The 55470-nt window shown below is 71.5% G+C and carries 57 protein-coding genes and 3 pseudogenes; 21 read left to right on the plus strand and 39 right to left on the minus strand.

The window, feature by feature from the left end:
• Positions 1–75: 75 nt before the first annotated feature.
• Positions 76–574 (minus strand): annotated as a pseudogene (locus tag ACFSHS_RS16475) (transposase family protein); the annotation flags it as partial.
• Positions 575–1264: 690 nt separating this feature from the next.
• On the opposite strand from ACFSHS_RS16475, the gene ACFSHS_RS16480 reads away from it, so the two are divergent.
• Entirely contained in the window at positions 1265–2029 is a 765-nt protein-coding gene (locus ACFSHS_RS16480) for a hypothetical protein (protein ID WP_376878429.1), read from the plus strand.
• 414 nt (positions 2030–2443) lie between these two features.
• Here ACFSHS_RS16480 and ACFSHS_RS16485 read toward each other — a convergent pair whose 3' ends face one another.
• The 4 genes from ACFSHS_RS16485 to ACFSHS_RS16500 form a co-directional block, all read right to left on the minus strand.
• Entirely contained in the window at positions 2444–3241 is a 798-nt protein-coding gene (locus ACFSHS_RS16485) for a DUF427 domain-containing protein (protein ID WP_376878431.1), read from the minus strand.
• Positions 3242–3293: 52 nt separating this feature from the next.
• The gene (locus ACFSHS_RS16490; protein ID WP_376878433.1) at positions 3294–3902 is read right to left on the minus strand and encodes a DM13 domain-containing protein; all 609 of its coding nucleotides are present in this window, start codon (positions 3900–3902) and stop codon (positions 3294–3296) included.
• A gap of 89 nt (positions 3903–3991) precedes the next feature.
• Positions 3992–4240 carry a hypothetical protein gene (locus ACFSHS_RS16495; protein WP_376878435.1) on the minus strand — a complete coding sequence of 83 codons (249 nt, stop codon included), beginning with the start codon at positions 4238–4240 and terminating at the stop codon, positions 3992–3994.
• Positions 4241–5262: 1022 nt separating this feature from the next.
• A complete protein-coding gene (locus ACFSHS_RS16500; protein WP_376878437.1) occupies positions 5263–5484 on the minus strand; it encodes a hypothetical protein in 222 nt (73 codons plus the stop codon).
• Between the two features lie 136 nt (positions 5485–5620).
• On the opposite strand from ACFSHS_RS16500, the gene ACFSHS_RS16505 reads away from it, so the two are divergent.
• Positions 5621–6319: an RNA polymerase sigma factor gene (locus tag ACFSHS_RS16505; RefSeq protein ID WP_376878439.1), complete on the plus strand. Its 699-nt coding sequence runs from the start codon at positions 5621–5623 to the stop codon at positions 6317–6319.
• On the opposite strand, the gene ACFSHS_RS16510 is transcribed toward ACFSHS_RS16505, so the two are convergent.
• Both ACFSHS_RS16510 and ACFSHS_RS16515 read right to left on the minus strand, forming a co-directional pair.
• Positions 6307–6642, minus strand: coding sequence for a LuxR C-terminal-related transcriptional regulator (locus ACFSHS_RS16510; RefSeq protein ID WP_376878441.1), 336 nt, complete (start codon positions 6640–6642; stop codon positions 6307–6309). The genes ACFSHS_RS16505 and ACFSHS_RS16510 overlap by 13 nt on opposite strands.
• Positions 6555–6887 carry a hypothetical protein gene (locus ACFSHS_RS16515; protein ID WP_376878443.1) on the minus strand — a complete coding sequence of 111 codons (333 nt, stop codon included), beginning with the start codon at positions 6885–6887 and terminating at the stop codon, positions 6555–6557. The genes ACFSHS_RS16510 and ACFSHS_RS16515 overlap by 88 nt, the downstream gene beginning before the upstream one ends.
• A gap of 214 nt (positions 6888–7101) precedes the next feature.
• Between ACFSHS_RS16515 and ACFSHS_RS16520 the strand changes: the two genes are divergently transcribed.
• The 4 genes from ACFSHS_RS16520 to ACFSHS_RS16535 are packed head-to-tail and all read left to right on the plus strand — an operon-like array spanning position 7102 to position 11159.
• A complete protein-coding gene (locus ACFSHS_RS16520; protein ID WP_376878445.1) occupies positions 7102–7779 on the plus strand; it encodes a hypothetical protein in 678 nt (225 codons plus the stop codon).
• Positions 7776–8597 (plus strand): glucose 1-dehydrogenase, encoded by an 822-nt coding sequence (locus ACFSHS_RS16525; RefSeq protein WP_376878447.1) that lies wholly within the window; start codon positions 7776–7778, stop codon positions 8595–8597. The genes ACFSHS_RS16520 and ACFSHS_RS16525 overlap by 4 nt, the downstream gene beginning before the upstream one ends.
• Complete coding sequence (locus tag ACFSHS_RS16530) at positions 8594–9526, plus strand: cyclase family protein (protein WP_376878449.1); 933 nt, start codon at positions 8594–8596, stop codon at positions 9524–9526. Before ACFSHS_RS16525 ends, ACFSHS_RS16530 begins: the two co-directional genes overlap by 4 nt.
• Before the next feature lie 19 nt (positions 9527–9545).
• On the plus strand, positions 9546–11159 hold the full coding sequence (locus ACFSHS_RS16535; RefSeq protein WP_376878451.1) for a GMC oxidoreductase: 1614 nt from the start codon (positions 9546–9548) through the stop codon (positions 11157–11159).
• Positions 11160–11698: 539 nt separating this feature from the next.
• Here the strand turns inward: ACFSHS_RS16535 and ACFSHS_RS16540 are convergent.
• Positions 11699–12958 carry a cation:proton antiporter gene (locus ACFSHS_RS16540; RefSeq protein ID WP_376878453.1) on the minus strand — a complete coding sequence of 420 codons (1260 nt, stop codon included), beginning with the start codon at positions 12956–12958 and terminating at the stop codon, positions 11699–11701.
• Between the two features lie 19 nt (positions 12959–12977).
• Positions 12978–14378 (minus strand): dihydrolipoyl dehydrogenase family protein, encoded by a 1401-nt coding sequence (locus tag ACFSHS_RS16545; RefSeq protein WP_376878455.1) that lies wholly within the window; start codon positions 14376–14378, stop codon positions 12978–12980.
• 115 nt (positions 14379–14493) lie between these two features.
• Here ACFSHS_RS16545 and ACFSHS_RS16550 point away from each other — a divergent pair, with 115 nt between their 5' ends.
• Positions 14494–16320: a glycoside hydrolase family 15 protein gene (locus ACFSHS_RS16550; protein ID WP_376878457.1), complete on the plus strand. Its 1827-nt coding sequence runs from the start codon at positions 14494–14496 to the stop codon at positions 16318–16320.
• A 189-nt stretch (positions 16321–16509) separates the two neighbouring features.
• Positions 16510–16806, plus strand: a complete 297-nt coding sequence (locus ACFSHS_RS16555) for an anti-sigma factor family protein (protein WP_376878459.1) — start codon at positions 16510–16512, stop codon at positions 16804–16806.
• A 569-nt stretch (positions 16807–17375) separates the two neighbouring features.
• Here ACFSHS_RS16555 and ACFSHS_RS16560 read toward each other — a convergent pair.
• Positions 17376–17990, minus strand: coding sequence for a TetR/AcrR family transcriptional regulator (locus ACFSHS_RS16560; RefSeq protein WP_376878461.1), 615 nt, complete (start codon positions 17988–17990; stop codon positions 17376–17378).
• Between the two features lie 104 nt (positions 17991–18094).
• On the opposite strand from ACFSHS_RS16560, the gene ACFSHS_RS16565 reads away from it, so the two are divergent.
• From ACFSHS_RS16565 to ACFSHS_RS16575, 3 genes are all read left to right on the plus strand, one after another.
• Positions 18095–19111: a hypothetical protein gene (locus ACFSHS_RS16565; RefSeq protein WP_376878463.1), complete on the plus strand. Its 1017-nt coding sequence runs from the start codon at positions 18095–18097 to the stop codon at positions 19109–19111.
• A gap of 383 nt (positions 19112–19494) precedes the next feature.
• Positions 19495–19791, plus strand: coding sequence for a type II toxin-antitoxin system VapB family antitoxin (locus tag ACFSHS_RS16570; protein ID WP_376878465.1), 297 nt, complete (start codon positions 19495–19497; stop codon positions 19789–19791).
• Positions 19788–20117, plus strand: a complete 330-nt coding sequence (locus ACFSHS_RS16575; RefSeq protein WP_376878467.1) for a type II toxin-antitoxin system PemK/MazF family toxin — start codon at positions 19788–19790, stop codon at positions 20115–20117. The genes ACFSHS_RS16570 and ACFSHS_RS16575 overlap by 4 nt, the downstream gene beginning before the upstream one ends.
• 220 nt (positions 20118–20337) lie before the next feature.
• On the opposite strand, the pseudogene ACFSHS_RS16580 reads toward ACFSHS_RS16575, so the two are convergent.
• The 5 genes and pseudogenes from ACFSHS_RS16580 to ACFSHS_RS16600 all read right to left on the minus strand — a co-directional run.
• A pseudogene (locus tag ACFSHS_RS16580) lies at positions 20338–20649 on the minus strand (transposase); the annotation flags it as partial.
• A gap of 30 nt (positions 20650–20679) precedes the next feature.
• Complete coding sequence (locus ACFSHS_RS16585) at positions 20680–21120, minus strand: transposase (RefSeq protein ID WP_376878469.1); 441 nt, start codon at positions 21118–21120, stop codon at positions 20680–20682.
• A 4-nt stretch (positions 21121–21124) separates the two neighbouring features.
• Positions 21125–21316, minus strand: a complete 192-nt coding sequence (locus tag ACFSHS_RS16590; protein WP_376878471.1) for a hypothetical protein — start codon at positions 21314–21316, stop codon at positions 21125–21127.
• A gap of 175 nt (positions 21317–21491) precedes the next feature.
• Positions 21492–21764, minus strand: a complete 273-nt coding sequence (locus ACFSHS_RS16595; RefSeq protein ID WP_376878473.1) for a hypothetical protein — start codon at positions 21762–21764, stop codon at positions 21492–21494.
• A gap of 428 nt (positions 21765–22192) precedes the next feature.
• Positions 22193–22471 carry a DUF4396 domain-containing protein gene (locus ACFSHS_RS16600; protein WP_376878475.1) on the minus strand — a complete coding sequence of 93 codons (279 nt, stop codon included), beginning with the start codon at positions 22469–22471 and terminating at the stop codon, positions 22193–22195.
• A 230-nt stretch (positions 22472–22701) separates the two neighbouring features.
• Between ACFSHS_RS16600 and ACFSHS_RS16605 the strand changes: the two are divergent.
• Positions 22702–22912 (plus strand): annotated as a pseudogene (locus ACFSHS_RS16605) (integrase core domain-containing protein); the annotation flags it as partial.
• 51 nt (positions 22913–22963) lie between these two features.
• Here ACFSHS_RS16605 and ACFSHS_RS16610 read toward each other — a convergent pair.
• From ACFSHS_RS16610 to ACFSHS_RS16650, 9 genes are all read right to left on the minus strand, one after another.
• On the minus strand, positions 22964–25243 hold the full coding sequence (locus ACFSHS_RS16610; protein WP_376878477.1) for a S8 family peptidase: 2280 nt from the start codon (positions 25241–25243) through the stop codon (positions 22964–22966).
• Between the two features lie 1002 nt (positions 25244–26245).
• Positions 26246–26551, minus strand: a complete 306-nt coding sequence (locus ACFSHS_RS16615) for a hypothetical protein (protein WP_376878479.1) — start codon at positions 26549–26551, stop codon at positions 26246–26248.
• On the minus strand, positions 26548–27285 hold the full coding sequence (locus tag ACFSHS_RS16620) for an amidohydrolase family protein (protein ID WP_376878481.1): 738 nt from the start codon (positions 27283–27285) through the stop codon (positions 26548–26550). Before ACFSHS_RS16620 ends, ACFSHS_RS16615 begins: the two co-directional genes overlap by 4 nt.
• A gap of 79 nt (positions 27286–27364) precedes the next feature.
• Complete coding sequence (locus ACFSHS_RS16625; protein WP_376878483.1) at positions 27365–28309, minus strand: GntR family transcriptional regulator; 945 nt, start codon at positions 28307–28309, stop codon at positions 27365–27367.
• A gap of 53 nt (positions 28310–28362) precedes the next feature.
• On the minus strand, positions 28363–28671 hold the full coding sequence (locus ACFSHS_RS16630) for a hypothetical protein (RefSeq protein WP_376878485.1): 309 nt from the start codon (positions 28669–28671) through the stop codon (positions 28363–28365).
• A gap of 144 nt (positions 28672–28815) precedes the next feature.
• Complete coding sequence (locus tag ACFSHS_RS16635; RefSeq protein WP_376878487.1) at positions 28816–29634, minus strand: ABC transporter permease; 819 nt, start codon at positions 29632–29634, stop codon at positions 28816–28818.
• Positions 29621–30430 carry an ABC transporter ATP-binding protein gene (locus ACFSHS_RS16640; protein WP_376878489.1) on the minus strand — a complete coding sequence of 270 codons (810 nt, stop codon included), beginning with the start codon at positions 30428–30430 and terminating at the stop codon, positions 29621–29623. The genes ACFSHS_RS16635 and ACFSHS_RS16640 overlap by 14 nt, the downstream gene beginning before the upstream one ends.
• A gap of 20 nt (positions 30431–30450) precedes the next feature.
• Positions 30451–31479, minus strand: coding sequence for an ABC transporter substrate-binding protein (locus ACFSHS_RS16645; protein ID WP_376878491.1), 1029 nt, complete (start codon positions 31477–31479; stop codon positions 30451–30453).
• Positions 31460–32314 carry a Gfo/Idh/MocA family protein gene (locus ACFSHS_RS16650; protein WP_376878493.1) on the minus strand — a complete coding sequence of 285 codons (855 nt, stop codon included), beginning with the start codon at positions 32312–32314 and terminating at the stop codon, positions 31460–31462. Before ACFSHS_RS16650 ends, ACFSHS_RS16645 begins: the two co-directional genes overlap by 20 nt.
• A 329-nt stretch (positions 32315–32643) precedes the next feature.
• On the opposite strand from ACFSHS_RS16650, the gene ACFSHS_RS16655 reads away from it, so the two are divergent.
• From ACFSHS_RS16655 to ACFSHS_RS16665, 3 genes are all read left to right on the plus strand, one after another.
• Positions 32644–33693 carry a Gfo/Idh/MocA family protein gene (locus ACFSHS_RS16655; protein WP_376878495.1) on the plus strand — a complete coding sequence of 350 codons (1050 nt, stop codon included), beginning with the start codon at positions 32644–32646 and terminating at the stop codon, positions 33691–33693.
• Positions 33690–34601, plus strand: a complete 912-nt coding sequence (locus ACFSHS_RS16660; RefSeq protein ID WP_376878497.1) for an MBL fold metallo-hydrolase — start codon at positions 33690–33692, stop codon at positions 34599–34601. Before ACFSHS_RS16655 ends, ACFSHS_RS16660 begins: the two co-directional genes overlap by 4 nt.
• A 78-nt stretch (positions 34602–34679) precedes the next feature.
• Positions 34680–36284: a SulP family inorganic anion transporter gene (locus tag ACFSHS_RS16665; protein ID WP_376878499.1), complete on the plus strand. Its 1605-nt coding sequence runs from the start codon at positions 34680–34682 to the stop codon at positions 36282–36284.
• Positions 36285–36629: 345 nt separating this feature from the next.
• On the opposite strand, the gene ACFSHS_RS16670 is transcribed toward ACFSHS_RS16665, so the two are convergent.
• The 4 genes from ACFSHS_RS16670 to ACFSHS_RS16685 form a co-directional block, all read right to left on the minus strand.
• The gene (locus ACFSHS_RS16670; protein WP_376878501.1) at positions 36630–37223 is read right to left on the minus strand and encodes a cupin domain-containing protein; all 594 of its coding nucleotides are present in this window, start codon (positions 37221–37223) and stop codon (positions 36630–36632) included.
• 22 nt (positions 37224–37245) lie between these two features.
• The gene (locus tag ACFSHS_RS16675; protein ID WP_376878503.1) at positions 37246–37683 is read right to left on the minus strand and encodes an ester cyclase; all 438 of its coding nucleotides are present in this window, start codon (positions 37681–37683) and stop codon (positions 37246–37248) included.
• 319 nt (positions 37684–38002) lie between these two features.
• Positions 38003–38842 (minus strand): class I SAM-dependent methyltransferase, encoded by an 840-nt coding sequence (locus ACFSHS_RS16680; protein WP_376878505.1) that lies wholly within the window; start codon positions 38840–38842, stop codon positions 38003–38005.
• Positions 38843–38904: 62 nt separating this feature from the next.
• Positions 38905–39648: a PIG-L deacetylase family protein gene (locus ACFSHS_RS16685; RefSeq protein WP_376878507.1), complete on the minus strand. Its 744-nt coding sequence runs from the start codon at positions 39646–39648 to the stop codon at positions 38905–38907.
• Positions 39649–39765: 117 nt separating this feature from the next.
• On the opposite strand from ACFSHS_RS16685, the gene ACFSHS_RS16690 reads away from it, so the two are divergent.
• Together ACFSHS_RS16690 and ACFSHS_RS16695 are read left to right on the plus strand one after the other, a co-directional pair.
• A complete protein-coding gene (locus ACFSHS_RS16690) occupies positions 39766–40230 on the plus strand; it encodes an ArsI/CadI family heavy metal resistance metalloenzyme (RefSeq protein WP_376878509.1) in 465 nt (154 codons plus the stop codon).
• A gap of 53 nt (positions 40231–40283) precedes the next feature.
• A complete protein-coding gene (locus ACFSHS_RS16695; RefSeq protein ID WP_376878511.1) occupies positions 40284–40904 on the plus strand; it encodes a GNAT family N-acetyltransferase in 621 nt (206 codons plus the stop codon).
• A 303-nt stretch (positions 40905–41207) separates the two neighbouring features.
• Here ACFSHS_RS16695 and ACFSHS_RS16700 read toward each other — a convergent pair whose 3' ends face one another.
• From ACFSHS_RS16700 to ACFSHS_RS16730, 7 genes are all read right to left on the minus strand, one after another.
• Positions 41208–41801, minus strand: a complete 594-nt coding sequence (locus tag ACFSHS_RS16700) for a sigma-70 family RNA polymerase sigma factor (protein WP_376878513.1) — start codon at positions 41799–41801, stop codon at positions 41208–41210.
• Positions 41802–42479: 678 nt separating this feature from the next.
• Complete coding sequence (locus ACFSHS_RS16705; RefSeq protein WP_376878514.1) at positions 42480–43292, minus strand: GNAT family N-acetyltransferase; 813 nt, start codon at positions 43290–43292, stop codon at positions 42480–42482.
• Between the two features lie 388 nt (positions 43293–43680).
• A complete protein-coding gene (locus ACFSHS_RS16710) occupies positions 43681–43980 on the minus strand; it encodes a helix-turn-helix transcriptional regulator (protein WP_376878516.1) in 300 nt (99 codons plus the stop codon).
• A complete protein-coding gene (locus ACFSHS_RS16715; RefSeq protein ID WP_376878518.1) occupies positions 43868–44920 on the minus strand; it encodes an SPL family radical SAM protein in 1053 nt (350 codons plus the stop codon). The genes ACFSHS_RS16710 and ACFSHS_RS16715 overlap by 113 nt, the downstream gene beginning before the upstream one ends.
• 186 nt (positions 44921–45106) lie before the next feature.
• On the minus strand, positions 45107–45556 hold the full coding sequence (locus tag ACFSHS_RS16720; protein ID WP_376878520.1) for a DUF6463 family protein: 450 nt from the start codon (positions 45554–45556) through the stop codon (positions 45107–45109).
• Positions 45557–45796: 240 nt separating this feature from the next.
• Positions 45797–46471, minus strand: a complete 675-nt coding sequence (locus tag ACFSHS_RS16725; protein ID WP_376878522.1) for a response regulator — start codon at positions 46469–46471, stop codon at positions 45797–45799.
• On the minus strand, positions 46468–47637 hold the full coding sequence (locus ACFSHS_RS16730; protein ID WP_376878524.1) for a sensor histidine kinase: 1170 nt from the start codon (positions 47635–47637) through the stop codon (positions 46468–46470). The genes ACFSHS_RS16725 and ACFSHS_RS16730 overlap by 4 nt, the downstream gene beginning before the upstream one ends.
• Before the next feature lie 321 nt (positions 47638–47958).
• Between ACFSHS_RS16730 and ACFSHS_RS16735 the strand changes: the two genes are divergently transcribed.
• The 3 genes from ACFSHS_RS16735 (at position 47959) to ACFSHS_RS16745 (ending at position 50301) form a co-directional block, all read left to right on the plus strand.
• Positions 47959–48417, plus strand: a complete 459-nt coding sequence (locus ACFSHS_RS16735; RefSeq protein ID WP_376878526.1) for a hypothetical protein — start codon at positions 47959–47961, stop codon at positions 48415–48417.
• 206 nt (positions 48418–48623) lie between these two features.
• Positions 48624–49103, plus strand: coding sequence for an LURP-one-related family protein (locus tag ACFSHS_RS16740; RefSeq protein WP_376878528.1), 480 nt, complete (start codon positions 48624–48626; stop codon positions 49101–49103).
• An 802-nt stretch (positions 49104–49905) separates the two neighbouring features.
• On the plus strand, positions 49906–50301 hold the full coding sequence (locus ACFSHS_RS16745; RefSeq protein WP_376878530.1) for a holin: 396 nt from the start codon (positions 49906–49908) through the stop codon (positions 50299–50301).
• 137 nt (positions 50302–50438) lie between these two features.
• Here the strand turns inward: ACFSHS_RS16745 and ACFSHS_RS16750 are convergent, their stop codons facing one another.
• The 3 genes from ACFSHS_RS16750 to ACFSHS_RS16760 form a co-directional block, all read right to left on the minus strand.
• On the minus strand, positions 50439–51425 hold the full coding sequence (locus tag ACFSHS_RS16750; RefSeq protein WP_376878532.1) for a sigma-70 family RNA polymerase sigma factor: 987 nt from the start codon (positions 51423–51425) through the stop codon (positions 50439–50441).
• Positions 51426–51498: 73 nt separating this feature from the next.
• Complete coding sequence (locus ACFSHS_RS16755) at positions 51499–53178, minus strand: hypothetical protein (protein WP_376878534.1); 1680 nt, start codon at positions 53176–53178, stop codon at positions 51499–51501.
• Positions 53179–53374: 196 nt separating this feature from the next.
• Positions 53375–53806, minus strand: a complete 432-nt coding sequence (locus ACFSHS_RS16760) for a MarR family winged helix-turn-helix transcriptional regulator (RefSeq protein ID WP_376878536.1) — start codon at positions 53804–53806, stop codon at positions 53375–53377.
• A 70-nt stretch (positions 53807–53876) separates the two neighbouring features.
• Between ACFSHS_RS16760 and ACFSHS_RS16765 the strand changes: the two genes are divergently transcribed.
• Positions 53877–55121, plus strand: coding sequence for a GNAT family N-acetyltransferase (locus ACFSHS_RS16765; protein ID WP_376878537.1), 1245 nt, complete (start codon positions 53877–53879; stop codon positions 55119–55121).
• On the opposite strand, the gene ACFSHS_RS16770 is transcribed toward ACFSHS_RS16765, so the two are convergent.
• The gene (locus ACFSHS_RS16770; protein ID WP_376878539.1) at positions 55118–55333 is read right to left on the minus strand and encodes a hypothetical protein; all 216 of its coding nucleotides are present in this window, start codon (positions 55331–55333) and stop codon (positions 55118–55120) included. The genes ACFSHS_RS16765 and ACFSHS_RS16770 overlap by 4 nt on opposite strands.
• Positions 55334–55470: the final 137 nt, after the last annotated feature.

Consider the following 55470-nt stretch of genomic DNA (forward strand, 5'->3'; position numbering starts at 1 on the left):
TGACCCCTCCCGTCGTAGCGCGCAGTCGGGCGCCATGCCGGTGTGGGTGGTTCTGAGCGGCGACAGAGTCCCTTCTCATATCCGCTGTCGAGCGGGAAGGCGAAGCGACTCGAGCACGAGCGCCACACCCTGCTCGGGCCCTGCACCGTCCGGGTGATCCGGCTGGGTGACTGCGAGGAGGGCCAGGGCGGTGATGGTCAGGGCGGTGCGGTCGTGACGCAGCGCGAGGCGTTGGTAGGACAGCCGCCCGCCGAGGGGCGTTCGACGACCCAGCGGTGGCGCCAGCCGCTGGCTGGAGTCGACTCCGATCCGGGCCATGCGGGTGATGCCGCGGCGGCGTAGGTAGCGGCGGACCCGCGGGTCGGCGTAGCGCTTGTCCCCATGGAGCTCGTGCGGTCGGCGACGGGAATGGGCACGGCCACCGCGCTTGATCGGCGTCATCCGGTTCAGGATCGGTTCGACGAAGACTGTCGGGCCGGTTGGCGCCGGAGACCAGCACGTTCAGCGGCAGGTCCCCGGCACTGCCGAGAGCCGGTCCAGCGCCCGACGCCCAGCGGCGTGGAGTCCCCGGACCTGCGCGGGCCTCCGGAAATGAAGCCCATGTGATCCCACTGTGATGCCGGGACGCGGCCGCACCCTGCTCGTGCGGTTCGGTCGCCGTTCAGGGTGTGTCACCGGCGAGTGAGGTCCACCGCCGGGTCGCTCTTGGCAGAAGAGATGCCGCCCGGGGAGCGCCCCAGCGCCTGTCAGTGCGGTCACCCGACTACCGGATCCGGCGCCCTCGGCGGTCATCGCGTCCGCATCACCGGGGCTCGACGGTCCTTGGGCATCAGCGCCGGCAGGCCGTACGTCTCGGCCCCGGCCACCCACCGGTAGCAGTGGTGCGAAAGACGCCGGCGGCCTCACAGGCGACGGTCACACCGATCAGTCACTTCCCGGGGATGACGACCACTCCTCCAGCGGAAACGGCCTTCCCCGGTGCCGGTTGCTCGGCCGACCGCCTGGCGGGGGTCGGGTGGGGGCGTTCTCCCGCGGCGCCGCAACTACCCGTTGCGGTCCATCTCCGACTGCCCACTGAGGCGGTCAGGCTGTGTGGCAGGCCGCCCGCTGATCGACAGTCCACACGGCTCGACGGCTAGGACCGGACCCGGCTCCCGGCCAGGAGCCGGGTGCACACCGCCTGATCGGCGGGTCGTCCCTGCGATCTCCGTTCGGGAGGGCCGGCTGACATCCTTCATGAGTCGCCAACGGACAGGAGACTCAGATGACCGGCGGTTTCAACCTCCCGAAACCAGAGTTCGACATCGAGGCCACCGTCGAGCGCGCGATGGCGCTGATCAACCGGACCCTCCAACCCTCCCTCGAAGAGGCCCAGAAGGCCGTCGACAAGGTGCGGGCGGGCAGGCCCCTGGTCGCGCCGGGAGACCTGGTCAACCAGGTGACACGGGGAAACCGGATCAGGGCGGCGCGAGCGGTCTCCTTCTCCCTGCCGTCGATCCTGCCGGGTGTGGGCACGGCGATCTCGGCTGCCGCGGTCCCGGTCGCCTTGCGGGAAGTCCTCAAGGAGGCGGTGAGTGCGACGATCAAGGTTGGATTGCTCCACGACAGAGACCTCACCGACCCCGAACTCACCCGCATCGCCGTCCTCCTGGTCCTCACGGAGGGGGCGGTCAAGCTGGACAAGACCGGGAGGATCCGTCCCGACGCCATCCTGGGACCCCACGCGTCGCTGATCGGGAAGGCCGCTGCCTACGACGCCCTGGCGGCCCTGACGGCGACGCAGCGGCAGGAGCTCGCCGCCTCCCAGTCGGAGATCCTCCGGGCATGGGCGCTGGCGGTCGGACCGCCCCTGCTGGCCGGGCTGTTGCCCTTCGGCCTGGGTCCCATGGCCGCCGCGAACTACATGCAGTACGTCCTGAAGGGCACGATCACGGCCGCCGCGAGGGTCTTCGGGCCTCCTGCCATCGTGCCGGTGGCCGTCGAGGAGATCCCCGACCGTGAGGTCCAGCAGGACGATCAGGAGTCCTGAGCCGCCACGTGAGCCGTTCCGGGCGGCCAAGCGGAAGCCGGCGGCCTGGCCGAGGTCAGGCAGATCTGCACGGGCCGCGTCAGCGCCGTCATCCCGACCACACGATGCACCTGAGCGTTACGGCCACCGTCGACCGGCCGGGGCTCGGCGGTCTCGCCGACGACGGCACCGGCCGGGCGCCTCCCTTCGGCCCGGCCGGAGCGGTCGTCCGCCCTGGCGCTGCGCGCCGGCCCGGCGTCGCCGATGGGGTGGACCCGCCGCTGACCGTGCTGACGGGCGTCCCGCCATGAGCAGGCCGACGCCCTCACCAGCCCCTGGCCGGTGGGTCGACGAACGCCTTCACCCGGCCGGACAGGCGGCGTCAGGATGACTTCCCTGTGACGTCGTCGCCGATCGCCGACTTGCGACGAACGATCAGACGAAACGGGTGTGCGGCCGCGGCAGCGCCACGCCGTCGACCTCGATGTCGACCTTCTCGTTGTAGAAGGCGACGAGGCCGGCGATCGGTAGGAGCTGTCGCGTCGGGAACGAGTAGGACCAGGCGATGTCCTGGTACGCCTTCGGCGTCATGCCCTCGACGCGCAGGGACCAGTAGTCGGAGGTGACTCCCTTGTACGGGCATGCCGTCTGGGTGTCGGTCCGGACGAGCTGCTCGAGGGCCACATCGGTGCGGCGGATGTAATAGCGGGTGAGCAACCCGGTCTCGAAGACCAGCACCGGGCTCGTGGTGTCGGCCAGCAGGTGACCGTCCAACTGCACGCGGACGTGGCGGTGTGACGGCAGCGCGTCGACCCGGACGTAGGGATTGCGAGGATGGACGAACACCTGCTCGTCCTCCTCGTACCAGGCGTCGAGGGCGGCCCAGTCGAAGCGGGCGGTGCCGGCGATCCCGTCGACCGCGTCGGCACCGAAGAGGCGCACGCTGCCCGGACGTTCCTCGCCACCCGCCCGCAAGCCGTACCGGCGCGCGGTTCCGCGTTGCAGCCGCAACTCCCGCCCCTCGTCGACCAGGACTGCCACGTCGATGTCCTCGACCGGGATGTAGTACTGGGGATAGAACGGGATCTCCCACACGTAGCGCGCACGGACGGAGTCGAAGACGGTCCGGCCGCCCAGGGTGGCCCGCACGCGCCGCGGTGCAGGCTCGACGCGACCGGCCTCGGCCGCCATCGCGGGATAGTCGCGGCCCGCTGGCGCGGATCGATTCGTCATGGCTCCTCCGGACGATGTACTCGGGCTGCGGCAGGGCACCGGCGTGGCGCTGTCAGTTCGGGAAGTTGAGGTCGGCTGCACCGAAGGGGACGTCGAAGCGATCGCACCAGATGACGACGCTCGTGTACGCGGTGCTGTCGACGTCGGCGGGGACGACGTAGTTCTGGCCCCCGACGTTGCCCTTGAGCGGCCCGAGGTCGACGTACTCGTCGTCGAACGCGTCCTCCGCGCCGAGCGCCGAGTTCCTCGTCAACCAGACGACCAGCACCGGACCGTTGGACGTCGCGAAGCCTTCGAATCGGAGAATCACCCGGCCGTCGGGCAGGCGGAGAACACGAGCCGTGCCGACGGTCTCGTGCTCGCGGGAGGCGAAGCTGCCCGTCGCCAGTTCCACGGGCGCCGCTGCCGCTGTCGGAGCGGGCGGTCCCGAGGCCGCCGGCGAGGGTTCGGCCACCGCGCTCGGCAGCACCTCGTCGACCCGCTGGTCGTACAGCAGCTTCTGCGGCTGGAACCAGATCACCGTTGCGGCCGCGAGGACGGCGAACCCGACCGCCGCCGGCCCGACCCATCTCCCGCGCCACAGCCGCGGGCGCTGTTCGGGTGACCCCGACCCGGTGCCCGGCTCGTCCGTACGGACCGGGGACTTCTTCGCACGCGTCATGGCAGATGGTCTCCGCTGCGCTCTGCTTCGTTACGGAGGCGGCAGGTGCGTCCGCCGCACCGGCCCGCCGCGCTGACCGCCACCAGCGGTCAGGCGGCCTGCCGGATGTCGCCGGCAGGAACCCCGCTCGCGGCGGCGAAGGCGTAGGGGTGCGCGAACGCGTAGCCGGCCTGGTCGGCGCCTGCCTCCAGCTGGAGGCAGAACCCGGAGCGCCAGTTCCAGACCACGACGAGCGCCTCGCCGGTCCACGTGTCCCAGAACAGCGTGACCTCGACGGCACCCTGCTCGCGACGGGCGAGCTCGAGGAGCCGCGACCCGTTCCTCGTGCTGCGCGACATGACCCACCACTCCTGACCTCGGACGAACGGCCCGGTCCGCCGTGGCGACGATGCCTCGCGGCTCGCCGCCCGCCGGGACGGGACTCCATCCCTTGTGTCGGACCACGCCCGCCGGGGGTTACACGACCGGCCGCCCACCCCGGTGAAACGTCGGGTTCCGAGCCGGGACAGCACGTGCAGGAGCCGGCGACCACCGGCGAGCGCGGAACGGGAGGCGCGGGCGTGGGTGCTCGGGGCAGCAGGCGCGGCAGCACCGACCGGGCGGCGAACGATGCGCAGATCCGGACCGGCGAGCGGTGAGCGACCTCCCGGCGGACGCCTTCCTGAGGGCTGACGCAGGCTTCGCCGCGGTCACCGGAGCGCATCGCTCGCTGTCCGTCCTCGCCCGGTGGGACGCCCGCGAGGGCCCGACGCACCTCGGATCGGACGAGGCCCTCTACGTCGCCACGACACCCGGGGGCCGGCCGCCCGCGGCGCCGGGCGAGCGCATCGCGCTGGACGGCGACCGGGTCGGCCCGGGAGCCGAACGGGTGACCCCCGTGCCCGGCAGCGCGGTGATGCCGAACGGCATGACCGCGTGGACCTCCCGCCTGCTCGCCTGCGAGCACGGCGGCCTCGACCCCCCGGCGCGCCTGTCCTCCCTCGACTGCCGACCGGGGCGACGACGACCGTCGTCCAGCACTACGGCGGGCGGCCGTTCGACTCCCCGGACGACGTCGTGGCCCGGCGGGACGGCCGGTTCCTGGATCGATCGCTGCGGAAGGAGGAGCTGCGGCGCGCGGACCTCGAGGCCGCGCTCCGGACCCAGGCCGCCGACGGTGCCGACGACGTCGCCGAGGCCGGCCTCGGTCCCGGTAGGAACATCGTGGTCTGGCTGAAGCCCACGCGGATGCCCGCGACCCGCGGACATCGACGCCGTCCTCCGGAAGCTCGACGCGCTGCACCGCGCCGTCGAGGGCGTCGCGACGGCAACCGGCCGGCATCAGGCCCGCCCACGAGCACGGGTGAGCGCGGCCGCGGGATCAGGGGTCGCGCCGGACCTCGGCCGACTCCACCTCCAGCAGTTCCAGCCCGAGGTCCCGGAGGCGGTCGAGGACCCCGAAGAGGGCGGCGGAGTCGCCGCAGACCCCGGCCAGCGCTGTCCGCTCCCGGTCGACGCCGGCGAGGCGCAGTGGCTCGAACGCAGCAGCAAGGCGCTCGGTGAGAGTCCCGCTCACCGTGATCCGGTAGAACCGCTCGGGCATGCCTCCAGCGTGCTCCGCGGGCATCCTGGAGACATCCACCCCGCCCGCAGCTCACCCGGGTGAGATCGCCTCCGGGAGGAAGCGACCCGAGGCCCGATCGGGTGAGGCTGACGAGCAGCCAGCCCGGGGAGGACCGATGCCTTCGCTCAATCGCCCGGCGCTCACCGACACCGACCCCGCCGACAGGGGCACGGTGGGCGAAAGGGCCCCCGTGCCTCCGGAGGAGGAGCTGCTGGACCGGCTGCGCGCCGGGGACGCCGCCGCCTTCGCCGCCGTCGTCGACGCGTGGTCGCCGGTGATGCTGTCCGTCGCGCGGCGCTACGTGCACGACCGGCACGCCGCGGAGGACGTGGTCCAGGAGGCGTGGCTCGGGGTCATCAGCGGGATCGGGCGCTTCGAGGGGCGTTCGTCGGTCCGGAGCTGGGCGTTCTCCATCGTGATCAACCGGGCGAAGAGCCGGTTCGCCCGCGACACGCGGCTCGTGTCCTCCCCCGAGCTCACCGGCTCCCCGACGTCGGGACCCACGGTCGACCCGGCCCGGTTCCGAGGGCCCGACGACGCCTACCCCGGGCACTGGACCTCGACCGGCGCACCTCGCCCCTGGGACCAGCCGGAGAACGGCCTGCTCAACCGGGAGGTCCGCGAGCGACTGGAACGAGCACTGGCTGAGTTGCCCGAGCGACAGCGCCTCGTGGTGCAGCTGCGCGACGTGCAAGGCATGTCAGCCGAGGAGACCTGCGCGGCGCTGCACCTGTCGGCCGGCAATCAGCGCGTCCTGCTGCACCGCGGCCGCGCCGCGCTGCGCGCCGCGCTCGAGGACTACTACGACCGCTGATGGTCCATGCCGAGAGCCGCCGCTACCGGCGACTCGCTGCCGGGTGAACCGGGTCGGAGCAGCTCCAGGGACCGGGCGCGCAGGACCGCGTCGTCCCGCGAGTGGGCGACGAGCTTCCGGTAGATGGACCGCAGATGGGTCTTCAGGGTGTTCGGGCTGACGAACAGCGTGCCGGCGAGCTCACGTTGCGACTTCGTGGTCGGGAGCAGAGCGAGGATGGCCAGCTCTCGCTCGGTCAGCGACTCGGCCAGCGCCGCAGCGGACGGGCGGACCCGGCGGGCCAGTTCGGCGGCGTGGCCGGCGGCGACGAGGGCCTCCCCCACCGGCCACGGGCGGCGGCCAGCCGCGCCGCGGCCAGGGCGGGGACCTTGACGACGGCGTAGGCCCGGGCGAGCACCTGCTCCGCCGCCCGGAGATCTCCGGTCAGGACCCCGACCATCGCCTCCCCGTCCAGGGCGTGGATCTGGGCGAGCTGGTTCTCGGTGTGCTCGGCCTGGGCCGCCGCACGCCTCAGCCGCTCCCCCGCCTGCTTCAGGTCGCCGAGCCAGAGCGCGCAGATCCCGCTCACCAGGTGCTGGACGGTGACGAGGAAGGAGTCGGTGCGCCGACCCCGCAGGGCGCCGAGCCGCTCCACAGCACCTGGCACGTCTCCGGCCATGAAGGCGTGCAGCGCCCTGAGCACTCCGACGTGGACGTCGTCCGCCGGCAGCCGCCCGGCGTATCGGGGTGGTCATGGCCGGGCTCCGGTGTAACGCCACCCGTTCCGCGCGGGACTGCGGGGCATGACGATGACCGCACCGCAGGTCTTGATGACCACGCGGGCGAGCTGGCACCGGCTGGCCGAGCACGTTCTCGCCGCGGGTCAGTTCGCCGCCCAGGGCACCATCCGGCTGCGGCCGTATCCCGGAGGCTTCGCCACCACGGTCGGCTTCGGTGACCGGCAGCTGGCCGTCGCCGGCGACGAGCTGCTGGTCATCCGCCACGACGCCGTCCGCTCGGAGCGGCTCACCACGTTGGGCCGAGCCGCGCGCTTCGCCGGCGTGGAGCTCGGGCTGCGCGGCAGCTACCCGCCCGCCACGTCGGCCGACCCGGATGCGCCGCTGCCGGTCGATCCGACGGCTGCCCGCTGGCTCGCCGACTGGTTCGCCCTCGGCGACGCGGCGCTGCGCCGCTTCGCCGAGGAGGTCGGCGAGCCGATGGAGCCGGTGCTCTGGCCCGAGCACTTCGATCTCGGTGTCGTGCTGGAGGCCGTCAACTACGGCTGTTCGCCCGGTGACGCGGCGCTGCCGGAGCCCTATCTCTACGTCGGCCCGCACGAGGGACGGCCGTCCGTCGACCCCTTCTGGAACGCCGCCTTCGGAGCCGCATTCGGCGCGCACCACATCGTCACGACCGACGACGCCGTCGCCTTCTTCTCCGAGGGACGTCGACAGGTACTCAGGGACAGGAGCAGGACGTGAGGGGTCTGCAGGGCAAGAAGGCGCTGGTGACGGGCGGTAGCTCGGGGATCGGCCAGGCGATCGCCATCCGGCTGGGCGAGGAGGGCGTCGACGTCGCCATCAACTACGTCGGTCCGCGAGAGGGCGCCGAGGCGACCAAGGAGGCGATCGAGCACGGCGTCGAGATCTGCATGAAGGAGATGTCGGCCGCCGGCACCCATCCGATCCTCGTCGCCGCGGACGTCTCCCGGGAGGAGCAGGTCGCCGCGATGTTCGAGCAGGTGCTCACGGAGTACGGGCGAATCGACTTCCTGGTCAACAACGCGGGCATCCAGATCGCCGCCGACAGCGACGAACTCCCGGTCGCCGCGTTCGACAAGGTGCTCGCGGTCAACCTGCGCGGCGCGTTCCTGTGCGCCCAGCAGGCGATCCGCTCCTGGCTGCCCTCGGGCACGGGCGGCAGCATCGTGAACGTCTCCAGCGTCCACCAGCTGATCCCGAAACCGCGGTTCGTCGGCTACTCGGTCTCCAAGGGCGGCATGCAGAACCTGACGCGGACGCTCGCGCTGGAGTACGCCGGCCGCGGCATCCGGGTCAACGGGATCGGTCCCGGCGCCACGGTGACGCCGATCAACCGCTCCTGGATCGACGATCCGGTCAAGAGGCGGATGGTGGAGAGCCACATCCCGATGCGCCGCGCCGGCGGGGCGGAGGAGATGGCGGCGGCCACTGCCTTCCTGTGCTCGGACGAGGCCGCATACATCACCGGACAGACGCTGTTCGTCGACGGCGGGCTGACCCTCTACCCGTCGTTCGAGACCACCTGGTCCTCGGAATGACGACGCTGTCGCACCGGACATCCGTCGCCGAGCGGACCGCGGGGTGGTTCCCGTCCCGGTGGGGTCCGGACGACCAGGCCGGAGGGCTCAACGAGATCACCCCGGCGGGCGTCCTCGCCGCGGTCTCGCTCGTGCGCAGCGGCCGCGTCTTCGACCTCGCGCACGTGCTGCACGCAGACGTCCCCGCGTTCCCCGGCCGCACGTTCCGGTCGTATCTGACGACGAACTACCACTACGTCAACCGCCGGCGGGCGGACGGGAGCCCCGAGGGCTGGGGTCGCAACGCGGTGAACTGGATCGTCGAGCAGATCACCGCCACCCAGCAGATGGGCACCCACCTCGATGCCTTGAACCACCTGCAGGTCGGCGACCGCACGTACAACGGGCACCGGCTGGCCGACATCGTCGAGGACTGGGGCACCAACCGGCTCGGCGTCGAGACGCTGCCGCAGATCGTCACCCGCGGCCTGCTGCTCGACATCGCCGCCCTCCGCGGCGGCGACCGGCTGGAGCCGGGGGACGTCGTGACGGTCGCCGATGCGGAGGCGGCCCTGGAGGGCCGCCGGCTGCGCCCGGGTGACGGCGTCCTGTTCCACACGGGCTGGGGTGGCTGGTGGGGAGTGGACGACGACCGCTACTCCGAGGGTGAGCCCGGGCCCGGCCGCGACCTGGCCGAATGGCTGGCCGCCCACCGCGTGGCGCTGACCGGCTGCGACACCTGGAGCTACGGCCCGGTGCCGCCGGAGGACCCGGCCGAGCCGTTCGTCGTCCCGCAGACGCTCAACGTCCGGCACGGCGTCGTCGTGCTGGAGAACCTGCGGCTGGCCGAGGCCGCCGCGGCCGGGCTGCGCGAGTTCCTGCTCGTGGTCAGCCACGCCAAGCTGCGCGGCGCCACGGGTGCGTGGGTGACGCCGCTCGCGATCACGTGACACCGCGAGGAGACACACCATGACCGAGCACGCCGACGTCATCGTCATCGGTTCGGGGGCGGGCGGGGGCGCCGTCACCTGGGCCTTGGCCCCCACCGGCAAGAAGATCCTGCTCGTGGAGCGGGGGGACTATCTGCGCCGGGAGATCCAGAACTGGGATCCGCAGGCGCTGTGGGCCGACAAGCGCTACCACAACAGCGGGCAGTGGACCGACGGCGCCGACGGCCACCGGTTCTCCCCCAAGCAGCACTACTACGTCGGCGGCAACACCAAGTTCTACGGGGCGATCCTCTACCGCTTCCGGAAGCGCGACTTCGGCCCGGTCCAGCACGTGGACGGCGTCTCCCCCGCCTGGCCGATCTCCTACGCCGACCTCGCGCCGTACTACGACCGCGCCGAGCAGCTGTACCAGGTGCACGGCACTCGGGGCGAGGACCCGGACGACCCACCGGCCGGCGGACCCTATCCGTGGCCGGCCATCACGGATGAGCCCCGGATCGCGCAGCTGCGAGCCGACCTCACGGCCGCCGGCCTCCACCCGTTCTCGCTGCCGAACGGGATCCTCATCGACGAGGCCGAGCCGCACCGGTCGGCCTGCATCCGTTGCGCGACGTGCGACGGCTTTCCGTGCCTGGTCAACGGCAAGGCCGACGCACAGGTCATGACGGTGGAGCCGGCGCTGCGGCACCCGAACGTGACGCTGCGGACGCGGGCGCGGGTGACGCGGCTCGAGACCGATCCCTCCGGGCGCAGCGTGAGCCGCGTTGTCGTCGACCGCGACGGGCAGCGGGAGGAGTACACGGCTGACGTCGTCGTCCTCGCGGCCGGTGCGATCAACTCCGCCGCGCTGCTGCTGGCGTCGGCGGACGACCGGCATCCGGCCGGTCTGGGCAACGGCTCAGGTCACGTCGGCCGCCACCTGATGCTGCACAACAACTCGGGGTTGGTCGCCTTCTCGAAGACGCCCAACCCCACACGGTTCCAGAAGACGCTGGGGGTCAACGACTTCTACTGGTCCGACCCGTTCGACCCGGACTGGGACTACCCGGTCGGCTCCATCCAGATGAACGGCAAGAGCGACGCCGTGCTCATCGGCTTCGACGTCCCCGACGCGCGGGATCCGGCCGATCTCGCGCGGCACTCCATCGACTTCTGGTTGACCACAGAGGACCTGCCGCTCGACGAGAACCGGGTGACGGTCGACCGGGACGGCGCCATCACCCTGCGCTACACCCGGACGAACGCCGCCGAGGTGAGCCGCCTGCGCATGCGGCTGCAGGGTCTGCTCGACTCCATCCGGTGCGAGCAGGACGTCTACGAGAACCGGCAGTACGCGGGAGGTCAGCTCGGTATCGGCGGCGTCGCGCACCAGAACGGCACCATCCGGTTCGGGCCCGACCCGGCCACCGCGCCGCTGGACCTCGACTGCCGCATGCACGAGGTCGACAACCTCTACGTCGCCGACTCGAGCTTCTTCGTCTCCAGCACCGCGGTGAATCCGACGCTGACGATCATCGCGAACGCGCTGCGGGTGGCCGACGGGATTGCCGACCGGCTCGGTGCCCGGACAGCCGCGTCCGCCGGTCTGCCGACGCCGCGGCAACCGGATCCAGCCGCCAGCCCGGTCCGCTGACCTGGTTGCCGGGCCACTGCTGCCGGGGCCGAGCGGTCCCGGCAGCGGTGGCTCCGCCTGTCCACAGGTCGAGCGTCACCGGGCCGGGCGCAGCAGATCAGGACCAGCTCCCCGCCGGGAGCCTCGAGCGGCTCGGGGTCGTAGCGGACCGCTCCGTCGGACGACGGACGTCGCGCAGCTGTGGCAGACGCCGGTGCGGCACGACCAGCGCACCGGCACCTCGCGGGCCTCGACCAGGTGGAACTCCGGGCGGCCGTGCCCGGTCAAGCGGGCCTGCATCCGCGGGTCCGCGAGCCGGACGCCGACCGTGCAGCTGGGGACCCGAGGCTGCGTGCCCTCGAAGCTGTCGTCGCCGATGGCCAACCGGTCGTCCACGCAGACCTCGTCGTCGGCCGCCTGCGCGTCCCCGTTCCCTCCCCGTGTGCGCCCCACCGGCGTCAGCTCACACCGGCGTCGTGCCGATAGAGGTCTCCGACCTGCTCCCCCGCCGCGCGACCGACCGTGGGCGGCCGACGCAGACGGCGAGCAGGCCGAGCTCATCACCGCACGAGGTCGGCACCGTCGATCGGCACGGGACTGCGCCTCCGGCCGGGCTCGGATCGGCTTGGCTCGGGCACCGAGGTGCCCCCCGGACGGCCCAGGACGCCGAGCGCCGCTGCCGGGAAGATCAGCACCGACAGCAGGCCGGCGAACACCAGCGCCGCGGCCGTGGTGGCGGACAGCCGCCCCGTCTCCGTGCCGATCTGCGCGGCGGTGACCAGGAATGGCAGGGAGGTCGCCTGCAGCAAACCGGCGGCGAGCCACCCCGGCCGTCCCAGGGAGCGGCGGTACAGCACCGCTGGCAGGCCGCGGACGACGAGCAGGGCGAGCAGGAGGACCGGCACCTGGAGGAAGGTCGCGGGTGCGTCCAGCAGGCCGCGTAAATCCAGCTGCACCCCGCTGCTGACGAAGAAGACCGGGATCAGGAACCCGTAGCCGATGGCATCGAGCTTCGCGCGGAAGCGGGGGTGGGTGGAGGAGTCGCGGTCGACCAGACCCACCAGTGCGCCGGCGAGGAAGGCGCCGAGGATCGTCTCCAGCCCCAGCCGCTCGGCCAGCGCCACGAAGGCGATCAGGATCAGCACGACCAACCGGACGCGGATCTCGGCCGTGGTGTCCTGCAGCCGGACCAGCACGTCGCCGAACCGCATGGACATTCGAACCCGGTCGGCGCCGAGCGCGAGCACCACGACGAGGACGCCGAACCCGGCGAGGACGGCCGCCGTCGTCCCCGCGCCGCCGCCGGAAGCAGAGAAGAGCAGGGACAGCAGCACGATGGCGGCGAAGTCGGCGACCGATGCCGCCCCGATGACGGTCTGCCCGACGGCGTCCCTAGCGCGACCGGCGTCCTTGAGCACCGGCACGACCAGTCCGAGCGAGGTCGCCGTGAGGGCGATGGCCAGGAACAGGGGGGCCGACGTCCAGCCCGCGGCCCGCGCACCTCCCACCACCAGCACGGCGAGCACGAGGCCGAGCGCGTAGCCGAGGCCGGTGACAGCGAGCAACCGCCCGCGCAGCTCGCGCAGATCGATCTCCAGCCCGGCCAGCATCAGCAGGAAGGCGAGTCCGAACAGTGCCAGTACCCGCACCGGGAGATCGGCCGCGACCCAGCCGAGGACCGACGGACCGAGCACCACCCCGGCGACGATCTCCACGACCACCGACGGAACGCGCAGCCATGGCGCCCAGCCCAGCGCCAGCGGGACCGCCGCCGCGACGGCGGCGACGATCAGCAGGTTCGTGAAGCTGAGTTCCGGCACCGAGGGCCTCCGGACGAGGTCAGAGACCGGCCGCTTCCAGGGCGTGCAACCAGACCTCGGCGACGGTCGGGAAGGCGGGGACCGCGTGCCGCAGCTCGCTCAGCGAAAGGTGCGCGGCCACCACGACGGCGGCCGAGTGCAGCAGTTCCTGGACGCCGCTGCCGGTGATCGTGGCGCCCACCAGCACGCCGGACGCCTCCTCGACCACGAACCTCGTCGTGCCCTGCAGCCCGTCGCCCAGCACGTATGAGCCCGGCACGTCGCCGGTGCCGACGTCGATGACACGGACGGCGATCCCCCGCTGCAGCGCCTCGGCCGCGGTCAGGCCCACCGCGCACACCTGCGGATCGGTGAAGGTCACCCGGGTCACGGCGTCCCGGCTGGCCCGGTCGCGGACGTCCCGGCCGGTGATCACGTCGGCGGCGATCCGGGCCTGGTACTTCCCCATGTGCGTCAGCGGAGCCAGACCGGTGCAGTCCCCGACCGCGAACAGCCAGGCGCCGGGAACCCCGATGGCACGCAGCCGGTCGTCGACCTTGACCGGGCGTCCGGGTCTCAATCCCACGGTGCCCAGACCGAGGTCGTCGGTGCGCGGGCGGCGGCCGGCGGCCACCAGCACCTCGTCAGCGATGATCTCCTGCCCGTTGCTGAGCGTCGCGTGCACCGGTCCGTCGGTGCCGTCGCGTCCGATGGCGGCCAACCGCGTGTCCACGTGCACGGCGATGCCTTCCCGCTCGAAAGCCGCCAGCACTTCCTCGCCGGCGAACGGCTCCTCGTGGGGCAGCAGTCTCGAGCCGGCCTCGACGACGGTCACATCCGCAGCGCCCAGCCGGAAGAACGCCTGCGCCAGCTCGAGCCCGACGGCCCCACCACCCAGGACGAGGAGCCGACCCGGCACCTCCTTGGCAGCAGTGGCCGCCCGGTTGTCCCAGGGCCGCACGTCGGCGAGCCCGGGCACCGGCGGCAGCACCGCCTCGCTGCCGGTGGCGAGGACGACCGCGCGCCGAGCGACCAACTGAGGACCACCGTCCACCCGCACCCGACGCGTGCCGGCGAGCCGCCCGGTTCCCCGCAGCAGCCGCACACCGTGATCGGCGAGCCAGCGCTCCTGACCGTCGTCCGTCCAATGGGATGTCATGTAGTCGCGACGGGCGAGCGCGGCCGACACGTCGACCGGACCCGTCACGGCCGCCGCGGCGCCCGGCACTCGGGCGGCCGCCGCCAGCACGTCGCCCGGCCGGAGCAGCGTCTTGCTCGGGATGCACCCCCAGTAGGAGCACTCCCCGCCGATCAACTCGGCCTCCACCAGCACGGTGTCCAGGCCTCGGCCGGCGCACCGGCCGGCGAGGACCTCTCCCGCTGGCCCTCCTCCGATCACGACGACGTCGGCCTCTAGTGCTGCAGGGCGGAACTGGGACATCAGGCCTCCTCGGACTCCATGCCGTCGTCCACCGTCGCCCGCCCGGCGTTACGCGTAACAGGCCGCCGCTCGCCAGGACGAAAGAACCAGACCCCCTGACCTCCGGGAGACCCCCATGAGCTCCACCCCCATCGCCGACCACGCGTTCCTCTCCGACCGGCACTCGTGCGCTCTCGTCGACCGCGGCGGCACTGTCGTGTGGTTGTGCTTCCCGCGCTTCGACGGCCCGTCCGTCTTCGCCGCGCTCCTCGACGACGACGCCGGTCACTGGTCGGTGCGGCCGGAGGCGGAGTGGACGGCGACCCGTCGCTACGCCGGGCGCTCGCTGGCTCTCGAGACCACGTTCCGGACGGCAGGGGGCGAGCTCCAGCTCACCGACGCGCTGGGCCTGGGCCCGGACAACGAGGGGCACCGGCTCGGCAGCAACGTCCCGCACGTCCTGGTCCGCCGGCTCGAGTGCACCTCCGGAGAGGTCGACGTGCTGGTCGACTACCGGCCGCGGCCGGAGTACGGGTTGATCGCCCCGCTGCTGTCGCAGGTGGACGGCGGGGTCGCCGCCCGGGGCGGCGCTGACTGGCTGGTGCTCACGCTGCCGGCCGAAGCGACGCTCGAGGACGGCCGGGCGCGGGCGCGGCTGCGCCTGCGTGCCGGCGATGTCGTCCATCTGGCGCTGCAGCGCAGCACCCTGGGTGACCCGGTGTCCGCGCATGTCTGGTCCCAGACGGACCTGGCCGACCTGCTCGACCGAAGCCTGGCGTCGTGGGAGTCCTGGTCCGACCTGCACCAGTCCTACGACGGGCCCTGGGCGGATCTCGTGCACCTGAGCGGCCGCGTGCTGCACGGGCTGTCGTACCAGCCCAGCGGCGCCGTCGTCGCCGCCGGCACCACCTCGCTGCCCGAGGGCGTAGGCGGCGAGCGGAACTGGGACTACCGCTACGCCTGGGTGCGCGACGCCAGCTTCACGATGGAGGCGCTGTGGGTGGCCGCCTGCCCGGACGAGGCGGAGGACTTCTTCGGGTTCATGACCACCGCGGGGGCCGGCGGCATCGGCCCGGACACGTCGCTGCAGATCATGTTCGGGGTGGGCGGCGAACACGACCTCAGCGAACGGACACTCGACCACCTCCGCGGCTGGCGGGACAGCCGGCCGGTGCGGGTGGGCAACGACGCATGGAATCAGCAACAGGTCGACGTCTACGGGGAGCTCCTGGGCGCGGCCGCCCGCCTGGCCGACCAGCTTCCCGCGCTGGACGAGGAGACGCGCTGGTTCCTCGCCGCGTGTGCCGACACCGCCGCCGTCCGCTGGCGCGACAAGGACCAGGGCATATGGGAGGTGCGCGGGGAGCCGCAGCACTTCCTGTACTCCAAGGTCATGTGCTGGGTCGCCCTGGACCGGGCGATCGCGCTCGCCCCCCAGTTGCGCTGCGAGCACCGCGTCGACGAGTGGGCGAAGGTCCGCGAGGAGATCGCCGACACCGTGCTGGAGCAGGGCTGGAACGAGGAAGCGGGCGCGTTCACCCAGTACTTCGGGTCCACGGCTCTGGACGCCTCCAACCTGATGCTGCCGATCGTCGGTTTCCTCCCCGCCGACGACCCCCGGATGCTGGCCACCATCGACGCGATCGCCGAGCGGCTGACCGACGAGCGGGGTCTGGTGTTCCGCTACCGCACGGAGGAGGGGGTCGACGGCCTGGCCGGCGAGGAAGGCACGTTCCTGCTGTGCACCTTCTGGCTGGCCCAGGCGCTCGCACTGTCCGGCCAGATCGAACGCGCCCGCGAGGTCTTCGAGCGGGCCGTGGCGTACGTCAACGACCTCGGCCTCCTCTCGGAGGAGGTCGATGCGGTCACCGGCGAGCAGCTCGGCAACGTGCCGCAGGCGTTCAGCCACATCGGACTGGTGAATGCGGCATGGGCGATCGACCAAGCGGCGCACGGTCGATGATGGGATCAGCCGGCGCCGGTGAGCCCCGTGTGCTGGTGCGCGTGGCGCTCGTCGGCGTCTCGGTCACCGCCTCGGCCGACTCCCGGATCCGTCAACGGGTCGATACGGGTGCCGTCGCGAGTATGCCGGCCCGCGGGCACGCGAAGCTGGACCACGTGTACCGCGGCGTCGCGGGGGAAGGAGCACGAGGTGGCTGAACCTCCGGCGCCGCGACCCGCCGACCGGGATGTCCTGGAGATCGCCTGCCAGGAGTTCGTCGAACTGGTCACCGACCATCTCGAGGGAACCCTGCCCGAGGATGTCGAGCGCGCCGTCGCCGCGCACCTCGAGCTGTGCGAGCCGTGCCGGATCTACCTGGAGCAGATCCGCGGCACCACCAGCGCGCTCCGCGCCCTGTCCGGCCCCACGCTGCCCCAGCCCGCACGTGAGCGGCTGCTCCACGTCTTCACGACCCTGCACGCCGACGAGCGTGGCGACAGTCCCTAACCGCTCGAACCAGACTCTGTGCCTCTTACCCGCGGCTTCGGCCGTCGCGCTGACTCCCCTCAACAGAGGCACGCTGAAGGCACGGTGCGGGGCAGGCACCCCGATGACCAGCCAAGATGGTCCCTGGAGTCCCAAGCCTTCCAAGCTGACTGTGCGGGTTCGATTCCCGTCACCCGCTCGACGTGCGATGTCGCGGGACGCCGTTCACACGTGTCCCGCGACATCCATCACGTCGGAGTCTGTGGCTGTTGGTGGCCTCGGGGGGAGTCCTTCTTCGCGCTGCTGCAGGAGAGCGTCTTTGACCGGCAGCGTTGGGCCACCCGAGAAGGTGTCTAACTGGCGATCATCACCTGGATCGGGGGCACATACCACGGCCGCCGGCGGCAACGACGCCTCGGCCGACTGCCCACGGTCGAGTACGACACACGCACCCACGCCGTAGCAGCGGCCTCGCCCCTACCGGAACGTCAACCGGAGTGGGGCAGCCCCAAGTCCCTCGTAGGCGAGGTGATGCCGTTGGGCGGCTAGGGCCGGCCTGAGCCCGACAGGAACCGGCTCAGGCGGTCGGATCAGCGGTCAGCGCCACCATGCGCCGGAGGCAGCAGGAGCGTGGCGGCCGCGGCGTACCGGTGCGGGTCGACGTCACCGAGCAGGGCGTGCTGCATCACGAAGCCGACGACGACCGAGAACAGCAACTGGCCCAGCACCTCCGGGTCGGTGTCGTTTGGCAGATGGCCGGCGTCACGCCAGTGCGCGACGCACTCGGACAGGCGCTCGCGCACCCGGCCATACGTCCGCTGGGCGATGCCGCGAACGGCCGGGTCGCGCAGCCCCTCTGCCCACGCCGTGACTGCGATTCTCGTGTAGTCGACGTCACCCTCCACGACGAGCGGATAGATCCGCTCGAGCAGCCGGCCGACCACTTCCCCGGGAGACGCGCCCCGGTCGAGGACCGCCTCGTCGACGGCGTGCAGCAGACCCTCGACGACCGGCTCGACCGCCGCGGCGACGAGATCATCCTTGCTCCGGAAGTAGCTGTACACAGCCCCGGCCGACAGCCCCGACTCGCGGACGACGTCACGTACCGAGGTGGCGTGGAAGCCGTCCCGGGCGAAGCAGCGCAGCGCCGCGGCCACGATGTGGTCCCGTCGGACCGCGAGGTGCTCGGCGGATACGCGCGGCATGGGTTCACTGTAACAAGAACGGACGACCGTCTTGACGTGTCACATATCTGAGCGAAAACTGGCGCTGAACGGTCGTTCGTTTTACTTCTCAGAGGAGGTCCACGGTGAGCACCGCGAGCACCCTGCACAGATCCGCCCCTGACACCGCTCACGTGCACGGCCTGACCCCATGGCACGCCGTGCTCGGCCTGGCGGTCGCACTCAGCGCCGCGCTGGCCGTCCTTCTGTCCGTGTTCGCCTGGCCGGCCACAGAGACCCGCCCCCGAGACGTCCCCATCGCCGTCGCCGGTCCACCAGAGGCGGTCGACCGGCTCAGGGCCGCCCTCAACGCGGCGCAGCCCGGCGCCTTCTCGATCCGCAGCGCCGACGGCCTCGACGAGGCGCGCGCCCTCGTCCGCGACCGGGATGTCGACGGCGCGCTCCTCCTCAGCCCGGAAGGCCCGAGCGTCATCGTGGCCACACAGGCGGGACCGGCCATCGCACAGGCGCTGACCCAGGTGGTTCAGGCCGTCGCCGGTACGACCGTCCCGGTCGAAGACGTCGCCCCAGCCTCCCCCGACGACCCACGCGGCACCGGTCTCGCCGCCGGCGCCCTTCCCCTCGCCCTGATCGGTGGTGCCGCCGGTGGCCTGCTCTTCCTGCGGGTGCACGGACCGGCTCGGCGCTCGGCGGGTGCCGTCCTGTTCGGGTTGCTGGCCGGCCCGACCGCGGTCGGGATCCTGCACGGCTGGCTCGGCGCCCTGACCGGCGACCCGCTGGCCGAGGTCGCCGTCGTCGGCCTCGGCTTGGCGGCGACCACCCTGGGGATCCTCGGCATCGCGACCGTCGCCGGCCGCATCGGACTGGTTCTGGCCGAACTGCTCGTCGTGGCGGTCGGCAACCCGCTGTCCGGCGCCTCCAGCGCCCCGGCCCTGCTGCCCGACGGCTGGGCCGCCCTCGGTCAGAGCCTGCCGCCGGGGGCGCTCGTGGCTGCGCTTCGGGCGGTCTCCGGGTTCGACGGCACCGGCGCCGGCCGACCGCTGACGGTCCTGACGTTCTGGGCCGCCGGAGGCCTGCTGCTGCTCGCCCTGCAGTCGTTCCACGAGCGTCATCCGGCCCGTCCGCACACCCTCCAGAGCTAGCAGCCTGCCGAACAACGAGGTCACAAGTCCGGCGGAAACGCCGCCAACAATGGCCGTCGAGCCGCGTGAAGGTCCCCGTCTCTTTCGGCGGAGACCTGGCCCCGAACGGGAAGGCCGGGGCGCTGTAGCCCAGACATGCTTGCCCTCGGTGTCGATGAACCAGCCGTGCGCGGCGCAGAGCCCGGCAACCAGGTGCAGTCCGAGGCCGCCGTACGTTGGAATGCGATCGACGGCGGGGATAGGCCATCGGTCGGTCGCAGTGTCCGGCGCCGGGTCTGAAGGAGGCTCGGTTTTCACGCTCCGACGAGTGTCGGGGGCGGTGGTCCGGTCCTGGTAGGGCAGTTCGTGCTCAACCGGTAAGCCCGAGCTCGTAAGCAGCCCGCGTGGCGCTGGTGCAGACGTCGTCGTGGTGCCAGAGACGACTGCCGTGGCATGATTGTGGCATGGGTAGAACACGGCTCAGCACTACCGTCGACGAAGATCTCCTCCAGGCCGCTCGACGTGTGCGATCCGGTGACACCGACGCCGCCATGATCGATGAGGCGCTCCGCGCGCTAGTGGCGCGCCACCGTTCGGCCGAAGTCGAGGCGAGCTACACCGCCTACGACGAACACCCGCTCGACGAACCGGACGAGTGGGGTGATTTGGCGTCGTTCCGCGAAGCCGCCGGACGGTCGTGACGACGCTGCCCGCGCGCGGTGAGGTCTGGTGGTGCGAGATGCCCGAGATCGGGCGCCGCCCGGTCGTCATCCTCTCCCGCGACGCAGTGATCCCCCGGCACCGGCGCGCACTCGTCGCACCATGCACCACCACGATCCGCGGCCTCGTCAGCGAAGTTGGCCTCGAGCCCGGCGAGGACCCGGTACCCCGCCGCTGCGTGGTCAACATGGACTCGGTCGAGAGCGTCTCTGTCGCGGTCCTCGTCGAGCGGCTCGGACGGTTGGCCGACACGCGCATGCGGCAGATCTGCGGAGCCCTCGCCGTCGCGGTCGACTGCGCGGACTGACGCTGTCTCGGTGGAGGCTCCCCCCGGAAATATCGCAGGACAGTGGCCATGCCGTCGGCCACCTTCCCGCATGACCGGCCCGGTGAGCCCTCCCGGACGGGGAGTGCAACAGGGACTCGCTCCTCCGGGCCGGCGTGGGCAGCAATGGCGCCGCGAACCGCAGCACTCGACTGGCCGCTGAACGAGTGACAGCGAAGAGCCGCTCCTCCGGCCGGCCATTTGGCGCTGAGGCACGCGGAAGGTACGGCATGCGCCTGACTTGGCGCTGAGCGGCCAAGATGGCGTCCTGCTCCAGCAATTTGTTGCGTCGCCGCAGCTCGCGCAGCTCCGCGGATTCGTCCTTGCCTCCGCCGCCGCGGCCGCCGGCCGCCGGCGGCGCCAGGCCGTCCTCGCGGTCGGCAATCTTCAGCCAGCGGGCCAGGCAGGACTCCGAGATGCCGAAGTCCCGGGCGATCTGGGCGATGGACGCTTCGCCCTTGCGGGCCACGGCGATCACGTCACGCCGGAACTCCGGCGGGAACGGCTTGGGCACGATGCTGATCCTTCCAGCGAGGCCGAAGCCTCACAGGCAAGGAGTCAACCGAACCGGGGCAGTCCCAAGCGACGGCACAGCCGGCTGGGGTCGTGTAGGGGACTCCCCACCCTGAGCATGTGGTGATGGATGTCGAGTCGGTGTCGGGTCACCTGTTGCCGTCGGGCAGCGGTACGCGTGCCGGAGAACGTCCGGGAGTAGGTGATGTCGGCGACCTACCGTTGGTGCGGGCCGGTCGCGGTGAAGGCACGATCGACCAGGTCGGGGCGGGTGTCGGGGCCACTGCCGGGCACGGTGGTGCGCAACCCATTCGCCCTGCTGATCCGCGCAGGCCCTTCGGCGCATCAGCCGGGCGACGGTGCATCTGGCCCCCTGGTGGCCTCGTCGACGCAGTTCGGCGTGCATCTTGCGCACCCCGTAGATACCGTAGTTGTCGCTGTGGGCTCGCTCGATGACCTCGGTGGTCGCCACGTGGTCACCGACCGTGCCGCCGACGGCGCGCCTTGGTGGCGCAGTAGGTGCTCGGGGCGATATTCGCGCCGGCCTCGGATCGGACGCGCCAGATCGGCTCGACCCCGTGCTCGAGCTTGTGCTGGTCGATGAAGGCGACGATCGGCGGGACTCGGAGACGGAGCTCGAGGTACTGCTGGAGCGGGGGCTGTCGCACGCAGGGATCGCCTGCTCAACAGATCGCGCGACTCGGGCGGAGGCCCATCCCGACTGCGGCAGCCCCACCGACTCGTAAAGCACTACGCAATGACTCCCGGCGGAGAAGTCAGGCGTCGGCCGCAAACCGCACCGATGTCAGACACTGGAGCACCCGACGTTGGGACGCTGGTGGATCAGTCTCCGAACCATTCGATGAGCATGGCCTGGCCGCCGTAGGCCTCGAACCCTCCCCAGAACCAGAAGGCATCGCCCCAGATGCCCAGGAAGCCCGGCTTGCGGAACACGAGGTGGAGGCTTGCGTCATCGCCGACGCCGCGGTCCACCGTGATCGGCCCCCACCAGCGCTTCGCGATGCCGTCGAGCCGGCCTTTGTAGTTGCGCTGGCAAAAGCCGTACACGCGGAGTTCTTTCGGCCAATCGGTGATGGCGCGGAAGTAGATCGTCACCCGATCAGGGTTCGCCTGCCCCGTGGCTGGGTCGACGATCGGGTAGTGCCAGATCCTGATCCCATCCCAACGGTTGTAGAAGGTGTCCCTCGGCCACGGAAAGGGGTTGTCCCACTCCCCGGGCGCCGTCGTGTAGGTGGGCTGCGTGGCATCGAAGGAGGGAAGGTTCGATGCACAAACCGACTCTGCGCCGGAAGGGGCGACACCCCTGACACTAGGCGCAACCTCGATCGCGAGTGCTCCTCGGCGGCGATTCGGCGTCAGCTGCGTGAGGACTCCTTGGAGCTTTCCTGAGCGGTAGACACCAGCGACCGACGAGGCGGGCGATGGTTGCCGGGTGCGGTCCTTGGCACCCGAGTGTCCTTGCCTGTCCTTCGCGAGAGACTGCAGGTCTTCAACGGCTAGCACGGAGAACTTGGCGCTACGCCTCATGTGAACTCCCTTGTTCCCATGTCCGATCGACACCGTGCCCGCCGCGAGGGCCACGCCCGGGCTGGCCTGACCGGGAGCCCGGATTGGAGCACGGCGACCATGGTCAGCCAGCAACCGAGGACGAACGCCACGGCGGCGGCCCAGACGACGGTGGCGGTGTGCGACCAGCCCAAGGCCGCGCCGGTCACCGTGCCCAGCACCTTGCCGATCGCGCAGCCGGTCAGGCAGGACAAGGTCGCGCGGACGGGCAGTCGGTCGAGATCCCATCGGCTCATGGCGGTGTCACCGCTCTCTTTCGGCTCGCCCGCTGGGCGACCGCCGGGCGCTCCCAGCGCCACGGGCCCCATGTCCGGATCGTCCAGCCGGGCCACCCGCTCGAATCCGAGCTTCTCCAGGACGGTCGTCGACGCACTCTCGACGGGAAGGGTGTGCGCTCGGACCAGCGAGACACCACACCGCGCCGCGTGGTCCAGCCACAGCCGGACGGCGTCCGTCCGTGCCCCCGGCCGGGATCGCCGGATCCATCGGCACCGTCGGCGACGCTTTGGACAACGCGTTGATGAATTGACGATCGGCCTTACAAGACGGAACTGATCGAGCACCCGCGGCGCTGCACCATTTGGAGGAACCGGGCACAGGTCGAGTCGGCCACCGCCGAGTGGGTGCACTGGCACAACACCGAGAGAATCCATTCCTCGATCGGCTACCCGACTCCATCGAGAAGGAAATGGAGTACGCTAATTTCACCTCCACCAGATCCAGGGCCTTCATCCGAAGAGGCACCGCTCCTGGGCTTCCCGGCGCTCGAAGAAGTCCGGCGCCGCGAGGTACCAGGTCACGCGGCCAATTTCCTCCTCGGGGTTAACGAGGAGCTGGCGCGCCGTCACCTGGTAGCCAGTCTGCTTGCGGGCGTGTTTCGGCAGCTCGGCAATGAGCCGCATCGGCTGCTTGTACGCCCGAGGGAATGCGAACACGCCGAGCCGTTGCCGGCCGCTCGGTCTCAGCGGGACCTGCACAAGTCCGTCCTCCGTCGGCTTCCCGATGCCGCGGTGGCCGCTGCGGTCGAAGAAGAAGTCCGGCGCCTCCAGCACCAGCTTCGCTCCCTCCGGCAGCTGCGGGAGGATCTCGATGCTCATCCGCAGCGTCCTGTCGAGGGCGCCGACGGCCAGGAACGGCATCGCTACCGATGGATCGGCCGACGGTCCCGACGACGGCACAACGTTGAAGTTGCGCCACGTCGAGTTGTTGTTGTTACGGATGAACGCCCGAAAGTTGTCGAAGTTCACCAGGTTCGCGAGCGGCGGCGCCGGGTCGTTGGCCGTGTTGACGACAGCGACGAAGCAGTAGTGGCCAGTGCCGGGTACCTCCGCCTGGTCCCAGACAAGTTCGTCCGCCACAGTAAGCACGTTCCCGGTGGGGACCGTGGGCAGCGTCGCCGAGCCGACGAGGGTCCACATGTCCGGGGTCACCAGCATGGCAACCTCCGACCAGTACACGTCGATCGTGGTGGTCCCAGCCGCGGTGGTGCCTCGGTTGCGCACTCGTGTGTAGATGAAGTTGTCCTGGCCTGCGGTGGCTTCGTAGCCCAGGCTCATGGATCCTTCGGTCCCGCTGCTCTCGCCGTAGGCCATCTGAGGGTCCGCCACGCTGTTAGGGCGGAGAATCACATCGGGGCTGGTGGAGACCGGGCCGGTGTGAGGCTCGCCGACGTCGGTGGCGTTGTCCCGGATGTAGACGTCAGCAAACCCGACGTCGAGGACGTCCTCGATGATTGACCGAAGGTCGGGCATTACGCCGATCTGGTCGACGGTGGGGTTGTTCGAGGCCGTGCCCGTCGCCGGATCGGACAGCAGCGCGCGGAGCTGGCCAGGGCTGAGCGGCGGGCCACCGCCCGCGGTGGCTACGCCCTGTACGGCTAACGCGGCTCCGGTGATGATTGGTGAGGCCGACGAGGTGCCGCTGAACGTTGTCGTGTACAGGTTCTGCGCGCCGGTGCTGTTGGACGATGTCGTGTTGACGTTCTCGCCCCAGGCGTAGCAGTCAATCCGGGGGCCGAAGGACGAAAAGTTCATGCGGGTATGAGGTGCCGCCGACGTCGCCGCTCCGACGACGATGGCGCCGGAGTCACGGAAGTCCGTGGTCGCCGGATTCAGCACTTGGTCGCCAGCGAAGTTCGTGACCAGGTCGAGGTCGTTGGCCCCGTTACCACCCGCCTCGACGACGGTCACCCCTAGGGCTGTCGCCAGCCGGATCGCCTCGAAGGCGTCGTCGAGCAACTCGATCGGTGCCCCAAACACAGGGGCTGCCGGGGTGACGGTCTGCACCTCCAGGAGGAGGACGTTTCCTGTTTCGAGGCCTGGAAGGGCAGCCGTGATGGCGCCGGCCACGTTGGCGAGCGATCCGGAGTGCGACGTGACATCCACGGAGTCGATCTCCGGCACGATGCCTACGCAGCCGAGGGTGTTGTCGACAGCGCACACCTCGCCGAGGACGCTCGTACCGTGCGGGCGGGACCCGTTCTGGAGAGTGCCGAACAGCAACGTGGCCCCGTGGGCATTCAAGTCCTCGTGGTCGAGGGTCCACCCCTGCTCGAGGTCGACGAAGCGTTGGCCGGCGCCAGCGCCACCCATGACGGTCCAGGCGAACTCCGCGTCGATGCCGTCCGGCGCGGGGTTGAGGTAGCCCTGATTCGGTGAGCGGGGATCGTCGGTGGCATTGACGACTGGGTCGATAGCGGGGGCGTCGGGCCGCGCGCTCTCTACGACTTCCCACGCCAGGAGCCGCTCCACCAGCTCCTCGGAGCGGACGCCCGGTGGAGCGTCAACGGAGAACCACCGGTCGAACCTATGGCCCCGGTAGTTCGAGTCTCGCTCCTTGGCGAGCTCGACGAGCCGAGCCATCTCGTCGGCAGCCAGTGCGGTGTGCAGCCGTTCGAACGCTAGGCCGCCGAGGATGTCCTCGAGCGGGCCAGCGCCGTAGCGCTCGGCGAGCAGCTTCTGCACATCGTCCTCGTACGGCACGTCCACCCAATCGTGGAGCTTGAACACCGCTCGAGGCCGGAACTCCGGTCGAGGTCCAGTCTCGCCTCGCGCACTCGCCGTCGGCCGCGTCGCCATGCTGTGATTCCCTTCGTGATCGGCGTCGGGCGAGCCCCGCACCTAAGTCTTCGAACCGATCGGTGCGGCGGGCCAGGCCCGCCGCTGTCGTTTGTCTTTGTGCCCGCATGGGGGGAGCCAGCGCGCTGCAGGCGTTGGTGATGGCCTAACCGTCGCGATGAGTGGCCACGGCTTGGGCTGCCCGTGGACGTGACTCCGGGCGCAGCCGCTGCACCGCCAGGTCCGTCTGGTCCCCGCTTAGGCTCACCTTGACCTTGACGCCGTCGAATCGCATGACTCCCCTCCGGACCGTCCGACTCCCCGGATCGCATGACTCTCCGGATCGCATGACTCTCCGGATCGCGTAGCTCCGGAGTCCGCCCGGCCGGCAGGGCCGACCGCCGGAAGAACGGTAGGGACGCCGACGTCACCGCCCCATCACCGATCCGTCACGCGGCGGGCGCGGCTCGGGCGCGCGATGGCAACCCGTGGCCGACCGAGGGCGCCCGCCGCAGGGTCGTCATCCCATCGCCCGCCCTCGGGAGCAAGTGCGAAGCGCCGTCACCGCTCGACGACGACCTTCACCGCCTCACCGAGCACCACCCTCGACTGGGTCATCCAAGCCGGAGATCGACGAGGGCCACAGGCCGGGCACGACGACCGATGACGCCACCCAGCTGGCCGAACTGGAACGTGAGGTGCGAGAGCTGCGCTGGGCGAACGCGATCCTCAAGAGCGCGTCGGCCTTTTCGCGGCGGAGCTCTGGGTGACGTCCCCGCTGGTGGTGTAGTTCTGACCGGCTGCCCGGTGACCTGCCGACGCAGGGGTGGGCGCCCGCGAGTGGACGGAGTTCCTGAGCCCGGACAACCGCCGACCGGAACCGCCGGCCAGTCGGCGCACGTGAGGTTGGAGGTCCCCGTCCCGGACGGCCTCGCAAGCTACGGAACTAGAGACTCACGCGAGAACTAGATGGTCGACATGCCACGACGACGCCAACGCCGCCATGGGCTCGAAGACCTTGTCATGCAGGTCCGATTGAACCCATGCCAGTCGCTCGTCCTCGGTACGGAAGGTGATGTCGAGACGAAGGCGAGGAGCGTCGCCGCCCTCTGTCGCAGCCAGAAGGAGACATTCCAGGAATCCCTGCTGTGCCGAAATGGCGGGAGCGAAGTTGTCGGTGAAGGCCCGCCGCAATTCAGCGACCGAGTCCCGAGCAACGAGGAAGGTGACGCTGACCCTGACTAACGAAGACGGCGTCATGCGAGCCCGAACACGCTCTGAGCGGTCCGCGACAGCACTGCCTCCATGTCCCTCGGCGCCAAGCTCAGCGCAGTGATCTTCTGCATCTCCGGCTCTACGTTGAAGGGCAGGTCGGCACCGAACATGACGCGGTCCGCGCCAAGGAGTTCCACCATGGCTCCGATGTCGGGCGTCTTGCACCACGACGGCTCCAGATAGATGTTGGAACACTCCCGGGCGACGGCTAGGGCGGCTCCGGTGAAGGTCCCGCCACCGGCGTGAGCGAGCACGATCGGCAGGTCCGGGTGGTCCTTGGCCGGCCCGAGGAGCGCGGCCGGGTCGGCGAAGGGCACGCCGTCCCCGGTGTGGACCATCACGGCGATGCCCAATTCACGAGCGGTCTCGAAGACGACCGCGGCGTCGCGGGAGCCGGGGTTTACCGCGTGTCCGATGGTGTGCAGCTTCACCCCGACGAAGCCGAGTTCCTCGACGCACCGCCGCACCTCCTGTCGGTAGGCGTCGGCGTCCATGTGCGGATTGACGCTGGCGATCCCCCACACCTCGAACGGCGCATGGGTAGCCATCGCCGCAATGGCATCGTGCTGCGCCTTCGCGTTGTCGGTGCCGGGAAACGGCTGGACGACGATGCCGTCGAGGCCGGTCCGCTGGACGGAGTCGATGAGTTGGGACACCTCGACATCGAGGTCGAAGACTCGGCAGGGGCCGAGATGCTGGTGCACGTCGATCTGTCGCATGAATCCCTCACTTGAACGATGTGTACCGCCGGTCGACCCGGGAGCTGGCTTCCGGTCCATCCGGTGAAGTGCCGTGTGATCACTTGCTCGAGATGCCGGCGCGGAGCCAACCCAGGTGAAGTTGCGACTGGCCGCCGGCGTTCACGTGCTCCAACGCCTCCACGCCGAGAGACACGATCTTCGGGTTGAATGCCAGCGCGCCCAGCGCCACGGGGGTCCCCGTCTCGTCCACCATGTGGGTGTACATGACCAACAGGGCCGCCCCCGGTTTGAGACCCAGCATGTCGGCGACCTCGGCCGACGCCTCCTCGGCGGTAACGGCGCTCGTGACGCGCGAGATCTCGACGCCGTGCACGGTCTCGAGGAACGGCACGATGTCGCCGACGAGGCGCTCGACCTGCAAGGGCTGTCCCTGGATCTCCTCCGGGAGGAGGTGGCACAGCAAGGCCGCGCGGACTCCGTCGACCTCGTAGCAGCGCGTACTGCGGAATGCCCACCGTGGCGCGCCGTCACCTCCGAGCTCACCAAGGCTCTCGTCGATGTCCACTCCGACGACGGAGAACTCGACGAGCCTGTGGGTCACCCCCGCCTCTCGAAGGAAGTCGGCGAACGATCCGATGATGTTCGCCGGGTAGCGAACCGGTTCCCTCCGCCCGACGATCGTCGTGCCCCTTCCGGGGCGCCGTTCGATGACGCCGTCGGCCTCCAGCCGACCCAGTGCGTCACGCAGCGTGGCCCGGGAGACCCCGAGGACGCGGCTCAGATTCGTCTCCGGTGGAAGTTTCCCCTCCCCTCGCCGGTCGAGATCGGCCACCAGGGTCTGCAATTCGAGCAACACGGTGTCGACCCTGCTGTCAGGCACGAGACACCAGCCGCGCGTCAGCCGCGCTTCCGGCGGCCGGGAGTACGGCCGCCAGGTCTGGCCCGTCGGGCTCGACCCTTGTCGGCGGCCGCGCGCCCCCGAGCGGCATGCCGTGCCGCTCGGCAGCGAGTCGCTCGAGCAACCATGGCCGCTCGGAGTCATTTGTGAGGCGACGGGCAATCGTGGGTTCGAGGAGCCCGGCGGCACCCGGATTCTCAACGATCGACATCTGTACCCCCAGTGATCGAAGCGGTGAGCGCCTGCGCATTCGGCAAGCCGTCGAAATCACCGATGGCCGACACCTCGACGGCAGTCATCACGACACCGGTCTCCAATGTGCGTGCGCCGTCCGGCCCCGGACCTCCGCCGCGGTGTGACCTGCGACGAAGGAATTCCCCGGCGTCCACGGTGCCGAGCACGGACGCGACGTGCGGGGCAGCGCGGTAGCGGTCGCCACCGATCGAGGCGAGCACACCGCGGGCACTCTGGGCGCCGACGACGTCCTCGGCTCCCTGCGACGCCACCCGCTGCACGGCATTCGAGCCGGCTGGCGGTGCGCGATAAGCCGCCCAGGCGCCATCTCGAGCGTGGCCATGGCCTCCCCGACGGTGACCACGAGCGGTCCGGGCAACAGCGGCCGGCGATCGCCGGCGCCGTCCGCCTGCGGATCAGAACTTGATCGCATAGCGGTGGCGCACGGGGGTGGTCGCCCAGCGGAACACGAGGTCGGCCAAGAGGCCCATGAGACCGAGCGTCACGATCCCCACGAAGACGTAGTCGGTCCGCGCGAACAGCCGCGAGTTGTAGATGAGATAACCGACCCCCGACTCGGCTGCGACCAGTTCGGCCGCAACCACCGTCATGAAGGAGATGCCCATAGCTGTACGGAGGCCGGTCACTATGTCGGGAATCGTCGCGGGGACGATGACCGTGCTGAGAAGTTGCAGCCGTGAGGCGCCGAGGCACTGAGCGGCCCGCAGCTTCTCCTCGTCGATGGCTTGGACACCGGCAATCGTGTTCAGGAAGACGATGAACAGTGACGCGTAGACGATGAGTGCGATCTTCGAGGTCTCGCCGATACCGAGCCAGATAAGGGAGAGGCTGAGGAAGGCGATGGGCGGCACGAATCGGAAGAAGTTGAGGAAGGGCTCGAGCGCCACCCGCAACAGCTTCACCCGGCCCGCCAGCAGGCCGAGCGGAATGGCGAGAACGGCGCCGATCACCCAGCCCGACAGCACCCGGAAATAGGACACGCCGACGTGCTGTGGCAGCTCTCCGGACCCGGTGAGTTCCACCGCGCTGCGGCCGACCTGCAGGGGGCCGGGGAGGAACAGCGGGTTGACGAACAGGGACAGCAACTGCCACAGCAGTAGCGCGCCGACCACGGCGAGGAAGTAGGTGAGCCACGTCCCGGCCATCGCCGGTCGCCGGGGCGCGGGTCGGGCGGTTCCGGCCGGCGCGCCGGTCGTCACGTCACTGACGGCCATCGTCGTCCTCCCTCTCGTGGTGGAGCTCCGACGTCAGCATCGACGTCAGTCGGAGGAACTCGGGATCATCGCGGCGGCGGGGCCGGGGCAGGCCGACCTCCACGACGGACTTCACGCGAGCCGCGGGGCCCGGCGACATCACCGCCACCCGATCGGAGAGGTACACGGCCTCGGACACGTCATGGGTCACGAAGACGACGGTCTTGACCTTGGCCTGCCAGATCCGAACCAGTTCGTCCTGCAAGCGCATCCGGGTCTGGGCATCCAGTGCCCCGAACGGCTCGTCCATGAGCATGCAGTCAGGATCGTTCGCCAGTACGCGGGCGATCTGCACCCGCTGCTTCATCCCGCCCGAGAGCTGCCGCGGGTACTTGTCGCGATGTGCTTCCAGGCCGACCAGCCGCAGGACATCGGACACCCTGGCCTGCCGCTGGGGTGCCGGCACCTTGCGCACGCGCAGCCCGTACTCCACGTTGCGTTCGACGGTCAACCAGGGGAAGACGGCCAGCTCGCTCTGGAAGACGACCCCACGATCGGCACCTGGACGATCCACGCGGTGCCCGCGGACGGCGATCTCGCCGGCTGAGGGGGGCTCGAATCCGGCCACCATGTGGAGCAGCGTCGACTTGCCGCAGCCGCTCGGCCCAACGATGCTCAGGAACTCCCCCGGTCGCACAGTCAGGTCGACGTCTTGGATGGCCGTGTACCGGCCGCCCGTCTTGACATCGTCGAACCATCTGGCGACCCCTCGGATCTCGATCGCACGCGATCCAGCCGACGTCGTGGTCTGGCTCATCTCGCGGCTCACCTCCACGATCACTCGGCCTGCTCCGGGGCGACGGCCTCCAGGTACTCGGGAACGAAGACTTCGTCGAGATCCGGAACCCGGTCGATCTTGCCCTGGTCCACCATCCACTCGGCGATGGCCTGCATGCTGTCCCGCGCTGCCTGATCCAGATGCACGGTGTAGTCGAACTCCGCGTCGTCGAGGAACGCCCGGACGACCTCGGGTTCCTGCTGGGTCCACTCCGCGCCGATCTCCACAGCCCGCTCGGGGTTGGCCTCGATGAATTCATCGGCCTCGATCAGAGCCTCGAGGACGCGCTCGGTGGCCTCCGGGTTCTCCCGGACCCACTCCCCCTGCATCTCCAGCAAGATCCGGGTCTGATACACGTCCTCGATGCCGGGCTCCAGGATGTGCGCATCACCGCCGAGGGACTCCAGTCCGCGACTGACCACGGGTTCGACGTTGAGGAATCCGTCGATGTCACCCCGTGCCATGACCGCGACCTGCTCGGCAGCGTCCACGTTGACGAACTCCACCTCGTCGCGGGATACGCCATGGAGCTCGAGGTACTCCTGGAAGGCGTACTCGAATGCTGATCCGGCGATCAGGCCGATGCGCTTGCCGGCGAGGTCCTCAGGTTTCTGGATGGAATCGTCCACCACGATCCGCTGGTCGTTGGCCTGGACGACGACGGCGGGCACGACGATGTCGCCACCCTGAGCGAGCAGACCAAGGAGAGGGAACTCGACCGATCCGGCAGTGTGGGCCTCACCAGCCAGCACTGCCTCGGTGCCGAGGAAGCCGACGTCGAAGAGGCGGACGTTCGACTCGATTCCGTGGCGCTCGAAGATGCCTTCGTCGTGGGCCACGTAGATGTTCAGCCAGGACAAGTTCCCGGCGCCGGTGAACGTCATGGGCACCGGTGCTTCGCCATCGGTCCCACCCGAGCCGGCCTCGCCTCCACCGCAGGCGGTCAGCAGGGCCGCCACCAGGCCCGCTGCGAGGCCACGCCGGATCGAGCTGTCTCTGAATCGGCCGTTAATACGCCTGCTGCTCATTGCTCATCCTTCCGATGCTCGGTCCCCACTGCGGCCGCAGGAGGGTGTCCAGCGCGACAGGGACACCGCCGCGTTCGATGGAGTGCTGCGCCGCCGCCATCACAGCCGTGGCTTCCACGGGGTGCTCGTACGACAGGGGCGGGCGCCCGGTTCGGGCCGCGCGGAGGAAAACGGCCAGCATCTCGACCATGCCGACTTCCTTCTGCGCCTCGTTGATGTCTGCCTCCAGATAGCCGTCCTTGCCGTACAACGTCACCTGCCGCACGGCTGACGTGTCCCGGAGTGCGTTCACGACGAGCACCTCTCCGCTCCGGTAGGTGACCGTGATGACCCGGGCGGCCTCGGTCTCCAGTGCGCACACGGTGGCCGCACCGGTACCGAGCAGGAACTGACCCGTCTCGACCATGTGCGTGACGTAGAAGAAGGGGCCGTCGACGTAGGGACCGGTGGCTACGCAGGTCCGTAGCCCGCCCAACTCATGCGCCCGGCGGTGGACCTCGCCGACGGCCGGGGACCACTTCCACGGCGACGACGTGAACAGCACCGCGCCGGTCTCCTCGGCGATCGCCACCAGCTCGCGAGCCTCGGGGATCGACTCCGTGAAGGGCTTGTCCACGAACACGGGTACACCAGCCCGGAGGAACGGCCGGGCGAGCGCGGCGTGGTCGCTGCCCCGCCAGGTGCATATCAGCACGGCGTCCACCTGTCCCACCAGAACCTCGGGCCGGTCGACGACGCGCTCGACCCCGGTCCGGTCGGCCCACTGGCGCGCCAGCTCGGGATCTTGACCCCACCAGGCGACCACGCGAGCGGGACCGAGGTCAGGGTGAGACACCAGATCGCTCCCTGACGCCGACGCTGGACGCCATCCGCTGGGACAGCTCACCGCGGGAGCCGGCATGCCGCCCACGGCGGCGGAGTGGTCGACGTCCGCCTTCGCAGGCACGGTCCCAGGTGCAGCGTTCAGCAACGAGGCGTACTCGAGTGCATGGAGAAGGTCCGTGCCCAGCATCCCCAAGCGCATGAGCGCCTCCACCGTCGAACTTTGTCTGACAAACCTCACCAGCACCGCGACGTTAAGTGACACCGGTCACCACGTCAAGATTGAGTTTGTCAGACCTTTCGTTTAGGATTGCGCCGCCAGACCGAACCAAGGGAGCGAGCGTGGCGTCCTCAAATCCGATCCGTGTGGCGGTGGTCGGGGCAGGCGACATCGCCCGCCAGGCCCATCTCCCGGCGTGGGCGACACGCACGGATGCGCGCGTTGACGTCCTCGTGGACCGGAACATCGAGCGGGCCCGCGGCATGGCCCAGGAGTTCGGCGTACCCCGAGTGGAGAGCTCCCTGGGCGCTGTCTCGGAGCAAGTCGACGCTGTCGACCTGTGCGTGCCGCCTGACCTGCACTGCACGTTGACCCTCGAGGCCCTCGAAGCAGGACTGCATGTCCTCGTCGAGAAGCCGGTGGCGACCGATCCGCGCGACGCCGTGCGCATGCAACGAGCGGCCGAGCGGGCCGACCGCACCGTCATGGTTGCCGAGAACTGGTTGTTCTCCTCCGCCCGACGGATCGCCGAGCGCACCATTGACGACCTCGGGCTCGGCCGCCCCTTCCTCGTCAAGGCCTGGCACGAGAGTGCCCTTTACATCGCCGAGGAGGGGCTGGTGCCGGCGTGGACCTTCTCGGCCGAGTCGGCGGGGGCCGGCTACCTGATGCAGGCAGGCATACATACCTTTTCACTGCTCGAGGCCATGCTCGGGCCGGTCGAACGGATCACGGCGGCGACCGATCGAGCGGCCCCTCCCGGCAAGGCCCCGATGGACAGCACGACCGTCGTGTCCGCCGAGTTGGCCGGCGACACGCTCGCCTCCGTCGTTCTGACAGGTCGTTCGCGCCAGGCCGGCCCCCGCCGGTTGGGCTTCCAGTTCTTCTTCCCCGCGGGAGTCGTGGAGTTCGACGTCTGGAGCGGGGCGGTCTCCTACACGCTCGAGGGGCGCCAGCAAGTGGTGGAGACCGGGTCCTCCTCCATGGGCTTCCGGGAAGAAGTCGACCATTTCCTGTACTGCGTGGCCACGGGCACCCAGCCGGAGTCCAGCGTGCCGCGGCTTCGACGGACGCTCGAGACCGTGCTGGCCGCGTACGAGGCCGCCGCCACGGGCCGCTGGTTGCAGGTGGACCAGTATGCGGAAGAACTCATCACGGAGGAACCGGCGTGACATCGGACCCAGCCCGCCGGCGGGGACTGCTGTCCGCGTACCGCGACGACGAACCGCTGGTCAAGGCCCGACTCGTCCGTCCCGAGGACTTCGGCAGCGCCTCCACCGGCGCGGCGAGGCTCCGGTGCTGGCTGGCGGGGACCGGCACGCCGGCTGTCATCGACGGCCGGCATGGCCCGTCCACCGTCATCTCGGCCGGGGACGACGTCGTCATGGTCGACACCGGCAACGGTTGCGCCTACCAACTGCTCCGGCTGGGATGGCAACCGCAGGACGTGACGCACGTCCTGATCACGCATCACCACCTCGACCACAACGTGGACCTCGGCTTCCTCCTCATGGCGCCGTGGGTCCACGGGACGCAGCGACGACCGCCCGTCGTCATCGGCCCGCCCGGGACCGAACAGTTCCTCAACCGCGTCTTCGCCGCCCACGACTACGACGTCCGCTCTCGCATGCCCCACGGCTATTCGCTCGACGCACTGGGGGTGTCCGTCGTGGAGGTGCACCACGGCACGACGCTCCACTTCGGACGCTGGCAAGTCACCGCCGTCGAGGTCGAACACTCACCTGTCGAAGATGCGTTCGGCTTCGTCATCCGGTCCGGGAGCCGGTCCATCGCCATCTCCGGCGACACGCGACCGTGTGAGAGGTTGATCGAGGCCGCGCAGGGCGCCGACCTGCTGATCCACGAGGCACTGTTTCCCGGTTGGGGCATCCCCGACTACCACACCAGCGTGCACGACGTCGGTCGCGTGGCCCAGGAGGCCGGCGTCACGTCCCTCGCGCTGACCCACCTCATCCCCGGCCACCTTCCCGACACGGCGTGGGCGGAGATCGTCCGCCGCGACTACACCGGCGAGCTGATGGTGGGCCGCGACCTTCTCCCAGTCTGCGATCTGATCTGAAGCTCGGAAAGCGTTCCCGGTGACCGAGATGCTGCTTTGAGCGCGCGCACCGTGCCGCGGCGACGATTGCGTCCGCCGATGCCGACCCGCGGGGACGTCGTGGCGGGGCTGAGTGTGGCGCTGATTCTGCTCCCCCAGGGCATGGCCTACGCCCAGCTCGCCGGGCTGCCGCCGATCCAGGGGCTCTACGCCGCTGCTGCGGCGCCGATCTTCGCCTCCTTCGTCGGCTCCTCGCCCTATCTGCAGACCGGTCCCGTGGCGATGACGAGCCTGCTGACCCTCGGAGCCCTGACCCCGCTCGCACCGGAGAACTCCACGGAGTTGGTCGCCTACGCCGCCGTGCTGGCCGTGGTGGTCGGGGTCGTGCGCCTGCTCTTGGGGCTGCTGCGCGCGGGCGCCTTCGCCTATCTGCTCTCCGAGCCGGCGATCAACGGCTTCCTGGTCGGCGGCGCGATCCTGATCGTGGCCTCGCAGGTGCCGCCGCTGCTCGATCTCGACTCCGAGTCGGCCAACCCGCTGGGGGCCGCGGCCGCGGCACTGGCGCGCCCGGCCGCGTGGGAGCTGGCCGCGCTCTGCCTGGGGCTGGCGACGGTGCTCTTCCTGGTCCTGTCCCGCCGCCTCGGTCCCCTGTTCCCCGCTGTACCCCTGGTCGCCGCCGCCGGAGTGGTGGTCGGCGGCCTCACCGCCTACCCCGGTGACCTGGTCGGCGACATCCCCACGGGCCTGCCGCCCGTCACTTTCGACCTCATGTGGTCGGCGCTGCCGCAACTGCTCGTGCCCGGTGCCGTGATCGCGATCGTCGGCTTCGCCGAGCCGGTGGCGATCGCCCGCCGGTTCGCCGCCGAGGACCGACAGCACTGGCACCCCGACCGCGAACTCATCGGCCAGGGACTGGCGAACGTGGCCGCCGGCTTCGCTGGCGGATATCCCACCGGGGGGTCGCTGTCCCGGTCCTCGCTGAACCGGGCCGCGGGTGCGACGACGCGCTGGTCGGGTGCCATCACCGGCCTGCTCGTGCTCGCCGCCCTGCCGATCGCCGACGTCCTCTCCCCGCTCCCCCGGACGGTGCTCGCCGGGCTGGTCCTCACCGCAGCGCTGCCACTGCTCGACCCCCGCGTGTTCAGCCGCCAGTGGCGGCTCTCCCGCCCGCAGACCGGCGTCGCCGTCGCCACCTTTGTCGCCACGCTGGCCTTCGCCCCGCGTATCGAACGTGGGGTTCTCGTCGGCGTGGCCCTGGCGGTCGCCGTCCACCTGTGGCGCGAGCTGCGGTTGCACGTGCAGGCCGAGCTCACCGTCGACGGGACACTGCACCTGCGACCGCAGGGGGTTCTCTACTACGCATCCGCCCCGGCGCTGCAGGACCAGCTCGTCGAGGTCGTCGCCTGTCATCCCGGCACCCGTCGCATCGTCCTGCACCTGAACGAACTGGGCCGCATCGACCTGTCGGGCATGCTCACGATCCGGGCGGTCCTCCAGGACCTCCACCTGCCGGTCACCCTCGGCGACGTCCCCCAGCACGGCCGACGCCTGGTCTCCCGCGTACTGCCGGAGGTCAGCCTGCCGCCGGACGACGACCCCCGTGAACGCGATACCGACGTCCTCGGCGGTGCCGACACCACGACCGCGGACGGCCGCGGCCCCGGCGGTGGGCGCGGCCCCTCCCGCCGCCGGATGTCGCGCTGAGGCACGAGAACGGCACGGCATCCGCCCGACTTGCGCTGACCCGCTCGGAAACCCAAGCCTGCCAAGCTGGCAATGCCGGTTCCATCCCGGTGTGGGGCGTCCCCGTGACCCATGGGGTCACGCGGGCGCGGCTCCCGCGCGATGCCCTCCATCCCCGCAGCCCCCGGCCCTCCCCTCCAGGGCTCACGGGTACATGCTCCGGAGACGGGCTCACAGATGCGTGCCCGGCGGAGATGCGGGGACGAACGCCCCGACGTCCTTCTGTCCGTCCCCGCACGAAGCCACCGCGACCGCCGGACGCGGTGCCACGCCACGCCGATGGGCCCTTCCCCATCCCCTGTGTGCTCACGGAGTGGGCAGCGGGCACACCGCGGGGTCCGGGCCCGGGGCCGGAACCGTCAGCGGGCCATCGGCCGGCGCACCGAGGATGGTCGCGATCACCCTGGTGTTACCGGTCCCGGGGTTGAACGCGGTGTGCACGTTGGTTCCGCCCGCGTCGACGAGCGCCTCGCCGGCGCGGTACTCGCGGTCGACGCAGTCAGCGGCCAGCCGGTAGACGAACTCGCCCTCCGCCACGTTGATCAGCACCGGGCCGGGGTGGGTGTGCCAGGGGAACACCCCGCCGGGCGGGATCGTGATCTCCAAGGTGGCGATCGTCGACGCGTCCTTGACGGTCACGACCTCCTCCGCCCGCCCGTCGAACCGGAACCGGATCTGGGTGCCGACGTCGTCGGTGAACGTCGACCGCGGACCGACCGGCGTAGTGGTGATGTCTGCGTGACCGTGGTCCCCCTGTTCTGCGACGACCGTGCCTCCGTATCCGGTCAGGACGCCGAGCACCAGGAGGCCGGCGACCGTGGGCGCGGCGACGAAGGCGGCCCGGCGGCGCATGGCGCGCGACAGCGGGCGACGGGTGCTGGTGGGGTCGGTGTCGGGCATGGTGTTCCTCCTCCAGAGGTGATCAACGGTTGACGGCTTCGGTCTCGGCCGGGGCGGGCAGCAAGCCGACCTGGGTGAGCAGCGCGACGTCGTCGAGGCGGTTCCAGCGCTCGGCCACGCGCTCGCCCCGGAAGCGGAGGATCGTGATGCCCTCCACCGCGATGCGCCTACCGGTCCTCGAGGCGCCGAGCAGCTCCCCGGTGTGCGTGCCGGTCAGGGTGAACCGGACCGCGACCCGGTCGCCCTGTGCGACGACGTCCTCGGCACCGATGTGGGCGTCCGGCATGCCGGCGCGCAGGGCGTGGAAGAACGCCGCGATCCCGTCGCGCCCGGGTGGGACCTGGGGCGGGAATCCGTGGAAGACGGCGTCCTCGGTGTACAGCCTGGTGACGTAGCCGTCCACGTCGCCTGCGTTGAGCAGGCCGACGGCGGTGGCGACGGTTCTGGCGTGGTCGGTCATGGTTTCTCCTCGAGGTGTTCGTCAGCCCGTCGAGCCGGCGTCGCGAGCCGCTCTCCTCCCATGCCGAGCGCCGGAGGGGAGGTGGGTGGCCGAGCAGGCGGTGGGGCCCGTCGTCGTGCGGCGCGCCCGGCAACCGGGCGACGCCGGTACCGGCGCGTCGCGGTTACCGAGGCCCGTGGGCACGTGTCCGGCCCGCGCCGCCGGCCGACCGATTCCCCGGCGTCCGCGTCGGGCGCGAGTTCGGCGGCGACGTGCTGGCCGTCGACCTGCGGTCGGTGAACCTGCACCGGCCCCGCGCCCGGTTCGCCGTGGCGAAGGGTCAGCGCTTGCGGGCGGTGAACAGCAGGTACTCGGCCGGGTACGCCGTCCGGCCGGGCGTGTCGGAGCGGTTCCAGGCGGTGAGCAGCTGCAGGAGGTCGCGATCCAGCGCTACCACCCGGTCGTGATCAGCGGCGTTGTAGTCGTACACCGCGATGATCGGGCCGTAGTTGCGTTTCCAGTACTCCCGGAACGCCGCCGGGTCCGGGCTGACGTCCATCACGACGGTCTGCCGCCGCATCTCGACGTCGGTGATCCGGTCGCCGAAGAGCGCCCGGACGTGCTCCTCGTCGCCCCATCGGGGCGGGGGCGTGGCCCCGGGCGGGGACGGCGGCGCATACGGGCTCAGCGTCCTGAACACCTGGCCGATGAAGCCCTCCGGCGTCCAGTTGATCATCCCGATCGTCCCGCCCGGCCGGGTGACCCGCACGAGCTCGTCGGCGACGGTCTGGTGGCGCGGGGCGAACATCGCTCCGACGCAGGACAGGACGACGTCGAAGCTGTCCTCCGGGTAGGGCAGCGCCTCGGCGTCGCCCTGCGCCCACTCCAGCTCGACACCGTGCTCGGCGGCGGCCGCGCGGCCGGCGTCGAACAGCTCGGGGGTCAGGTCGGATGCGACCACGGTGGCGCCGGTGGCGGCGGCCGGGATCGCAGCGTTGCCCGATCCGGCGGCCACGTCGAGCACGCGCTGGCCGGCGCGGACCCCGGTCGCCTCGACGAGCGTCGCCCCGAGCGTCGGGATCAGCTGGGCAGCCACGGCGGGGTAGTCGCCGGAGGCCCACACGGCGCGGTGCCTGGCCTTCACGGCCTGGTCGGCGGTCTGGTCGATCGTGCTGGTCATGATCTTCCCTTCTCGGCTTCCGTCTCGGACGCACGGGATCTCGCTGTGGGTTCTGGCAGGTGTCACACGCCCGGGAGCTGGATGCGGCCGAACGCGACGGCATGCCGGACGCCGATCGCCGGCCCAGCCCTCGCGGTGAGCCGACGCACGAACGCGTCGGGATCGAACTCACGGCCCAGCCCCTCCAGGTAGGCCTCGTGCGCGCGCAGTGAGTCGACGCCGGCATCGACGGTGTCGGTGACGTCGACGGCGTGGGTGGGCTCGCTCGCGCCCATGACGTAGACGTGGCGGACCCCGCCCCACGGCTCGAAGCCCTCGCCCAGCAGCTCCGGGAAGATCCACCGGTTGCCGGCGTCGCGGGCGGCGTCGAGCACCGCCACGCCGACGGCGCGGTGGTCGGCCTGGTTGACGATCCGCTGCCCGGCGGCCATGCCGTACGTCAGCTCGTAGGTCGCGGTGACCAGCACCTCCGGCCGGAACCGGCGGATCTGGCGGGCGATGTCGCGGCGCAGGTCCAGGCAGAGCTCGACGACGCCGTCGCGATGGCCGAGGAACGTCACGTCCTGCACCCCGACGATCGCGGCGCTCGTGATCTGCTCCTTCTGCCGCAGCGGCCCTGCCTGGCCTGGCTCGAGCCCGTCGATGCCGGCCTCGCCGTCGGTCACGATCACGTAGCCCACGGTCTTGCCACTGCGGGTCCAGCGCGCGATCGCGCTCCCGGCGCCGTACTCCAGGTCGTCGGGGTGGGCGACGACCGCCATCGCGCGCGCCCAGTCCTCGGGAACGACCTCTAGCTGTCGGCTCATGCCCGTACTGACGGCGACCTCCGGCGAGGGACGCAGCCGTGCGTCCGACGCCCGCCGGCCGCGTCAGTACGGGCGGCACCGCGGCGACGGCCCGGTGTCGCCCAACAGGAGGACGACATGCCCACCACCCGCGTGCAGCTCGCGCTCAACGTCTCCGACGTCGCGGCGGCGACGGACTTCTACGCCAAGCTGTTCGGTGTACGGCCGCACAAGCAGCGCGACGGCTACGCCAACTTCGCCGTCGAGGACCCGCCGTTGAAGCTGGTGCTCATCGAGCAGCCGGGGGCGGCCGAGCGCCTCAACCACCTCGGGGTCGAGACGGCGACGTCCGTCGAAGTGACCGCCGCGCTGGCCCGCTTCCGGACCGCCGGGCTCGAGGCGACGCTCGCCGAGCAGGACCTGTGCTGCCACGCCGTCCAGGACAAGGTGTTCGTCACCGCCCCGGACGTGCCCACCGGCACGTGGGAGTTCTACGCCGTGACCGACGACGGTCCGGTCGACCCGGACGGGCAGACGACCTCGGCATGCGCGGTGAGGTGCGAGAGCGAGGCTGCGACGTCCGGCGGCACCTGCTGCGCCTGACCCCGCTCGTGAACCCCCTGCCGACTCGGCGGGGGCGGCTGGAGGAGATCGAGATGTTCAGGATCGTGACGGGCGTCGACGGCGCACCGTCGATGCTCGAGGTCGTCGACCGGCCAGGACTGCTGGCGTCGGACGTCGCCGTCCGGCCGCTCGTCCCGGGGGACGCTGACACGGTGCGGCTGGTGTTCGACGGCCTGTCACCGGAATCGCGCCGGACCCGGTTCCTGGCCCCCATGCCGACGCTGAGCCCGTCGATGCTGGAGCGGCTGGTGGACGTGGACCACGACCGGCACGGCTGCTGGGTCGCCCTCGTCGAGGGATGGCCCGTCGGCATCGGCCGCTACGTACGGCTCACCGGGGACCCCACCGCCGCCGAGGTGGCGCTGGAGGTGGTCGACGAGTACCAGGGGCACGGGCTGGGCCGCATGCTCCTCGAGGTCGTGGCGACCGCCGCGGCGGACGTGGGCGTGCGCTCGCTCCTGTGGGTGATGGACCCGGGCAACTCGGCCATCCGCTCCCTCGCCATCCCGCTCGGCGGCCGTTTCACCGTCGAGTACGGCACCCTGGAGGGCACCACCCCGCTGCCGGAGGTGCCGGCCACCGACGCCTGCCGGATCGGGCGCGTTGCCCGCGCCGCACGGAAGCGGGCCGCGGACCGGCGGGTCGCTGCCTGAGCCGTTGCCGGCGGCTCCGCGGCCGTGCTCGTGGCGGATCGCCTGACGGACGGTGCCGAGGAGCTCGGCGGTCTTCCCTCCTCGTCGGCGTCGACGACGGACGTGGGTTCGTGGGGCGACAGGCGGCCTCCGCACGCGCCTTCACCGCGTCGCACGCGGACCGCCCGGCTGCGAGCTGACCGCCGAGCCGCGGTCGGTGGATGTGCACCCGGTCCTGCGCCCGGGTCGCCGTCCGAGGAGGGGCTCAGGCTCGTGGGCGGTGGACAGCAGGCACTCGGCCGGGTTCTGCCGTCGGGACTGCGGTCAGCCGCAGTGACAGCCGGCGGGCGGTGTGTAGTCCATCGGCACGCCGCGCGCGTCGAGGGTGAGCGCGCAGCACCGGCCGAGCAGCTCGGCGAGCCGGCGCCGGCCGCGCTGCACCCGCGACTTCATGCCGGAGACGGACATGGACTCGCGCGCGGCGGCGTCGGTCTGGGTCAGCCCGTCCAGGTCGGTCAGCTCCAGCGCGCGGCGCTGCTCGGGCGGCAGCCGGTCGAGCAGCGGCCGCAGGCACGCGGCCAGCTCACGCAGGACGCCCGGCTCGGCCTCGTCGGGCGTGTCGGCGATGAGCTCGGCGGCCCCGTCGGGCAGGGGCGCCCGGCGCCCCTGCTCGCGCTGGGCACGCCGGTACTCGTCGATGATGGCATTGCGCGTGATCCGGTAGACCCACCGTGTGAGGTGCTCGCGGTCGTCGACACGGTCGAGGTTGCGGTGGATCCGCAGCACGATCTCGCCGAGGACGTCCTCGGCACGGTCCGGGTCGCTGACGCGCCGGCGGACGAACGCCCCCAGTTGCGCGCCGAACTCCCGCCAGACGCCCTCGGTGTCGAGCCGTGCATCGATCGCGGTCCCGGTCATGTCCGCTCCCTGGTCGGAGAATTGGCAGGACTCGCTTCCACTGACGACGCTAGTACGCAACGGACGCACATCACCTCGATACATCCCGCCCGGCCGGCGGAGCCGTGACGGTCTGGTCCTCACGGCTCGACAGGCTGTCCTCGACGAGGACGCCCACTCCCGCCTCCGGACATCGCATGCGGCCTCGCCGCCGAGATGCGACACGTGTGCGCCTCTCGATCTCGGAGCTCGAAGAGGGTGCCAGGTCCGCCCGCGGAGACCGAGCAGTGCCCGTGAGGATGCCCGCTACCAGGTGACCTTGACCGTGCCGGCTCGTCCGGTGGCGGTGACGGCTCGGTCGTCCGAGCCAGCGGCGGCCCGAGATCGATCGCCGTCGCCGTCGCCAGGGATCTCGGATCATGGGTCCGCAGCGTCGAAGTGCGGGGTTCGTGATCGCGACCGGGCTGATGTCAGCGCTCCGGTCCTCGTGACTGCCCGCACGCGGCGGACGTCGTCCGAGCTGAGCCGGTCGGACCGCCGGGGACAGTGCAGGTAGCGGCGGCTCGTCAGCCGGCGTCACCGGTGACGCTCCCGGCCCCTCGGTGCAGCTCTGAACGATCGCAGGATCTCCCACGGGTCGAACCATGAGCCAGCGTGACGCCGGCCCGCAGGTCCGGCGTCATCACCGCCGTGCAGCCGTCACCCGGCGGGGCGCAGCCAAGCAGTCCACCGCTCGATCGCCACGTACCCCATGCGTTCGTACACCGGCCGCCCGTCGTCGCTGGCGATGAGGACGGCTGGCTCATCCGGGTGCGCCAGGGTTGCCGCCCACGTGACGGCTGCCCCAGCCCCGCGACCCCGGGCCTGGGGCAGCGTCGCGACGTACTCCACCAGCGTGGCGCCGGCGTGCCGGTGTGCGGCCGCGACAGCGACCGGCTCCCCGTCGACCAAGCCGAGCCATACCCGGGTCTCCCCGCCCAGGATGCCGGGGCCCATCAGGTTTCCCGGCTGCAGCGGCTCCAGTTCCGGCATGGGATAGCCCTTCACCAGCACCCGTTCCGCGACGGCCAAGTCCTCCGCGGTGCGCACCTCCCGAACCTCGATGTCCTGCCGCGGCCGATCGGGCCCCGCAGCCGGCAGCCGAACCATCAGCGGTGGGTGACCGATCAGCACGAGGCCGTGGTTCGCCAGGTCGGGCGCAGGCCAGGGGTTGAGCAACAGGTACGGCACGTCGGCCGGGAACATCTCGTCGATCTCGGCGAGGGTCGCCGCCGGCTCGGCCAGGGGTTGCTTGAGCACGACGGGGTTGGTCAGTGCGCCGCGGTCCCCGATCCACCCGCCGGCCCAGTGCGGGCTCGACCGGTAGGGCCGCCCGGTACTACGGGCGACCTCGACCGGCCACGACGCATGGACCAGGACCGCCTGACGAACCAGGGTGTCCTCCGGCGGCAGGTCCGGCTCCCATCCGGTGGTGAGATGCCTTCCCTCGGGCGGCACGATCGAGGCAGCCATGCCGACAACATGACAGCCCAACCGGCACCGGTGAAGGGCCGCGACGCCTCCACGAGCGAGACGGGAGCGCGACACCGTCACTCGCGCTGGCGGCTCCTGCCCGCCACCGAGACACCACACCGACTCCCGCCGTCCCTGCCCACGAGCGTGCCGCCTATCCGACAGCCTCCCGACCCGGCCCGGCTCCGTTGTGAGGGGCCACCGCGTGAGGGGCACCACGCATCCGAGTCCAGTGCCCTCGACCATCGGAACAGCGTCGCCCCGTCGTGAACGAGTCCGCGGACGCCCGACAGAGCGAAGCAGGCCGCCCGTGCCCCGGTTCAGCGGCTAGCTCGTGAACAACCTGCACCTGCTCGGCGAAGCGGTCGTCCCTCAGCTCGCCCCCGAGTCAGCAGCTCGACCGCCAGGAACTGGGCGCGAGCCCGGTCCGGCGCTTGAACGCTCGGCTGAAGGCCTCCTCGGAGTCGTAGCCGACGCGACGACCCACTGCGGCCACACCCAGGTCGGACGAGCGCAGCAGATCCTTGGCGACGTGCATACGCCAGTCGGTGAGGCTGAGGAACCTCGCGGCGGGGTCAGGTCCAGTAGAGCAGCCGGGCGCCGGGCAGGCGGTCGGCCACGGCCCGCTCGAACCAGCTGCGCAGCTCGGCCATCGTCTCCTTCGGGTAGACGTGCTTGACCGATCCAAACTTGCCGCGCTTGGTGGTTCGCGCCTCCTCGTCCATCTCCAGCCTGGTGCGCGGGTACCAGTCGGTGAGCGTGGCCTTGCTGCCCGGCGTGAAGCGGTGGGTGATGCACTCCACGGTGAGGTCGGCATCGCCGGCGGCGGCGCGGATGCCGTCGAGCAGATCGGCGTACTCCTGCCGCCAGCCCTCGACCGGCATGATCGGCGCGACGGTGACGCCGACCGGATAGCCGGCTGCGGCGACGGCGCGCAGCGCCGCCAGTCGCCCGGCGACCGGGCTCGTCGCCCCCTCGAACCGGCGGGCCACCGACTGGGCGTTCACCGAGAACCGCAGCCGGGTGCGCCCGCCGTGCGGCAGGTCGAGCAGCCCGGCCACGTCGTCGAACTTGGTGGTCGCCCGCAGCTGCACCGGGCCGGCCCAGCCGTGCGTGCCGAAGTGCGCGATCGCGGTGGCCAGCCCCCCGGTCAGGTGCTCGATGGCCAGCGGATCGGTGTAGCAGGAGGCCTCGAACGTCGTCCCCTCGCCGCCGCGCTCGGCCGTGCCCGAGGTGACCGCTCCCCGCCCCACGTAGCCGTCCAGGTCGGTGAGCACCTCGTCGAGGTCGGCGAAGACCCGGGTGATCGGCGGGCCGGACAGGGACCCGGCGAGATAGCAGTACTGGCAGTGCGCGGGGCAGCCCTGCGCCAGGTCGAAGCGCCAGTCGGCCGACGGCGGGATCGGCTGCAGCTTGCGCTGGGACGGAGCACCCACCACGACCGCCATCGTGTCCTTGGCGGCCATGAACGCCGCCCGGTCGCCCTCGCCACGCAGGTTGGGCAGCCGGTCACCGCGCAGCAGCTCCACGTCCTGCACGCCGGCCGTGTCGAGCCGGGCCAGGATGCGCTGGCCGTGCGGGCGTTCGGCGGCCGAGCGGGTGACCAGCACCCGCTTGGGCGTCCACACGCGGCTAGGAGAGGGAGCAGATGCGGAGAGCGGCGCGGGAAGCACCGGAGCGGCGACCATCACCAGGAAGAACGCTCCAGCGGTGCCCGGACTGCCACGGCCGGCCGGTGAGCCGGGTCACCCCCGCACCGCGTGACCACACCCGGGAGGAGAGGACGGTGGGCGGCCCGGCCAACCGAGCGGTTCCTACCTGCGCCGGATGCTCCGGCGAAGCGATGAGATCCCCACCGCTGCCACGCCCCAGAAGCCGCTGGTGGGCATCAGGGCAGAGCCGGTGAGGCCGGTCACGGTGAGGATCCCGCCCGCGGTGCGCTGGGCGGCGGAGTCACCGTGCGATTCGGCGGATCGGAGAAGCCGTCCGCCGAGCCACAAGGTGGGCGCGGCGACCATGAACCAGAACGCCGTCGCCTTGTCACCCGTGTCCGGGACGGAGCCGACGATCCTGCCCCGGGCGATCTGCGCCAGAGGTTGCCGGTACAGGCCCACCCCGACGACGCCGTGCGCCACACCGAGGCACTGCAACCACCACCCAGGGGATCGACGCGATCCGGGTTGACGATGGGGGCGGAACTCGCTGGACGACCGAGGTGCACCCGCTGTTCCAGTTCCCGTTGCGGTCGTCGGGACGACGCTCATGTCGTGCTCCTGCCGTTCGAGTGGTCAGGCGGTGGTCGAGTCCGGCCGTGAGGCCGGGCGATGTCGGACGCGGCGTGCCGGTTGGCGGCGCTGATCGTCGCCGCGGTGGCGAACGGGTGGTCGCGCACGGTCCCGGGCGAGATGCGCCCGGACAGCACGGGCGCCGCTCGAGGAACCGGCCGTCGGCACCACCCCGCGCCATGGCTGTGGTGGCGTCACACCTTCCACGGCGTTCCCGGTTCATGCGAGGCCGGCCTCGTGGACGCAGATCGCGATCTGGACGCGGTTCGCCACCCCCAGCTTGACGAAGATGTGGGAGACGTGGGCTTTGACCGTCGGGAGGCTCAGGTAGAGATCGCGGGCGATCTCCGCGTTGGACTTCCCGTGCCCGATGGCGACGGCGACCTCCCGCTCCCGCTCGCTGAGACCGGCCAGCCGGGCCGCCGCGGCGCGGGCCCGTCCCGCTTCCGCCCCGGTGGAGGACCCGTCGACGACCCTGCGGATCAGCTGGGCGGTCACGCTCGGCGACAGCATCGGCTCACCGGCAGCGACCCGTTCGATCGCCTCGACGATCATCGGCGGGGCGGTGTCCTTGAGGAGGAACCCGCTCGCGCCGCTCGCCAGAGCACGGACCACGTACTCGTCGGCGTCGAACGTGGTCAGGACGACGACCTTGGGGGGATCGGTCCGCCCGAGGAGTTGCTGAGTGGCGGCGAGCCCGTCCATGCGAGGCATCCGGATGTCCATCAGCACGAGGTCGGGACGCGTCCTGTCGACCACGCCGAGTGCCTCGGCGCCGTCGCCGGCCTCTCCGACGATCACGATCCGCGGCGCACCGCCCAGCATGAGCCGGAGCCCGGCGCGGACCAGGGGGTCGTCGTCGACGAGGACGATCCGGATGGTGGGCTCGCTCATCGGTCCCACGGCAGCCAGGCCCGGAGGACGAACTGCCCGTCGGCCGTGAGGCCGTGCTCGACGCGGCCGTGGCTGGCGGCGGCCCGCTCGGCCAGCCCGACGAGGCCGAACCCGGTTCCGTCGCCGCCGCCCCCGCCGCCGGTCGTGGCGGGGTTGCGGACGCAGATGTGGAGACCGCTCCCGGGCCGACCGGCCAGTTCGACCGTGACCTCGGTGTGCGGGGCGTGCTTGCGGGCGTTGGTCAGCCCTTCCTGCACGATCCGGTAGGCGCTGCGGCCGGTCGACACCGGCAGCTCGTCGACGTCCTCGAGGTCCACGAGCAGGGTGATGTGCGCGCCGGCAGCGCGTTCGTCGTGCAGCAGGGCATCCAGGTCCGAGAGGGTGGGTTGGGGCCGGTGGTCGGTCGCGTCGATCCGGGGGTCGGGGTCACGGAGCAGACCGAGGATCTCCCGGAGGTCGGCCAAGGCGCGCTGGGAGTTGGCCTGGATGACGCCGGCGGTCTCGCGCGTCTCGGCCGGTCCGAGGTCGGTGCGGTAGGCGAGGGCTCCCGCGTGGAGAGCGACCAGTGACATCCGGTGGGCGAGGACGTCGTGCATCTCGCGGGCGATCCGCGTCCGCTCCGCCGCCCGGGCGGTGGCGACCTGCAGCCCCTGCTCCCGTTCGGCGCGCTCGGCCCGGTCGCGCAGGGAGGCAAGGAGGTCGCGACGCGCTCCCACGTACATGCCGACGGCGACGAGGACGCCGGTCGTCAGGGCGCCGAAGGCGAGGTTCTCCACCCAGGACATCGTCTGCTCGGGCAGCAGGACGTACTGGATGTGCCCGGTCAGGAGGGACAGCGCCGCAGTCGGCAGGATCTCCCGCCACCGCCGTCGGGTCGAGAGCGACGCCTGGCAGACCATCCAGGCACCGACTGCACTGGCCGAGAACGCCGTCGCCGTGGTCGTCAGGACGGTGACGACGAGCGGCCGACGTCCGCGGTACTGCATGGCTCCGACGGAGAGGACGCCGATCGCGGCGTCGATCCAGAACAGCACCCCGACCGGCTGCCACAGGGCCCGGCCCAGAACCAGCCAGAGCCCACCCAGGGCCACGGCGAACAGCGTGGTGAGGACACCCCGCCACCCCGCCGTCCGAGGCGGTCGAGCGGAACCGACCAGGGAGCCCATGGCCGGAGGGTAGGGCGGGACGGCGTGCCCGGACCACCGACCGAAGTCGATGCCGGACGCCGACTTCGGTCGCGACTGCACCGACCGCAGCCGGATGTGCAGGCCTCCGCCTCGGCAGCAGGGTCGCCACGTGGTCCTCGTCGAACAGCTGCCCTGCGGTACGGCGCACGCACCGTCCCGGCGAGGGCGGACGGCACGGCGATCTGCGCCGACGGACCGCCGGTCCGACTCCTCCTCCCGGCACCACGGTCACGGGATCCCCACCGAGCCGCGGAGGCCGGTCCCACCCACCTCCTCACCACGACTCGAGGGAGATCTGTCATGACGAGCGTCAGCACGGACAGCGGGTCGGCGCGCGATCACCAGGGGCGCACAGCAGCGGCCCAGGTCTCGCTGCCGCGTCTCTACGCGTTGCGCGCCGGATACCTCCTGATCGGCGCCGGGCTCGCCGTCACCCACTGGCCGTCCTTCCTCCAGCACAGCCAGCAGTGGCAGGTCATGGAGGGCGTGGTCAACTGCATGCTCGCGGCGTTGTCGCTGCTGGCCTTCCTCGGTATCCGCTACCCGCTGCAGATGCTGCCGCTGCTGCTGTTCGAGTGCGCGTTCAAGCTGATCTGGTTCGGCGTCGTCGCCCTGCCCCTGTGGGCCGCCGACCAGATGGACCGGGCCACGGAAGACGTGGCGTTCGCCAACTCGTTCGTCGTGATCATCATCGCGGTCATCCCCTGGCACTACGTCCGTGAGCACTACGGGACCAAGCGCGGAGAGCCGTGGCGCTGACCCCGGCGGTCGCGCAGGGAGCCGCGCTCAGGGCGGTCGCGCTGAGCACAGCACCCGCAGCCGGCGGCCGGGCCGCCATCGACTGCCGCGGAACCCTCCGCACGCCGCCTCCGCCCAGTCCGCCCCTCACCCGAAAGGACCTGTTCGTGACCGACCCATCGGCCAGCCTCCGGTTCTCCGATCGCAGAAGGCACGGTGCGTACGACGTGACCGACTCGAACGGCGTCGTCGCGCGCATCGCGGTCAGTCGGACCGGCACTCGCTTCGTCGTCACCGACGCCCGCGGCGCTCCTCTCTGCGTGGCACGGAGGAGCTGGTGGCGGCTGCCGACGCGATGGCATGCGACCGGACCGGACGGCACGCCCCTGCTCATGGCGCGGACACGGGGCATCACCAGGACCTCCGCGGAGGTCCACCTCCAGCGCGGAGGTCGCCTCCTGGTACGAGGCAGCGCCTGGCGGCGCGACTTCCGCGTCACCGATGAGCACGGCGACGTCGTCCTGACCGCGGCCCCCCGATCATCGGCGTTGTCCTTGCGGCCGTACGACTACGCCGTCCAGCAGGTCCCCGGGAAGCTCCACGTGGCGGAGGTGGTCGCGATCGTCCACATCTGGCGCACGACCATGAAGGAGGAGTCAGCGACGGCATCCGTCGGCGCGCTCGCCGGCGCTGCCGCAACCCTGTAGTCGACCGGGCACGCGGGACGCGGAGGTGCCGGATCGCAGGACGATGGCCGCGACGACGCTGCCCCGTTGCGGCCACGGGGCGCCCTGCCGCCGGTGAGCCGGTCAGCCGTCGGCCAGGCCAAGCAGCGGGGGGAGTGCCGACAGTGCGCGCCGGAGGTACGCATGCCTCGAAGACCTTGCCGTGAGCGGGGTGGATATCAGCGAACCCGGCCGCCTCGAGCCGCCGGTGCACGCCTGCCACCACGGCGCGTAGGTGGCCTCCATCGGCGTGGTGAGGTCCGGCTGTGGCCCGAGCCCGGTCGACCGGTCACCCCGGGCGGAAGTCCCCCCGCGATCTCGTAGTGGTATTCGGCGGCCATGCGCGCCATCAGCTCGGGGTCGGGCTCCTCGTGCGGTATCGGCCCCGGGATCATCGCCGTCGCGGGCGAACCCATGTCGCGGAACTCCTGCCCTGGAAGAGGCCTGGTCCGCCAGCGGGCCGGGCGCGGACGCGGGGCTGCCCACCCGTCCCGGGGAACCAGCCGCCCGGCTGCCCGAGATCGGCGCTGGACCCATCCCGTCGGTGTGACCAGGCGGACGGCTTGGGCAACTACCACCGCAGCGGTGCTGAGGCACCGGGGGCACACGCGGATCGACAGGCACACCGGGGGCCGCCCGGCCTCTCCACGGCGTGCTGCGATGCCGGTCCGCCAGCGAGACCCCTGCCTCCGCTGCACGCGTGATCGGTTCCGCATGGGCTGTATCCGTCGATCCGTCGCCGTGCTCCTCCGATCGACCCATCCGTCCCGCGGAAGGCGGTGCCATGTCCGCACAGACTGTGTTCTCCCGTGCCTTCCTGATCGCGACCCTCGAGCGGGCGATCCGCTCCTTCGCCGCGTCGCTCGCCTCGCTCCTCACGGCAGCGGGGACCGGCCTGCTGCAGACCGACTGGGGCGAGAAGCTATCGGTCGCCGGCATGGCCGCGCTCGTCACCATCCTGCTGGCCGTCGGTGGCGGCACGTTCGGCAAGGGCGACGGGCCCTCGTTCACCGGCGAGGAGAAGCTCGACACCGAGAAGCAGTCGGCCGGATCGCCCGCAGGGGATTCCGCGGTGGTCGCGGCTCCCACGGTCCCGGCTCCCCGGGTGCCGATGGCGCACGTCCCGCAGCAGGCCGGCCCGCGGGAGAGCCAGCGTGTCCCGGAGCCGCGGGTCAGCTGAGACTTCGGTCGCGCCGTCGGACAGGGAGACGGATGGCAGCCGGGTCAGGACTGGGTCGGCCACGCCAGCCAGGCCACCATGGCCGCCCCTGTCTCCACCACCACCTGGCGGCCGGAGCCTGACTCCCGGCGACGCGCTCAGTCCATGCGCGCGGGCAGGCCGAGCGTCTGGAAGAGACCGCTGCCGAGGTCGAGGAAGCTGGAGATGTGGGCGATCCGGCCGTCCTCCACCTCGAGCACGTGCAGCCCCCAGGGCTCGCGGCCGCCATTCCCGCTCGGCTTGTACTGGGCGAACGCCGGGGTCCCGTTGGCCGAGACCGGCACCAGCACGGAGTCCCGGCAGGCGGCCCCGGGGCCGAGCATCCAGGCGCCGATGTCGGCGGGGCCACGCAGCCACATCTCGAAGGGCGGCATGTGCTGGGTGGCGTCCTCGTGCAGCAGGCGCACGAAGGCGTCGATGTCGTAGCGCTCGAAGGCGTCCACGTACCGGGCGAGCAGCTCCCGGTCGTCGTCGCCTAGCGGGGGGCGGGGCTCCGGCACGCCCCCGACCGAGGCCAAGGTCGCCCGGGCACGCTGCAGCGCGCTGTTGACCGAGGCCACGGTCGTGTCGAGGAGCTGGGCCACCTCGTCGGCCTTCCACCGCAGCACCTCGCGGAGGATGAGGACGGCGCGCTGGCGCGGCGGCAGGTGTTGCAGCGCGGCGACGAACGCCAGCCGCACCGACTCCCTCGCCACGGCGCGCTCCGCGGGGTCGCCGTCCTCCGGGAGCACCTGCCGGTCGAGCATCGGCTCGATCCACGCCGTGCCCGGCCGCCGGGCGGCGAGAGAGGACTCCACCGGCTGCCAGGGTGACCCGGACAGGTCCATCGGCAGTGCGCGCCGCTGCCGGCCGGAGAGCTGGTCGAGGCAGACGTTGGTGGCGATCCGGTACAGCCACGACCGCAGCGCCGACCGGCCCTCGAAGTCGGCCAGTCCGCGCCAGGCCCGCACCATCGTCTCCTGCACGGCGTCCTCGGCGTCGAAGGCCGATCCGAGCATGCGGTAGCAGTAGCCGGTCAGCTCGCGGCGGTGCTCGAGCAGCCGCGGGTCGAGCTGATCGGTGGGTCCGATCGCGACACTGGTCACCTGGCACCTCTCCTCCGGTCGACGTGCGCGCCAGCACACCACAGGACGCCGACGATTCGGGAGGGCCCGGGACCTACTGGTAGGTGATCAGGTCCGGCCGCGGGCTCACCTCGGCCATGGTCTGCTCGGGCGTGAGCATCGGCGCGTCCTCGTCGTAGAAGTTCTTCCAGCCCCAGAACACCCCGGCCGGCGGGTTCTGGTGCAGCGCACGCCAGGTGGCCTGCTTGTCCCCCTGCGAGCCCTGGCCGTCGGCGTGGATCATGACCGCGAGCTCGTCGCGCGAGGTGTCCAGCCGCTCCCGGCCGTCGATCATCCGCAGCTGGAACTGGTGCAGGACCAGCAGTTTCTGCGGCAGTGCCCGCTCCCGCGTGAGATCGGCCAGCCAGGCGCCCACCTGGTTCACCTCGTCGACGCCCACGGAGCCGACCTGCGTGAGGTGCACCCCGTCGGGCGGGAGGCGCCACTCCGGGTCCAGCGCCAGGCCGACGTGCGGCAGCTCCAGCAGCTCCTGGTACCGCTGCGCCTGGGTGAGGAAGTCGGTGCGCCCCGGCTGGAGGTCGAGGACGACGTACAGGCCCGCCTCCCCCGCGGCCTGGACCCACGGTCTCAGGTCCGCCACCTCGGCCTCGGCGGAGTAGTTCCCGTCCTCGCCGGGAGCCGACGACGCGACGGTCGCGATGATCTCGAACGCCGGGACGACGGGGTCCTCCACCAGGGCCTCGAACGGCGCGGCATGAGCCCGGGCGCGCTCGATGGCGGCCGCGACGTCCTGCTCACCGAGGACACCCAGCGCGGCCGTGCCGGGATGGCCGTACAGAGCTACCAGCAGCCGTCCCGGGAACAGCACCTGGCCACCCCCCGGCAGCTGCGTGCCGCCGGCCGCCGTCCGGACCTTCCAGTCCAGGCCGTCCTCGGCGTCGAACCCCGCGCCCAGGGCGACCACCGCCTCGGGACGGGCCCAGGCAACCTGGGAGAGGGCGGCGATGGCCTCGGGGGAGGCTCTCGGATCGGTCTCGCCACTGGTCAGCGCCACCGCCGCACCGGCGGCGCGAGCGGTGGCGAGGGCGGCCGTCGAGGCGGCCTCGCCCGTGGACAGGACGACGGTCCGGGCGAGTGGTTCGGCGCGGCGCACGCCGGGCAGCGACGCGTCGCCCGGCGCCGCGGCCGACGTCGCCGGCGCCTCCACGGTCAGCGCCACGGGGGCGGCCGGGTCCAGCGCCGCCACGGTGCGCGGGTCGTTGCGGGTGGACACCGGGTCCGAGGGCTCGAACGCCAGCCCGGTGACGGTCTCGACGGCCGCGGGGTCGGCCGGGACGGCGATGACGTCCGGCCCTCCTCCACCGGGGCCGCCGACGGTGAGGGTGCCGTCGGCCTCGCCCACCGCGAGCACCGTTCCGGCGCCCAGCCGCCCCACCTCCCCGGCCAGGAGGTCCGGCGGCCCGCCGCCCGCCGGCTCGAGGAGGAGCGGCACGCCGAGGCCGACCGCGGCCGATGCGGCGAGCAGCGTGCCGGCGCGGTCGCCGTCGCGGGCCACCACCACGACCGGCGCGCGGTCGAACAGCACGGCGCTCATGGTCACCGCCGAGACGACCGGATCGGTGTCCGCGACGACGGTCAGGGGTTCATCCGGTGTGGACGTGACCACCGGGCGTTCCGGTTCCCGGCGCGCGGGCTCCGGATCGCCGGCGAACGAGGTGCACCCGCCGGACAGCAGCGCGAGCACCAGCGCGACCGGCAGGCCGCGGATCCGCACGAGGCACCTCCCCCTCGGCACGCCGGCGCGGCGGGAGCACCACGACGGCGGAGCCGTGCCCGAACACTAGGGCCGGCACCCCGCGGAGTCCGGACTTCGTCGCGCGCGGCCACGAGCATGCCGAGCGGAGACGAGCAGCCGGCGGGACGGGTTCCGCGGTCGGTGCGCTGGGTCGTTCCCACCTCCGGCGCCTGGACTACCTGCGCGGTTCGTCCGGGGCGCGGCCCAGCGCTCGCTCCAGGTTGCCGACCATCCGGCTCAGGACGCCGATCGTCTGCTCGTACTCCTGGGCGGACACCCCCTCGGCCACCAGCCGGCGGACCCGCCCCACCGCCGTGGCGACCCGCTCGTGCGCGGAGCGGCCCGCCGCGGTGAGCGCGACACCGTCGGCCCCGCGTCGCGCCCAGCCCCGGTCGACGAGGTCGTCGACGACGGCACCGACGTCGCCGGCGAAGTCCGCGAGGGCCGACCGCAGCTCCTCCTCCCGGCCGGCGCCCTCCGCGAGGGAGTGCAGCACCTGCCAGTGCCGGCGGGTGAGGCCCTCCGTGGCGAGCCCGGAGTCGAGGGTCTGCTCGAGCAGCCTGTCGAGCCGCTTCACCCACCAGCCGATCGGCCGCTGCCGCTCCATGCCGCGATCCTGGCGGTGGGGTCCGACAACTCGTTGGCGCGACGTCGGACCGGCCCGGTAGACACCTCCCGTGGCCGACGACCTCGCTTCCTGGCTCCGTCCCGCGACGGCGGAGGACTGGCCGGAGTTCCTGCAGGCGATGGTGGGTGCCTTCGGCGAGACGCCGACCGGTCCCTACCTCGACACCCCGCCCCCGGTCGCGGAGCTCGACCGGTCGCTCGGGCTGTGGGACCGCGGCCGCGTGGTGGCCACCTCCGGCATCTACAGCCGCGTCCTCACCGTGCCCGGGGCTGTCGTCCCGTGCGCGGGCATCACCTGGGTGACCGTCGCGCCCACCCACCGCCGACGGGGCGTCCTCACCGCTATCATGCGCCGCCAGCTCACCGAGCTGCACGAGCAGCAGCGCGAGCCGGTCGCCGCGCTGTGGGCGTCGGAGTACCCCATCTACGGCCGGTTCGGCTACGCCCCGGCGACCGCGCGGACGGAGCTCACCGGGCGGACCGAGCGGCTGCGGCTGCGACCGGGCACCGACCTCGGCACCGGCCGGGTGGACGTCGTCGGCGAGGACGCCTACCGGGCCGCCGCTCCCCGGCTGCACGAGTCGGTGCGCCGGTTCGTGCCGGGCAACCTCGCGCGCGACGACCGCTGGTGGGACCGGCTGCTGCGCGACGAGCCCGAGCACCGCAACGGCGCGACCGCCCGCCGGTACCTGCTGCACACCGGGGACGACGGCGCCGTCAGCGGTTACGCGGCGTATCGGCTGACCGCGGGGTGGACCGACACGGGGGAAGCCGACGCCACGCTGACCGTCGAGGAGGTCCGGGCCGCCAGCACCCCCGCCTACGCCGCCCTCTGGCAGGTCCTGCTCTCCATCGACCTGGTTCGCACGGTGCGCCTACGGGGGGCCTCGCCCGCTGACGCGATCCGGCACCTGGTCACCGACGGCCGCGCCCTGACCGGTCCGATCAGGGACGCCCTGTGGGTGCGGCTGGTCGACGTCGACCGGGCCCTGGCCGCCCGGCGCTACCCCGCGCCGATCGACCTGGTGATCGAGGTGCGGGACGAGGTCTGCCCCTGGAACGCCGGCCGCTGGCGGCTGGCCGGCCATCCCGCCGGCGGCTACTGCGGGCGCACCGACCTCGATCCCGACCTGGTGCTGGGCATCGAGGAGCTCTCGGCGGCCTACCTGGGCGGGACGTCGCTGGCCACCCTGCAGGCCTCCGGCCGGGTGACCGAAGTGAGCCCCGGTGCGGTGACCCTGGCGGCCACGGCGTTCGGCTGGCCGGTCACCCCCTGGTGCCCCGACGAGTTCTAGCCGCTGTCCCCGGCCGGGGTCATCGCGTAGGTCCACGCGGTGCGGCGCGGCCGGCCGGGCAGGTCGGCCCGCCCGGTCGCCCAGAGCAGCACGGCCATGGGCTCGGCTCCGGGGTCGGTGCCCGGGAAGAGCCGGGCCAGGACGGCGGCGGCGACGTCGGTGGGCGGGGACCAGGCGAGACCGACCGCGTCGGCGACGTCGGTGCCGTGCACGAGCAGCTCGGCGCAGCCGATCGCCGCGAAGCCCGTGGCATCGGCGACCCCGTGGAGTGCCAGCCGCGCTCGTCCGGGCCGGCCGCGTCGACGGTCCGGGCCAGCACCTCTCCGCAGGCCGCCACGCTCGCGGCCAC

It is taken from the genome of Blastococcus deserti, assembly GCF_042682525.1.
Lineage (GTDB): Bacteria > Actinomycetota > Actinomycetes > Mycobacteriales > Geodermatophilaceae > Blastococcus_B > Blastococcus_B deserti.

Coding starts and splice junctions, on each gene's coding strand:
- ACFSHS_RS16480 (WP_376878429.1), top strand. CDS start 1,265: ATGACCGGCGGTTTCAACCTCCCGAAACCAGAGTTCGACATCGAGGCC.
- ACFSHS_RS16485 (WP_376878431.1), bottom strand. CDS start 3,241: ATGACGAATCGATCCGCGCCAGCGGGCCGCGACTATCCCGCGATGGCG.
- ACFSHS_RS16490 (WP_376878433.1), bottom strand. CDS start 3,902: ATGACGCGTGCGAAGAAGTCCCCGGTCCGTACGGACGAGCCGGGCACC.
- ACFSHS_RS16495 (WP_376878435.1), bottom strand. CDS start 4,240: ATGTCGCGCAGCACGAGGAACGGGTCGCGGCTCCTCGAGCTCGCCCGT.
- ACFSHS_RS16500 (WP_376878437.1), bottom strand. CDS start 5,484: ATGCCCGAGCGGTTCTACCGGATCACGGTGAGCGGGACTCTCACCGAG.
- ACFSHS_RS16505 (WP_376878439.1), top strand. CDS start 5,621: ATGCCTTCGCTCAATCGCCCGGCGCTCACCGACACCGACCCCGCCGAC.
- ACFSHS_RS16520 (WP_376878445.1), top strand. CDS start 7,102: ATGACGATGACCGCACCGCAGGTCTTGATGACCACGCGGGCGAGCTGG.
- ACFSHS_RS16530 (WP_376878449.1), top strand. CDS start 8,594: ATGACGACGCTGTCGCACCGGACATCCGTCGCCGAGCGGACCGCGGGG.
- ACFSHS_RS16535 (WP_376878451.1), top strand. CDS start 9,546: ATGACCGAGCACGCCGACGTCATCGTCATCGGTTCGGGGGCGGGCGGG.
- ACFSHS_RS16545 (WP_376878455.1), bottom strand. CDS start 14,378: ATGTCCCAGTTCCGCCCTGCAGCACTAGAGGCCGACGTCGTCGTGATC.
- ACFSHS_RS16550 (WP_376878457.1), top strand. CDS start 14,494: ATGAGCTCCACCCCCATCGCCGACCACGCGTTCCTCTCCGACCGGCAC.
- ACFSHS_RS16560 (WP_376878461.1), bottom strand. CDS start 17,990: ATGCCGCGCGTATCCGCCGAGCACCTCGCGGTCCGACGGGACCACATC.
- ACFSHS_RS16600 (WP_376878475.1), bottom strand. CDS start 22,471: ATGAGCCGATGGGATCTCGACCGACTGCCCGTCCGCGCGACCTTGTCC.
- ACFSHS_RS16615 (WP_376878479.1), bottom strand. CDS start 26,551: ATGACGCCGTCTTCGTTAGTCAGGGTCAGCGTCACCTTCCTCGTTGCT.
- ACFSHS_RS16620 (WP_376878481.1), bottom strand. CDS start 27,285: ATGCGACAGATCGACGTGCACCAGCATCTCGGCCCCTGCCGAGTCTTC.
- ACFSHS_RS16625 (WP_376878483.1), bottom strand. CDS start 28,309: ATGACTCCGAGCGGCCATGGTTGCTCGAGCGACTCGCTGCCGAGCGGC.
- ACFSHS_RS16635 (WP_376878487.1), bottom strand. CDS start 29,634: ATGGCCGTCAGTGACGTGACGACCGGCGCGCCGGCCGGAACCGCCCGA.
- ACFSHS_RS16640 (WP_376878489.1), bottom strand. CDS start 30,430: ATGAGCCAGACCACGACGTCGGCTGGATCGCGTGCGATCGAGATCCGA.
- ACFSHS_RS16645 (WP_376878491.1), bottom strand. CDS start 31,479: ATGAGCAGCAGGCGTATTAACGGCCGATTCAGAGACAGCTCGATCCGG.
- ACFSHS_RS16665 (WP_376878499.1), top strand. CDS start 34,680: ATGCCGACCCGCGGGGACGTCGTGGCGGGGCTGAGTGTGGCGCTGATT.
- ACFSHS_RS16670 (WP_376878501.1), bottom strand. CDS start 37,223: ATGCCCGACACCGACCCCACCAGCACCCGTCGCCCGCTGTCGCGCGCC.
- ACFSHS_RS16675 (WP_376878503.1), bottom strand. CDS start 37,683: ATGACCGACCACGCCAGAACCGTCGCCACCGCCGTCGGCCTGCTCAAC.
- ACFSHS_RS16680 (WP_376878505.1), bottom strand. CDS start 38,842: ATGACCAGCACGATCGACCAGACCGCCGACCAGGCCGTGAAGGCCAGG.
- ACFSHS_RS16685 (WP_376878507.1), bottom strand. CDS start 39,648: ATGAGCCGACAGCTAGAGGTCGTTCCCGAGGACTGGGCGCGCGCGATG.
- ACFSHS_RS16690 (WP_376878509.1), top strand. CDS start 39,766: ATGCCCACCACCCGCGTGCAGCTCGCGCTCAACGTCTCCGACGTCGCG.
- ACFSHS_RS16695 (WP_376878511.1), top strand. CDS start 40,284: ATGTTCAGGATCGTGACGGGCGTCGACGGCGCACCGTCGATGCTCGAG.
- ACFSHS_RS16700 (WP_376878513.1), bottom strand. CDS start 41,801: ATGACCGGGACCGCGATCGATGCACGGCTCGACACCGAGGGCGTCTGG.
- ACFSHS_RS16705 (WP_376878514.1), bottom strand. CDS start 43,292: ATGGCTGCCTCGATCGTGCCGCCCGAGGGAAGGCATCTCACCACCGGA.
- ACFSHS_RS16720 (WP_376878520.1), bottom strand. CDS start 45,556: ATGAGCGTCGTCCCGACGACCGCAACGGGAACTGGAACAGCGGGTGCA.
- ACFSHS_RS16725 (WP_376878522.1), bottom strand. CDS start 46,471: ATGAGCGAGCCCACCATCCGGATCGTCCTCGTCGACGACGACCCCCTG.
- ACFSHS_RS16730 (WP_376878524.1), bottom strand. CDS start 47,637: ATGGGCTCCCTGGTCGGTTCCGCTCGACCGCCTCGGACGGCGGGGTGG.
- ACFSHS_RS16735 (WP_376878526.1), top strand. CDS start 47,959: ATGACGAGCGTCAGCACGGACAGCGGGTCGGCGCGCGATCACCAGGGG.
- ACFSHS_RS16745 (WP_376878530.1), top strand. CDS start 49,906: ATGTCCGCACAGACTGTGTTCTCCCGTGCCTTCCTGATCGCGACCCTC.
- ACFSHS_RS16760 (WP_376878536.1), bottom strand. CDS start 53,806: ATGGAGCGGCAGCGGCCGATCGGCTGGTGGGTGAAGCGGCTCGACAGG.